This is a genomic window from Brucella sp. 22210, assembly GCF_052045675.1.
Taxonomy (GTDB): domain Bacteria; phylum Pseudomonadota; class Alphaproteobacteria; order Rhizobiales; family Rhizobiaceae; genus Brucella.
This window is the reverse complement of the sequence record NZ_JBQEPD010000012.1, coordinates 57,672-115,342: the sequence shown is the minus strand read 5'-3', so window position 1 is coordinate 115,342 and position 57,671 is coordinate 57,672. Positions and strand designations below refer to the sequence as shown.

Below are 57,671 nucleotides of genomic sequence, written 5' to 3'. Positions count from 1 at the left end.
CGACTATAGCGGGTTTTCTGGTCGGCATGGCCAGAAACCTGAACTCGTATTTCCGGCGCGTGCGGTGGTAGGGCCGCACGCGCCGCGTCACATCTCGGGATCAGAAGGCCGCAGCCGCGGTCAGAGGTTGGCCAGCCTTCAAAGATGCGACGGTTAGATCATGTCCGGGGCACTTGCCTCGGATCAGAACTGGAACTGTGTCGCCACGAGGAACGTACGTCCCTGACCGGAGCCCGACGTGCTCAGGAATGGCGTGTAGCTCTTGTCGAACAGGTTGTTCACCTTCAGCGTCAGGTCCACGTTGTCGGTGAACTTGTAGTTGGCGAACACATCCACGAGGCCATAGCTGTCGGACTGGATTACGCCGGTGTAATCGACCGTATCGCCACCAGAAACATAGGAGTAGCGACCGCCAACCGTCAGCTTGCGTTCGAGGAAACGTGCACCGCCGCTAACCGAGAAGACATCATCCGGCATGTACTGACCTGCGCCGAGACCTGGGGTCTGCGCCGGAAGATCCGACTTCGAGTGGGTATATGTAATGCCGCCGAAGGCCATGCCTGCGTCATACATCGCTTCGAGTTCGAAGCCGCGCACCTGCGAAGTGCCGTCGACATTGACGAACTGGTACTTGCGATAGGTCGGGTTGAACGTGGACGTGATGTAGTCCTCGACATCCATGTCGTAATAATCGGCCTTCAGGCGCAGCGAGTCTCCGGCAAGAAACAGATCGTCTTTCTTGAGGTTGACGCCGATTTCCCAGCCCTTCTGGGTTTCAGGCGATAGGGTCGGATTCGGCAGGAAGCTGACGCTTGTCGAGCCGGGATGGTTGCCGCCCAGCATGGTTTCCTGAAGCGTTGGCGAACGCATGCTCTGGGAATAGGTCACGTATGGCTGCAACCAGTCGGTCGCGTTGATCGCCAGCGTGATTTTTGGATCGAGACGCTGCTTGGAAATATCGACGTCATAGACGCCGTTTTCGCCAAAGCCAGCCAGCCCAGTGTCGGCGCTGCCCGAGGTTTTGAAGAAGTCGTAGCGCAGGCCGGCGATCAGGTCGACAATGCCGTAGCTGAAGGTGGTCTCGGAGAAGACTGCGCCGTTGCTGCTGCGTCCGTCGACTGGATTGACGCCGGAATTGTCGCCCGAAATATTGTCGCGGAAATATTCCACGCCGTAGTTCCACTTGACGCCGACTTCGCCGACATTGAAGCGCGATGTGTTCGAAATGTCGAAACCATAGCCCTTGTCGGTGATGCCACGGCCTGTCGCGCTGCCCGGAAGGCCGGTGGACAGGCTGTTGTAATAGGTCATGTCGAGGCGGTTGTAGTAAGCGTTGACATGCAGGTCGATCAGGTCGTTATCGGACGGGTTGTAGCTGTAATTCGCCGTGAACGTCTTGTTCTTGACGTTCTGGTCGTAGGAATTGGCGCCAAAGTCGTTGTTGTAGAAAACACCGCCAAGCGACAGCTTGTGATCTTCGCCGAAACCAAATTCGGTCTTGACGAGACCGGAGGTCAGTTCTTGTCCGGTATCTGACTGCTCGACGCCATCGCCATCCTTGTAGTTCTTGGAATCGCGACGGCTGATGGCAGCGGCAACGCCCATCGAATTGACGCGCGCACCGGCGGCCAGCATTTCAGAGAAGCCTACGCCGTTGCTGCCCCAGGAGGCGCGTCCGAGGACACCATATTGCTGGCCCTGACGGACGATATCGTCCACGCCGAGCGTGCGGAAATTGACGCTGCCTGCAAGTGCGCCGCCACCCGTGCCGGTCACTGCGCCGCGTGAAATGTCGATATCGGCGAGAAGGTTCGGATCGACATAGGTGAAGCCCTGTGCCTCGTGGCCGGTGAAGCGGAAGTTCTGACGAACGCCGTCAACCATCATGTTAACGCGTCCGGAACCTTCAAAGCCGCGAATATTGACGGCAACACCCGGCTGAGAGCCGTTTACGCGGGTGAAAACGCCCGGCTTGTCGCGCAGCACATCGTCCAGCTTCACATCGCCATTACGGCGCAGCTCTTCACTGGAAACGGTGCTGACTGCGGCGGGCGTATTGTAGGTCGCATCGCCCTTTGCACCATCGCCTTTGATGGTGATCGTCTTCAGCTTGACGTCGCTTTCGCTCTCGGCTGCTTTCTGTTCCTGCGCGAGTGACTGCGATGCCATCGCGACAAGAATGACGGCGAGCCCGCTGCTCGCCAGGAATGAACGCTTGTGTACCCCACCAGTCGCCCGCATTGCTGTATTTCCTCTGCGCAAGTGTGCTCCCGCCGACCTGAGAATCGGCAGGAAAGCCTAAGAATTCAATTGTTTAGAATGCTTCCAATATGGAAGCTGCTCTGCTGGCTGGCGAAGACGAATTCTTCGTGGCTTGCGCTGGAAGGGCGAGATTTAAACTTGACTCGATTAATCCAGTAATGCAGTGATTAGTAAACATGACTAACGATGTCAACAAATCAATTTCGTCACTAACAGACGGATATCGTTTTGTGAAAAACGTGGCTTCCCAGCGAAGCTTTTAAGTCAAAGGCAGGCAGGAAAATGAACAGGCGTATTCATATAGACATGCAAGTGCGTTTGCCCCGCGGGCACGCCGCCGACCGTTCTGCCAACCGCATGATCGACGGTCCGGCGATCGATAGCACCGGTGAACGCGCCGCGCCGACGATTCGCGCGACCCTCAAGGAAGCGCAGATCAAGACTTATGGTAGCCGCGAACTTTTCGACGGCTCCCGCGAGGTAGGGATAGAGCACGGCGGATCGCTCTATCGCCTCAAGATTACCCGCCAAGGCAAGCTCATTTTGAACAAGTAGGCACGACTCTCATGACGCAACATTCCAAGCCCTCCCCAGAGCAGATTCTCCAGGCACGGGCGGACAACCCGAAGGCGCGCGAACGCGATTTCGCACAAAGCCTCGGTATTTCTGAAGCCGATTTCGTCGCTGCCCATTGCGGTCTCGACGATGATGCCGCCATCTCGGCCCGCCGCATTCGCGCAGACGTCGAGACATTGCTCAAGCGCGCTTCGAGCCTCGGCGAAGTTATGGCGCTGACGCGCAATGAAAGCGTCGTGCACGAAAAGATCGGACCATTTGAAAAGGCCGTTTGGGGCCCGCATGCGTCAATCGTGCTTGGAAAGCAGATCGACCTGCGTATTTTCCCTAAGCATTGGGTGCACGGTTTTGCCGTTCGTAAGAAAGACGGCGAAGAAGTGCGTCGCAGCCTTCAGTTCTTCGATGCGTCCGGTGAAGCGGTGCACAAAATCCATCTGCGTCCGGCATCCGATGTTGATGCTTATGAGGCGCTTGTCACCGAACTTCTGCTCGATGATCAGTCGGGCTCTATCGAAACGACTGCGATTGCGCCGAAAGGTGCAAAGGCCAATGTTGCGCTTGTCGATACCGATGCCTTCCGCGAACGCTGGAGCGCTTTGACTGATGTGCACCAGTTCATGGGGCTGTTGAAGGATTTTGGCGTGGATCGCCATCAGGCTGTGCATCTTGCCGGACAGGATTTCGCGTGGCGCGTTGATCTTTCATCCGTGGAAGCCATGATGAATCATGCTGTTCAGCAGCAGTTGCCGATCATGTGCTTTGTCGGCAATCGCGGTTGTATCCAGATCCACACCGGGCCGATCCATGAGATCAAGATGATGGGCCCGTGGCTCAATGTTCTCGATCCGACCTTCCACATGCATCTTCGTATCGATCATATCGCCGATGCGTGGGTCGTGCGTAAGCCGACCAAGGACGGTCACGTCACGTCGCTGGAAGCTTATGACGCCAATGGCGAACTGATTATTCAGTTCTTCGGCGAGCGTCATGAAGGCGAGGTCGAACTGGCCGACTGGCGCATGATTGCCGAAAATCTGCCGCGTCTTCCCCGGTCGACCGCTGCATAGGACGCGCATCATGTCTGTCATTTCAGCACGTTTTACGCGCGTTGCCGCTGTCGCCGCTATGGCTTGGTCAATCGGTACCGGCATTGCTGGTGCGGATACCGTCGAACGGTTTGCCGATACATCACGCATTGTCTCTGTCGGCGGACCGCTGACGGAGATCGTCTATGCGCTTGGCGCGGAAAAGATGCTTGTCGCGCGCGATCAGACCAGCACCTATCCGGCGGCTGCCGAAGCCCTGCCGGATGTCGGTTACATGCGCCAGCTTGCACCGGAGGGTGTTCTGTCGGTCAATCCGACGGGCATTCTGCTCATTCAGGGCAGCGGTCCGCAGGACACGCTGGAGGTTTTGAAGAAAGCCTCGGTGCCGATGGTTATCGTGCCGGAAAACTATACCGGCGAGAGCGTCATTGCGAAGATCGAAGCTGTCGGCAAGGCGCTCGGTCTTGAAGACAAAGCCAAGGCGTTGGCGGATAGCGTAGCGGGTGATCTTCAGGCTGCCGAAAAAGCTGCTGCTGCTCACGAGCAGCGCAAGCGTGTGCTGTTCGTCTTGAACGGTGCTGGTGGACGTCTGATGGCATCAGGAACTGGTACGGCGGCTGACGGCATGATCAAGCTTGCAGGTGGTGTGAACGTCATTACCGAATATCCGGGTTACAAGCAGCTGACCGACGAAGCCATCGGCAAGGCTGCACCGGATATGATCTTGATGATGAACACCGGCGGCGATGGTGTCGGCCCGGCTGACCTTCTGAAGAATCCAGCGATTGCCAGCACACCTGCCGGGCGCGCCAAAAATGTCGTCGCCATGGATGCGCTTTATCTGCTGGGCTTCGGCCCGCGCAGCGGGGCTGCCATTCGTGAACTGTCGGCGAAACTCTACGACACGCCAGCAGGACAATAATCGGATCAGGCATCCGACATGAGGAATAAGCAAATGACCAGCCAAGGTCGTGTGGCAGGCGGAGAGCCCTTCACCATGCGTCATCGAGCCGGAGACAGTCGGAAAAACACAGGTGCAAAAGAGAAGGCCGGGGATCGCACGCAGCGCGCGCGCATCGTGCTGGTCGTGCTCGGCGTCGCGCTGTGTCTTACAGCCCTGTTCAGCCTTACGGCTGGTGCTTCGGATGCTTCCATTCTGACGCTGCTGCGTGGATTTGTGAGCGGCGAGGGCGCGGAGACCTTTCAGCGTGATCATCTGATCATCATGGAAATCCGCCTGCCGCGTATCATCCTCGGCATGTTGATCGGTGCTGGACTTGCCGTGTCCGGTGCCGTCATGCAGGGGTTGTTCCGCAATCCGCTGGCTGATCCCGGTCTGGTGGGTGTAGCGTCGGGCGCCAGTCTCGGCGCTGTATCTATGATCGTGCTCGGCGGCAGCGTTCTGGCGCCGGTTATCGCGGTTCTGGGCATCTACGCATTGCCATTGGCGGCCTTCTTCGGCGGGCTTGCCACAACCTTGTTGCTATACCGGGTTGCAACGCGGCGCGGGCGCACATCGGTTGCCACCATGCTTTTGGCGGGCATTGCGCTTGGCGCATTGGCGGGTGCTGCAACCGGCGTTCTGGTCTACATGGCTGATGACCGCCAGTTGCGGGATCTCACTTTCTGGGGGCTTGGTTCACTTGCGGGCGCGACCTGGAGCAAGATTGTTGCTGCCGGGCCGATCATAGCGGTGGTGCTGATTGCAGCGCCAATGCTGGCGCGTGGTCTCAATGCTCTTGCACTGGGCGAAGCCGCTGCTGGACATCTCGGCATTCAGGTGCAGCGCATCAAGAATGTCGCCATCGTCACCGTTGCTGCGGCCACCGGCGCGACAGTTGCGGTAGCCGGTGGCATCGGGTTTATCGGAATCGTGGTGCCGCATATGCTGCGTCTCAGCATCGGCCCGGATCATCGCTATCTTCTGCCCGCGTCGGCGCTGCTGGGCGCTATCCTGCTTCTGCTTGCCGATGCGGTCAGCCGCACCATCGTTGCACCGGCGGAACTGCCCATCGGCATCATAACCGCCATGTGCGGTGCGCCGTTCTTCCTCTGGATATTGCTGCGTCAGCGCGGCCTTCTTGATCTGTGAGGTTGTCATGATTGAAACCAGGTCACTCAGCGTTCGCCTCTCGGGCAAGTCGATCATCGAGAATATCGATTTCACGGCGCGCGCCGGTGAGATAACGGCAATTGTCGGCCCGAATGGATCGGGTAAGACGACACTCTTGCGCGCACTGTCGGGCGATGCGCCGTTCACGGGTGAAGCACTGCTGGACGGTCGGCCCTTTGCGGATTTCAAGCCATGGGAAATGGCGGCCCGCCGTGCGGTGCTGCCGCAGGCCAGCGCCTTGTCCTTTCCCTTCACGGTGCGTGAGATCGTCGGCATCGGTTTGACCGGCGGTTACAGCGGCTTGTCGCGTGATCTTGAGACCGGCTTGCCCGATCTAGCCTTGCAGCGGGTAGATCTTGGCGGCTTTGGCGGTAGGCTCTATCAGGAGCTTTCCGGCGGCGAACAGCAACGGGTGCAGCTTGCCCGCGTGTTGTGTCAGGTCTGGATGCCGGTTGTTGACGGCTCCGCACGGTATCTTTTTCTGGATGAGCCGATTTCAAGCCTCGATATCCGGCACCAGATCGTCGTGATGGAAATTGCCAGGGATTTTGCCGCTGAAGGCGGTGGCGTGATCGCCATTCTGCATGATCTCAATCTCACGGCGATGTTTGCCGACCGGATCGCGGTCATATGTCAGGGCAAGCTTGATACAATCGGCACGCCGCAAGAAGCGCTGACCGACGAGCGGCTGGAGCGTGTTTATGAATGCGCGCTGCGGGTAGGGGTGCCGCCTGCGCAGGGTGTGCCGTTCGTGTTGCCACAATCGGCCTATCGCGCTGCCGCCGAATAAAGGCAGGCACATTAAAAAAGGTCCGGTTTTCACCGGACCTTTTGATTTGCGCTATCTTATGAGCTTAGCTCGCGACGCGCTGTTCTTCCATCTCTTCAAGACCGAGCAGGGCGCGCACATTCGGACGGGCCTTTACGAGGTCTGAGATGCTGTATTTCATCAACACGCCGAAGAAGGCGTTCAGCGCTTCACGCAGAGCTGAGTTCAGGGCGCAGCTATCGACCAGTGGGCACTCGGTCGCATCGTTCTCGAAGCATTCCGCCATGGCGAAGTTTTCTTCGGTGACGCGCACAACATCGAACAGGCTTATGTCGTTGGCTGCACGGCCAAGACGCACACCACCATTGCGGCCACGTACAGTTTCAACCAGCCCGTTTTCCACGAGCGGCTGTAGAATCTTGAAAAGAAACAGCTCCGAAACGCTATAAGCGCGAGCGATTTCCGGAATGCGGCTCAGCTTGCCTTCATTCGCGGCACAATACATGAGTATCCGAACGGCATAATTCGTCTGGCGAGTAAGGCGCATGAGAGTTCCTTTCAGCACGTCCCAGAGCATTTTCAAACCCGACCAAGTCAGGTCGGAAAATGCCCTCGCTCTTATATTCCGGTTCCAAAATCTGGACTGAAATTCCGGTTTCAGTTCCACATCACCCGCGTCGATAACGCTCTCCGCTTATGGCATATGTATGGAAGCCGGATTTCTTTGATGATCCAGTTTAGAATCGTTCTTAATATATAGAAAGTCTTTTCCCATATTTAAAGTGGAAAAAACGAGTCGAATTTTTTCGCATAGCGAGCCCTCCCGTGCCCGGTTTGAGTTTCACTGGCAAACGTCGATCCATTCGGCGGTGACCAATGTTGCCATCCTGTCTGGTGCGATACGAACCGCGCTGTTGGTTGCCCCCGCCGCCGGAACCACTTCCTCGTAAGCCTTCAGCGAGACATCACAATAGACTGGAAGGGCGCTTGGCAAGCCGAAGGGGCAAACGCCACCCACCGGGTGGCTGGTCTCGGCGAGCACGGTTTCGGCATCCAGCATACGCGGCTTGGTGCCGAAACGATCCTTGAATTTGCGATTGTCGATACGCGCATCGCCGCGTGTGACAATGAGAATGGTCTGGTCCTTGGTCGAAAAGGAAAGCGTCTTGGCGATCTGGCCCGGTTCCACGCCATGCGCTTCTGCAGCCAGAGCTACAGTGGCAGTGCTGGTTGGCAATTCGATGATTTCGACTTCCGGCGCCTTGTCAGCGAAAAATGCCTTTACCGATTCCAGACTCATGGCTTGCCTTTATGGTGACAACTTAACTCAAGTTTACGTCTCATTAACGATGAGGGCAACCCTAGAACAGTTATAATTTTGATGGAATTGGCCGAAAGCAGAGAAAATGCAGATGTCACGCATTTCTGATTGCTGCGGGGAGGGTTTTGCGCTGATTTGAGCGAAGTCTTAATCAGTCGTAGCGATGAGGGGCGCGAAATTGCTGTCAGCCGGCGATCTGCCGCCGGCCGGTGTTTTATTGAACGCACCCGGCGCGAAGCTCTCCGGTGAAGACCGGAAAACATGCAGGGCTGCGACAATCCTCATGAATCCCGATTGCGCTCGCCCTGTACGCTCGATTATTTGTGCGGAACGTTCTTTTTGTCAGCGCCTTTGTCCTGGGCCTTGGGATCGGCCTTCTTGGTCGCTGCGGACTTCTGGTCCTTTCCTTTTTGTTCTTGCTTCAGGGGCAGGACGCCCTGCGCGGCAAAGGCTGCCGGTGTTGCAAGAAAGGAGACGGCGATGGCTGCTGCAATGAACTGCTTCATATCTAATATCCTCGTTAGTCTTAGCGAGGATTGGATAGAGCAATAGAAAGGCCAGTTTTGGACCGTATTGTAAAAGAATGTTTCTGAGGAGATGAAATAACAGAATATAATATTCTCGGGAAATTCGGATTCATGAAAGAACTATAGAAATATATGGAAATGAATGAGAGCGAATATCATCAATTTGATTTGGTGAAATCGTCATAGAGGGTCGATAGGATTAGGAATTGCATTTCCGGTTTTCTTTTATTTCGTTCATCGTGGCGATTATTATTTTTGTATCCTTGTCGGCGCTGGCAATGTTTGGCGCTGAATTGGGCTGGATAAGAAGCTTCGCCGGGGATGTGGTCGCTGTCATTTTTGTCTATGCGGTTCTCCGCACTGGTATTGACGGCAACCGGTTCATATTGGCGGCTGTCGCATTTTTCGTCGGCGCTTTTGTGGAGTTTGGGCAATATCTGGCCAAGGTCAACGATGTTCAGATTGCGAACCGCGCTTTGCGAATAATTCTTGGCGCAACACCTGATTGGCTCGATGTCCTGGCCTATGGGCTTGGTGCTCTTATCATCATGGCCTATCTGGGATTGCACCCTTACTATGTCGCGCGGGCAAGACCGTGATGGTGATTAGCGCTGTCACGGGCATTATTTTTTGCGCCGTGGACTTGTTTTGAACACATTGGCCACCTATATCGCTGTCATCGGCATAGCTTAAGAGCGCTGGACGCGTCTGTTGCTCGCTATAGCCGCCATCGTTTGATGCTTTTGACCACGGATGTACTGGCACTGGTAGGAAAGCGATGGATCAGGAAGGTCGGTGCGTTTTCGCCCCGGCCTTTTTTGTTATTTGGGCGTGAAGCTATCCACCTGAGAGATCGTACAGAACGGCTTCGAGCAAGTTGACGCGGCGATAAAAGCTGCTAAGAAGTCAGCCATTAAGTGACTGGTTGGCAAATCACTGATTTGCGGCTTTTCCCGTCTCAAGGAAAAGAAATCATAACAATCACTTGGAGGGGTGGCCGAGCGGTTTAAGGCACCGGTCTTGAAAACCGGCGTGCAGGAGACTGTACCGTGGGTTCGAATCCCACCCCCTCCGCCATTGTTTCCACTTGTTTGTTTCTGCTCCGCGCTCAAAGCCAGTTTTGGTTTCAATGGCAGTTGTCTGAATGAAGATCTGAATTTTATTCCTGTATTATAAGTTCAAAATGATAGTTGATTTCTTAGAAATACAAAGCATTTCTATATATGTATATTATATACTAAAATATCATATATCGATTTGAAAGTTTTAAGATTAAAATTCGGCTTATTTCTTGAATGAGAACATTGATTTTATTTAATGATTATTATTGTTTCCATTCATTTATTGTTCATCGCGGGTTGGGTAGCGTGAGTTCATCACGAAAAGGAGAATATCATGTTCAAGAAGATCATACTCGCAGCTGTTGCTCTGTCGTTCATTGGCGCGCCTTTGGCGCAGGCTCGTGATAACCAGCCTCAGCGCAAGCCAGCGGTTCATCAGGTTCAGGCCAAGAAGCAGTCCGCCAAGGGCTGGTCTAAGGGGCAGCGTTTCAACAATTCGCGTCATAGCCAAGTCACCGACTACAAGCGCTATGGACTTCGTGCTCCGGGCAAGGGCCAGCATTGGGTCAAGGTCGACAATCAGTATATTCTGATTACTGCGGCGACCGGTCTTATCGCTGGTGTGATGGCTGCTCGGTAATTCGAGCACGAGAATTAGGACGGTGAATGCCGTCTTCACTCAATGATCAGCGCCCGGGTTCTTCTTTGAGCTCGGGCGCTTTTATTGTCAGATTGGCAATTAGCGCGATTGTTTGCGCATGAGCATGATGAAGAGCGGTGTACCGATAAACGCGGTTACGATGCCTGCCGGAATTTCCTGCGGTGCGAAGATTGCCCGGCCCAGCATATCGGCCAGAACTGTTAGCACTGCGCCGATCAGCGCGGTCACTGGCAGCAAATGCCTGTAGCGTGCGCCGCAACAAAGGCGCGCTGCATGCGGCGCAATCAACCCCACGAAGCCAATCGCACCGACAGCGGACACCGCGCCCGCCACGGAAAGTGCTGCGAGCAGCAGCATCCACAAGCGGGTGATTGCAGTGTTGACGCCGAGCGATTCAGCTGCATCGCGACCAAGCGCCAGAATGTCGAGGCGTTTGGCAAATGCCATGGAAACGGCGATCAGCAGAAGCCAGGGAGCAAGTGCTGCCACATCCTGCCAGTTGCGCCCATGTGTGGAGCCAGCGAGCCAGGCAAGCGCTTCGGCAATCTGAAGCTTCGCTTCAATCACCACAATTGTGCTCAATGCTGAAAGGCTGGCCGCGACGGCAAGTCCGGTCAGCGCCGTGCGTGTCGGCGACAGGTTTTTACCGAGCAGGCTCAATAGTACAACCACAAGGCAGGCGCCGCTTGCCGAGAAGAGAGCAAAAAGAGCGCTTCCGGGAATGATGCCGCCGAGCAGTGCGACGAGGCTTGCAAGCGCTGCGCCTTGTGCAAGACCCAGCGTCTCGGGGCCGGAAAGCGGATTGCGCGTCACGGCCTGCAACAACAATCCCGCCACTGCGAGTAAAGCGCCTGCGCCCATTGCAATCAATACGCGTGGCGCGCGCAGCGCTTCGACTACCTGCCAGTCGATGTCGTGTCCGGCGATACCATCGCCGAAGAGTAGCCCGGCGAGAAGAACTGCGACCAGAAGCGCGCCGAGGCTCGCATAAAGCACCGTCGGCCGCTTGAATATGGTTTTACCCAGAATCTGTGTGGGGCTGGCCGTTGCTTCAGTCTTCATGCGGCGCAATACGAAGATCAGCGCCGGTGCTGCAAAGCAGGCAGCCAGAATACCTGTCGGGATGATTGTGCCCGCGCTGCTCAGCCATTGTGCTGCAATGTCGGCTGAAAGCAGCGCAACGGCTCCCCACAGGCAAGCGGCGGGCAAAAGCACATTGTGTCGAACCATGCCAGTGGCGCGCAGCAAATTGGGCACTGCCAGACCAATGAAGCCGATGGGCCCTGCGATGGTAACGGCGGCGCCCGATAGCACGATTGTTGCAAGAAGGCCGATCAGCGCAGTCGCTTTGCCGAGCCCAAGGCTTGCCGCCATGTCGCTGCCGAGCGCCATAACATCGAACTGGCGGGCGAGGGCAACGAGCAGCAGAATGGCGGCGACGATAAAGGGAGCGAGCGGCGCAACCTTGCTCCAGCCGGTCTGTTCCAGCATGCCTGACGACCAAAGGATGATGCCGGATGCGCGATCATCCGCAATCAGGATGATGGCGGAGGAGAGCGCCGAAAAGGACAGTGAGACCGCTACACCCGCCAGTGCAAGCCGAACCGCTTGCGCGCGCAATCCCCCGCCGACCAGCAGGCATAATGTTCCGCCAAGCGCACCGCCGATGATTGTGGCGAGAAAGCCCGGAAAGACAAAGGGAAGCAGCAGGCTGGATATAACCAATGCCAATTGTGCGCCACTGGTGACCGCCAGAATGTCCGGTGCGGCAAGTGGATTGCGCAAAATGGTTTGCATTACCGTGCCTGCGGCGGCAAGGGCTGCGCCGACCAATATAGCTGCAACTGCGCGGGGCAGGCGAATGGTCTCGATGATGATCTGCGCCAGGGATTGCGGGCGCGATGGTGACTGCAAGACATCCTGTAAGGTGACATTGCCGCTACCGATGACGAGTTCGACAGCTGTCAACGCGACGAGCAGCAGGATTGCCAGAACAACAATGCCTACAGTGAAGGTTGCCGTTTTTGTCTGGTTCGATGCCAGAGGATGCGCGGTCATTCCGCGTTCCGCTCGTGTTTGGCGGAGGGCTGAACCGTTGGATCATTGACCCAGCGGGGCATGCAGAACGGGATCGGCAAAACCGGATGCACTGTCACCTCGATGTCGAAGTCGAAGGCTTCCCTAAGACGCTCTGTTGTGAAAACGCTTTCGGGACTACCGGAGGCCATCAAGTGGCCTTTGCGCATCAGAATAACATCGTCGGCCAGTTCCAGCACCTGATTGAGATCGTGCAGAACGGCAACAATGGTCAGGCCATGGTCGCGGTTTAGTTGCTTGAGCAGCGTCAGCAGTTCCGCCTGATGGCGAATGTCGAGAAAATTTGTCGGCTCATCGAGAAACAGGACTGACGGTTCCTGTGCGAGAGCCAACGCCACCCAGGCGCGCTGGCGTTCGCCGCCGGAGAGAGAAGCCACCTGACGATGACGCAGGGCATGCAGGCCCGTTTGCGTGATGGCGCGTTCGATAGCCTGGCGGTCATGGTCGCCGAGACGGGAAAACAGGCCGCGATGCGGATGACGTCCGTTTTCGACCAGCTCTTCTACGGTCAGGCCAGCGGGGACTTCCGGCATTTGCCCCAGCACGGCGATCTTGCGGGCGAGATCAATACGCCTTAGACGGTTGATGTCTTCCCCGTCGAAAAGGACTTGACCGCTCGTTGGCGTCTGAAGGCGCGCCATGCTGCGCAAGAGCGTACTTTTGCCCGAACCATTGGCGCCGCAAATGACGGTTATGCGCCCGGCCTGAACCGAGGCATCGACCGAATTCAGAGCCGTCGCGCCGTCAAAACTGACGGAAACGCCAACCGTCCTGATGATTGCTTTGTCCTGCGTGGCCATCGGCTTCCAAACGACATGTTCTTTGATGCCGTGTGATAGACAAGAGGATACGGCTCCGCAAGTTTTCTAGAGCGATCCGGTAGAGATTAAATCGTCGGGAAGTTCTCGCTGTCCAGCGGGCGCTCTTCTGACAGATGTTCGATCAGCGCACGCGCCGATGAGGTCAGTTCGTCCAGCGAGCGTATGCACAGCGACAGGTGCCGTGTGGCCCATGCATCCGTCAGAGGGATTGGCACGATGCTGGTTGCTGTCATCATACGATGTGCAACCAGTTCCGGAATGATTGCCAGACCGACGCCTGCGGCGACCATCGGGCAGATGCTCTCAAATGTACGCAGCCGCGTGCGCGTCTTCAGCTTGACGCCCAGACGTGCCGCATGGGCTTCGATGTGATCGTAGAGTGCACCTGAATAGAGCCCGATAAACGGTTCATGCAGGACATCGGCAAGGCAGGTCGATTTTCTCGCGGCAAGGGGATGGTCTGGTCTTGTAATGAGAACCAGCCTGTCCATGGTGAAGGGGAGGAGAACCAACCCCGCAGTGTCGACAGCATCCGACAATATGCCGATCTCGACAAAACCACCGGAAACAGACCTTGCGATTTCCGCGCTCTGCCGTTCTTTCAGCTCGACATCGATTTGCGGATTGTCGGCCATAAACCGGGCAAGGCGTGCGGGAAGGTATTCGGTTACAGAGGCGGTATTGGCCGCCACGCGCACGGTTGAACGCATGCCCTTGGCATGGGTAATCAGATCGGTATGCATGTCGGTCATCTGGCGCAATACGATACGCGCATGATGCGCAAGCGCTTCCCCGGCCGCAGTGAGCGAAACGCCGCGTCTGCCGCGTTCGAGAAGCTTGACCTCGCCAATGGTTTCCATATCGCGCAGGCGTTCGCTTGCGGAGGGCAGGGCGAGTCCCACTTCCGCAGCGCCGTGCGTAATGCTTCCGGCGTCGGCAACGGCGATGAAAAGGCGAAGGTCTGTAAGGTCGAAACGCATGCTTGTTTATCGCCCATATTCTGCCTTCGGTAAAGCCGAAGGCAGAATATGGAACTTCCGCATTTCGCAAAAAGGGGATTTCTCTATAGCGGAAGCATGACCCAATCAGTTGCACTTATCGTCACGATTATCCTCACTTTCCTCGGCGCTGGCTTCGTCAAAGGCCTGACCGGCATGGGATTGCCAACCGTTGCCATGGGCGTGTTGGGGGCACTGATCTCACCGCTGACAGCAGCAAGCCTGCTTATCGTCCCGTCATTCATTACGAATGTCTGGCAGCTTCTGGCCGGGCCGAGTTTTCGTGCGCTGGCTCTGCGCCTTTGGGCCATGATGGTGGCAATCATAGCCGGAACGTGGATCGGCACCTTCATGCTGGTCGATGGCGAGACGAGCCTGACTACCGCGCTTCTCGGTGCATGTCTGGTCGTTTATGCGGGGTATACGCTGCTCGCACGGCAGTGGCACGTAGCGGCTCGGCACGAAGTCTGGCTCTCGCCGCTGATCGGTCTTCTGACTGGCTTGATCGCCGGTGCGACCGGCGTGTTCGTCATCCCCGCTGTTCCCTATCTTCAGGCGCTGGGGCTTAAGAAAGACGATCTGGTGCAGGCATTGGGATTGTCGTTTACAGTGTCGACCATTGCGTTGGCCATCGGGCTTTCGTCGCGTCAGGCCTATAGCGGCGATATTCTTCTCATTTCGCTCGCCGCCGTCCTGCCAGCGCTGGCCGGCATGGCACTTGGGCAGGTTTTTCGCCAGAAAATAAGTCCGGAACGGTTTCGCCTCTGGTTTCTCGTCGGGCTTATGCTATTGGGAACGGAAATGCTGGTGAGACCGATATTCTTGATAAGCTTTCAGTAGCGGAAGAATTTTCTTTTCCCCTCCGATACATACGGATTTGCTTTCTTGTTCGCATATGTCGGAGACAGGATACTCACGCTCATCAATAGCGGGATCTGTTGCAGTTCCCGGGAAAGCTCGGAATAGACAGGCCGCCTCTGGCTGTAGTGTGACATGACCCGACAGAAATCTCCTGACCATAACGGGTCGCCTGTGTCGCGATTCCGGCTGTTTAATCCGCTTCTTGCGGGCGCAACGCTGCGCGAGCGCGCCATTGCCTGCATTGGCGCGCTGGTTGGCATCGCTCTCACCGGTTTTGTCTCGGGTCTTCTGCTGGGCAACGGCCCGCATCTGCCGTTGATCGTTGCACCCATCGGCGCATCGGCAGTGCTGCTGTTTGCCGTGCCGAACAGTCCACTGGCGCAGCCATGGTCTATCATCGGCGGTAATACGATTTCTGCGCTGGTAGGGGTGATTGTCGCTCGCTATGTCAGCGACCCGGCTCTTGCTATCGGGCTTGGCGTTGCGCTTGCAATCGCCGCCATGTCCGTAACCCGCAGTCTGCATCCACCCGGCGGCGCTGCTGCGCTGACGGCTGTGCTGGGCGGTCAGGCGGTCGCAAGCTGGGGCCTGTGGTTTCCGCTCGTGCCGGTCGGGTTCAATTCGTGTCTGCTGGTGGGAGTGGGTATCCTGTTCCACAAGCTTGCCCGGCGGAAATATCCGCATAATGCGGCGGCTGCACCAGTGAGCCTGCACGAGACCAAGGACTTGCCTCCTTCAGTGCGAACGGGCATCCGGGAAGAGGATATCGATGAGGCACTGAACACGCTGGATGAGAGCTACGACATCGACCGCAACGACCTTGGCCGGTTGTTGCGACAGGTTGAGCTACAGGCATCGATCCGCGCCCATGGTGATCTGACTTGCGCCGACATCATGTCGCGCGATGTGATCAGCATTGGTGAAACCGATTCCGCCGATCAGGCGCGTAATCTGCTGTTGCGCCATCGTATCCTGACCTTGCCTGTGACGGGTTCCGATGGGCGTTTGACTGGCATGGTTGGCCTGCGTGAATTGATCCAGCCCGGTGAAAGCCTGAAAGATCATGTGATCCCGGCCATTACGGCTGGGCCGGATGATGCTGCATTGAGCCTGCTTCCAGTTCTGACCGATGGTCTCACCCATGTGGCGGTGATCGTGGACGAAAACAGATTTGTGGTCGGCGTCGTGTCGAAAAGCGATCTTCTCAGCGTCATTGCGCGTGTTTTACCGCAAGCGGCGACATCTTCCATTCGAGCCGCAGCCTGACATCTTAATAGGCCCAGATGTTCCTGTTTTTAGCTGTTTCCGGCGCTGCCTCTCAAGGCTCTGCCGGAAATACGCTATTGAATAAAAAGCAGATTTTGGGCAGGGTCGACTCCCAAGACAATGTCGGTGAGTGAATATGTCCGTCCAGCGCGTTAGTTTCTATATTCTTCTGGCGCTCGTCACGATCGCCTTCGCCTGGCTGCTTATCCCTTATTACACTGCGGTCCTGTGGGCGGTTATTCTCGCCGTCATCTTCTATCCCGTTCAGCAATATCTCGTGCGGCTTCTGCGCGGGCGGCGCAATCTTGCAGCCTTCCTGTCGGTGCTGATGTGTATTTGTCTGGTCATCATTCCGGTGCTGATCATTTTCAGCTCGCTGGTTCAGGAGGGAAACTCCCTGTACCAACGGTTGAGCAGCCGCGAATTCGACCTTAACAGCTACATCACCAGCATTCTTTCCGTGCTGCCGGATTCGTTGGAAGACTGGCTCAAGCGCTTCGAGCTTGGCAGTTTCGCCGAATGGCGGTCACGTATTTCAGCGACAATTCTGCAGGGCAGCCAGCTTTTCGCTGGTCGTCTCGTCAGCTTCGGCCAGAACACGCTGCAATTTTTCATCGGCTTCGGCATCATGCTCTATCTGCTGTTCTTCCTGTTCCGCGACGGTGCGGACCTTGGACGCAGAATCCGGCAGGCCATTCCCCTGAGCGACGATTATACGCGCCAGTTTCTGGAAAAATTCACCGCAGTTATCCGCGCGACGGTCAAAGGTAACATCATTATCGCGATCATTCAGGGCGCTATCGGTGGCATTGCCTTCTGGCTGTTGGGGATTGAGGCAGCCCTGTTGTGGGGCGTGATGATGACCTTCTTCTCCATACTGCCAGCGGTCGGTGCGGCGCTTGTCTGGGTGCCTGCCGCCGTGTGGTTCTTTGTCAGCGGAGACTGGGGCAAGGGCGTCATTCTCGTTCTGATCGGAACGCTGGTTATCGGTCTCGTGGATAATTTGCTGCGCCCGCCGCTGGTCGGCAAGGGCACGCGCATGCCGGATTATGTGGTTCTGATCTCGACGGTTGGCGGCATTTCGCTGGTCGGTATCAATGGCTTCGTCATTGGACCATTGATTGCCGCCATGTTCATTGCCGCATGGTCACTGCTTGCCGAAGAGCAAAAGGACAAGCCCATTGCCGCCGACAGTCCCAAACCATCGGCGGTGAAGGTAAGACGCTCGAAATAATCAAGGATCAGGCGACTTTGAGCGTTTCCACTGGCAGGCCGGTATCCGTCATCTTGTTGTCGATACCGTTTTCGTCGAGGAACTGCTTCATCTCCGCATAGGTTTCGAACCATGCGCGGTTGTATTTGTCGAACAGCGACTGATCCCAGTAATCTTCCAGACGGAACGGCTTGTCGCTGAAAACGTCATAGCTTGGAATTTTGTAGGTCTCGGCAAATTCGGCCGTGCGGCTGTCATAAGTGAAATAGATCGACGGCACGCCATTGGCGAGCGCCATCAGATTGCCGTGCAGGCGATAACCGAGCACCAGCTGTTGCTGGCGTACGAGGTTCTCATAATCGGCCACAACATCGGAATAGAACATCTTGTTCCGGTAGAGATTTTCGATTTCTTCGTCGAAGTACCAATCGGCGGTCCAGCGATGCGCCTTCAGAGCGGCGATGGCCTCTTCCTTCTGTTCGGGCGTGCCGAACACCATCTTTTTCTCATCAATCTCGCCTTGCGCCATCAGCGTGACGTCGAAGCGCCGTGCCATTGTCTTGATGAGGTCGCGGTGACGGGTGAGATATTGCTCAATGTCCTGTGCATAGGCAGGTGAAACCTCACGGCGTACCGTGACGCCAACCTTCTCTACGCTGTCGAGCGGCGGCAGCTTGATGCGCAAATGCTGGTTGTTGCGGCGAAAGGCCGTGGGGCAGCCGATGATGCGCACATTGCGAATGCCAATATCGTTCAGCACCTGCGCCGTATATGCACCGCGCACGCCAATGGAGACGGTCGAATCCGCGATGATGCGCAGCACGGCCTTGGTTTCTTCTGAAAGTTCCAGCGCACCCTTGGAAGGGGCCTGTGCGCCGATGCCAAAGGCGATGACCGGCAGCTTCAAGCATTGCAAGACGGCAATGCTCTCGCGCCAGTTCATGTCCTTGTTCACATAGTTCGAGCCGCGCAGAATGACATAGTCATAATCCTCGCGCAGCTGGTCGATCTTTTCGGGCGAATAAGCGGTTATGGGCAGCTCGGACGCCTTTTCATAGTTCATCAGCTTGAGTGACGACTCGAACACGAAAGCATCGCCGATATTGTGATAGTGATTGATGCTACCCTGCACGTCGGTGTGACGATACCAGCGCACATTGTCGTGGTCATACACTTCTCCAGCGGGAATCATCACGAGGGCGCGGGGGGCACGGGCCATTCGGTTTTCCTTTGGTTTAAGTTCAAGCAAGCCAGGCTCAGCTTGCCTGAGAGAGGACAGTTTCACTCACTGCCGGCTTCGGTTTGCGAGGCTTTGCCTCGCGCAATCGGTTGTAAAGGTCGAGATGCTCTTTGGCGCAATCAACATAGTGTACAGGACGACGGATGGAATTGTGAAGTCGATCCCAGATGCTAGGCTCGCTTAGAACCTCGGTGAAACGGTCTGCTAGATCCTCGGCGCTGCGAACGCGGAAATGCAGCCCGTCTTCACCATCGCGGATTTTCTCGGCCATGCCGCCAATATTGGAGCAGATGACCGGGCGGCGGTGATGCAAGGCTTCCTGGATGACGATTGGCGAGTTTTCCCACCAGATCGACGGCATCACCACCCAGTCGACCGACTGCATGAGACGCGGCATTTCCGTATTCTGATAAGCGCCATAAAAACGCACGCGGGGAACGGCTTCCTCGATCAGCTTCTGCATCCGCTCCTGAAAGGCAGGTGGCTGCTTTTCCAGATTGCCGCCGAAAATCATCAGGCGGGAATCTTCACCCCACACCTGTTCCGGCACACGCGATACCGCGTCAACGAGTACGTCGATGCCCTTGAACGGATTAATCTGGCCGAAAAAGGCAAAGCGGCTGCGGCGCGGGTTCGGGCCGGTCAGTTCGCGCGGCGGCGTAACCTCGCGGATGGCGATGCCGTTCTCGATGACAGCCATCTTGTCGGGGCTCAGCCCCCATTCGTGATAGCGGTTCGCCAGAAACTGGCTCGGCGAGATGAAGGCATCGGCCAGCTCCAACATCCCACGCACAAAGCGCTCACGCTTGAGGAAACGCGCTGGCGGAACCTGCGGAAAGCAGGCGTGGCAATCAATGGGTGAGGCCTCGTTGCAAAGCTTCGAGGTTCCGGCTTTCACCATCTGGCCGTCATTGTTGCAGATCGACAGGAATTCGTGGAACGTGACCAGAATGATGCGATCAGGCAAGGTTTCGCGGATTGCATAAAGCGTTTCCAATCCGAGGCCCATCACATGATGGAAATGCACGATATCTGGATCGAAATCGCGCACGAAACGCAGAAGATCGCGACGGATTTCGTCCGTGTTCTTGTTCGACAGGTAGAAGTGGTCATATTCGTCGGCGTGAAACAGGATTTCGTCGCTGGCGCGGCGCATGCTCATCAATGCCGTGGTGCCGTGGCGCGGTATCGGGTGTCCGGCGCGGGCCAGATAGACCGACTGCACGCCGGGAATGGCGTTTAGCCCCTTGTGCAGGTTATAGGATGCGATTTCACCCCCGCCCAGCGAGATCGACGGGTGGGCGTGCGAGATGACCAGAACGCGGAGTTTGTCGCTCATGCGGGTTCCTCAATCTGTGCGCTGCGCCTTCCAGCAAGAATATTCGACCAGCGTGCATCAAAGACCTGACGGTCGATCCGCTCGATCAATGCGATGGTTGATGCTCTGTCGGTGATTGACACATCGTCGGAGCCGAGCATCTGCGCCGATGGCAGCCAATAGGAGCGCAAGCCGGACTGTTTCAGTTTCAAGCCGAGATCGAGGCCTTTTTCATGCGTGCCAAGATAGCCGCGTGTGAATCCGCCAACCGAAAACAGTGCATCACGCGGCAGGATGCAGCATTCGAAGGTCGCCGTGGCGACTTCTGTGAGTGACATGCCGGAAACCGAATCCATTGGATAACCGGCATAGCGGCTAATGAGGGCTCGATCTGATTGCGGCCCGGCAACCCAGGTTCCGGCCCAGCGTATGGAATCGTCTTCGTAAACGAGCGTTGGAGACAAAACGCAGTCGTGATGTGCGTCGTAGGCCGTGACGAGCTTGTTCAGCCATCCGGCACGTCGCGGCAAAAGCGAGCCTGCCAGAAAGACCACCTTGTCAGTCGTGACGGCGCGCGCACCAACTTCCAGCGCATCGTAAAGGTCTTCCGAACCGCTTGCCGAGACGAGCCGGATACGCAGACGATAGAAGTCGGCGAGCCTTCGAACCTGCACCCCGATACGGTCGATGATTTCCGTTGCCGCCGCCACGACAATAGGCGCGATGCGGGTTTCTGGATCGAGTGCAAGCAGGGCCAGCAGAGGCTCGATCTCTTCCACACGTTCATCGACGCCGATAATGATCGCCAGATTGGCGGCGTGGTTTACCGCATCTTCAAACGGGCCAAGATCGACCACACCGAACACTTCCGGGGCCGGACGGCTGACGCCGCTCAGCAGGGGAACAAGCTGTTGATCGACAATGTGGCGCAGCGCCCAGGCATTGGGGTCGGTTGCGCGTATCTGCCGGACAATCGCATCGCGTGATGTCACACGGGTCGGCGTCAACGGATGAAAGGCGCGGCGTCCATCGCTGATGGCAAGTTCGATATAAAACGGTGACGTGCTGTCACCTGCAAGCTCGGGCGCAAAGGCCACAAAACCATGCGCATGACGATTGGGGTCGAGACCGGCATTGAAGGGCGGCTGGTTGTCGAACTCGTGGGTGACATCCGGCCGGTCATAGCGGGTCCATGTGCCGTCGACCTGTATCTCGCCGCGATGGCGGCGCAGCTTGACGCTTTCCACATGGCTGTCGGGATCGAGCAGCCAGCCAGAAACCAGAATGCCGCTGCCCTCGACGCGAAACACATTGTCGATGCCAAGTCGCACCGGGAAGGGCAGGCCAGAGACGGTCTCGCCTCCGTCGAAACGATTGGCCGCAGAGCGCAACCGCAGCAGGATATCCGTCGAGCTGCGCACGCGCGGCAGGATGGCACGAATATGCCCCGGCGTCTCACGCGATCCGGCCAGCAGCCTGCGATCATAGACTTCCGTGAAGCGCCAGCCGCGTCGCCCGCGAAATAACAGGCGTTCGATATCGTTCGGTTCAACCGGCTCATTGGCAAGCAGCAAACCGGCAAAACCCGACGCCTGATCGTTGAGATCAGGGCGTGCGAAAACGCTGATCGAACATTCTGCCAGCGAAGAGTTTTTACCGCTGATGAGAAGTCGCGTGACGGCGGGCGTCAGATCCTGCGCCCAGCCCTGAACGAAGATTTCGCCTTCGTCACTGCCGCCAATCAGCTCGATACAGCCATCGGAGCGCGCACCCACCTGCAAAAGAACGGTGATTGCGGCAAGCTTCTTGCGTCCGATAGGACCGGAAATCAGCCCTTCCACCAGTTCGTCGATGACCGTTGGCAGGCTTGGCCCGGCAAGATCGCCGATCATGGCGACAAAATCGGCGACGGGCGCAGCGCGCGATGCGAAATTATAGCGCGCCACCTTGGCCTTGTGCTGGAACATCACCGTCTTGAGGATGCCGCGGCGCAAAATACCCGTTGGCACAATGGCCACGAAGCCATGGGTGCCGGCGGGAGATGGTTCTTTCAGCGGCCAGGTAACGAGGTTCACCTTGACGCTAAGCGCCGGATCGCCATTCAGAAAGGCCGTAACCTGATCGCCGCTCGCATTGCCGATGCCGAGCACAAGCAAAAGCGTTTCCTCGATCACGCAGCCGACGACCATCTCGCCTTCCATCATCATGGGCGGGCGTTCCGATAGCCGGGCAGGTTTTGCTGCCGGTTGCTGCGTGGCGGGTCTTTCGTCTTGCGTCATGGGTTTCCCCTCAGCGCATCATGAAAAGCGTCAGAATTGCGCCTGCAACGAAACCGGCCATAACGTACATGAGCATGAACAACATTTTCACGTCGCCACCGGCCCGTTTGCGCACGTCGTCCATGCGCTTTTCAAGTCCGGCGACCACACCGTCCATGCGCATGATATGCACGTCGAGTTCTGTCATGCGCTGATGCAGATCGGTGCGCAAGCCATCCACGGATGCGGTTATGTCCGCCATTTCGGCAGGTGCGGCATTGCCTGAACTATCAAGTACCGGAGCCACACGTTGCAGCGAACGCTGGTTGACCTGCAACTGGCGTTGCGCGGCCATCAACATGTCGAGCTTGTCGAGAATGCGCGTCATCGGCGCAGCAATCAGCGCTTCAGCGGCCTGTTCGTCGGGTTTCGGCACACGCAGTTTCTGCTCATTGCCTGCCGCATTGGCTGCGACGACAACAAGTTCACCGGCGCGAGCGGCGGCGAATTGCGGCAGCATCACTTCGAAAGCATGCAATCCATCGCCAATGCCGTTGCGCTTCAGGTCGGGACGTTCCTTGTCCGCCGGTGCTTCCGCGATGGGCTTGTCATCGAGCAGAACGCGGATCAAAAGCCGTTCCGTGGGCGCTCCGGGATCGAACGCCCAGCCGTAAAGGCGGCCTTCCTCGATGGCGTCAACGCGTCCTTTCATGGCTTCGGTCCTCTGAGGTGCGGCGGATGCAGCCTGTGCTGCTGCCGGTTTTGCTGCCCCTTCGGTTGGAACTTTGGTCGCGATGTTCATGATCTACCTCTTATGCTGCCTCGACACGGGCCGTACGCAATGTCCCGATCAGATCGAGATAGTGCGAAGCCGTCGTGTCGATGGTGTCCGGATGGCGCGCATTGTCGCTGAGTGACTGACGCAGCTCCGGGTTTTCCGCCATGCGGCGCATGGCTTCCGCCAGCGCCTGCGGATCATTGGGCGGAACGGTCAGGCCGTTTACGCCGTCCGTAATCATTTCAGCCATGCCGCCGATATTGGAGCAGATGACTGGGCAATCCTGTCCCTGTGCTTCTTGAATGACGAGGGGCGCATTTTCCCACCAGATCGATGGCATGATGGCGCAATCGACAGTGCGGATCAGTTGCGCGATATCTTCACGCCGATAAGCGCCACGCCGTTGCACGAAAGGGGCGGTTTCAGAGAAAAGCTGGTCGATTTCGCTGACAAAGCTTTCGCTTTGAAAGGGGGCCGCGCCATGCACGCGCAATTCGAAGTCGAAGCCCTCGTTGATCAGCTGCTGCGCTGCCCGGAGCAGAACAGTCGCGCCCTTCCACGGGTTCAGATTGCCGAAATAACCGAACACAGGCTTGGTTCTTTCGCGACGTGGGGTGTCGATGGCAGGGCGTTCCGGCTGACCGTTTGGAATGACGCTGATCAGTTCTTCCGACAGACCCCAGTCAACATAACGCTGTTTCAGGAATTCGCTTGGAGACACGAAGGCGTCAACCGCGCTCAGCAATGACTTGATGTGGCGCTCACGCAGCACGAATTTGTCGAGCGCTATGTCCTTGAAACAGGCATGGCAGCGATCCGGGCTGGCGCCGTAGCAAAGTTCCTTGCCGGTCGTGCGCACCATCAGCCCGTCATGGTGACAGATCGGGTAATAGTCGTGCAATGTCAGAACGATACGGCAATCCGGCAATGTGCGGCGGACAATATGCGGAAATTCCGCACCGAGCAGCAGCAGGTGGTGAAGATGCACCACATCCGGGCGGAAATCCTTCAGCAGTTCCACAATGTCCGGCACGATACCGTAGAGATCGACCTGGCTCATGTTGAAACGGTCGAAATGACCAGACCAGAGCAGGATTTCATCGCCGCCATTGCCGATGCTCTGAAAGCTCGTTCCCGGGCGTTCCTGACGGTGAACCTTGTTAGTGGCTCCGAGGAACAACGCCTCGCAACCCGCGCGTTGATAGGCGCGGAACAGGTCATGCGCGAATATTTCCGTCCCGCCGGGATGCAGCGAGGGGTGATTATGGGCAGCGACGAGCACGCGTTGGGCCATCAGGCAGCGCCTCCACGTGTCGCAATGAACAGATCCTGATAGTGGTCGGATGCGATCCCGCGCCAGTGGCCGAATGACTTCAGTTCCAGCGTCAGGCCGACGCCCGCCAGGGCGCGATCGAGAAAGCCATTCTCAAAGCCGACTGCCGCGAGTGGTGGAAGCTCCGGCACGTACCAGCACGGGCCTGCACCGCTGCGTTCGAAACTGAGACGCGGATCTCGTTTGCCATGGCGGTCACGCGCGGCAATATCATCGACGACAAAAGCCGTCATGAACAGTTTGCCGCCCGGCGCCAGCACACGGGCAATTTCCCGCAGATAGACTTTGACTTCGTCAGCGGCGAGATGCGTCACCACCGACGTCATGATGACAAAGTCAACACTCTTGTCCGGAAACGGCAGAACGAGGTGATGCCCGTCGACAGCGCCACGCGGATTGTAGAGCGCATGGGCTATATCGATGTGCTGAAACTGGAAGTTCGGATAAAGCGCGCTGATGTGCTGACGGCACCAGTTCGTGCCACCCGCCACCGGGTCGATGCCTGCATAACGACCCTTTGCAGGGTCGAGATATTGCGTCAGCGGTACGGCCATGCGTCCGATGCCTGATCCGATATCGAGAACGCGCGCATCGGGCTTGAGGCCGCCTTTGCGGATGAAATGGCCTAGAAACTCCGCTCCCACAGCCCGGAAATCGCCGTCGCCCACAAACACGCTGTTGGGGTCGGGTGAGGGCAGGAAGCGGTTCTTCAAGACGGCGCGTGTCAGCCAGCCGATCTGTTCTTCGGGAATCGGAAGTTTAGTTTCAGACTGTTTCAGCGCTACCACGTCGGTCAAGCGACGCTCCTTTCATATTTGGCTACAATCACATTGGACGATGGCGCGGTCTGCGCCTCATCCTCTGGCGGAGCCATCAGGTCGGTGATGTCTTCATCCCAGCGCTGGGTGTGCATCCAGGAATTATATTGGCTGGCAAGGCCGCGCATATAATCAGCGCTGCGGCGGATCGAGCGGCGCTCGAAATGATACAGCGCGACGGCAGGGTCGTAGTAAACCTGAAAGCCAAGCTGGCGGATTTTCAGGCAGAGATCACTGTCTTCATAGTCACCGATCACATAGTCTTCAGTATAACCGCCGACGAGATCGAAGATATCCTTGCGCGTTATCAGGCAGGCGCCTGTAACGCCGGGAACATCACGTCCGACAAGGGCAGGCGCATAGCTGCCGGGCATGCCCTTATAGTAATGATGGTTGAGCCAGACGCCGTGGCGATCACGGGCAAAATAGAGGCCTGCGTGCTGGAGCGAGCCGTCTTCAAACAGAAGTCGAGGGCCGATAGCGCCGAGCCGCTTATTGTCGAAGAGCGGTTGCAGCAATTCTTGCAGCCAACCGTGCTTTTCCGGCACGACGTCGGAGTTCAGCATCACAATGGCCGTACCTGTTGCAACGCTCGCCCCCGCATTGCAGGCGCGGGCATAACCGCCATTGCGGTTCATGATGACAAGGCGGAACGGCAGGTCATGCAAGATATGCAGGCCGCCCAGCATATGCTCGGTATCGTCGTGTATTTCCGGCGAATCGAGAACGAAAATGAGTTCTGCATTGGCGACGATCCAGGGATCGGTTGCCAGTGATGAAAACTGGAAGCGCAGGAAATCGAGATTGCGATAAAGCGGGATGACGATCGACGCGACCGGATTGGCGGGCGTGGTGCCGAAATCCTTGGTTTCCGCAATGCGCACGGTCGCGCCCAGCTTCTTTTCCACTTCGGTCAGCGCGGGAGCGAGAATGGTCTCAAACACTTTCGGGCGTGCGTGCTGCGGCGGCACGGCGCGCAAGATGCGCTTGCGCTGTTCTGCCGGTTCGAATGGCTGTGCGGCAGGGACCAATGGCGCGGTTGCGCCGGATGTGAGCCGCATCTGGAAACGCGGTTGCAGAAGCGGGCCAAGGTTCTTGGCCGCAGGCAGCCACGCGACAAATCCCGTCACATCGGCCTGTGGCGCATCTTCGCGCTTGGCGATCTTGCCGGGGAATTTGTGAAAATGGGCTTTCAGCGAAATTGCACTGCCATTGGCAGGCAGATATTCGATATCGCCCAACATCTTCGACGGATCGTGATACCAGCCACCGACGATCAGCCCGTTATCCAGTGCAAGTGCAAGGTCGATTTCCGCCGCCGGGTTATGGCTTGCGGATTGTGTGATCTGGCGCACAGGAAGAGGCGAACGGCTTTGCAGGTCGATGGCTACAGCCGGGCCGCTTGGGCCGAGTTTGGCAAGTTGGCTGACCAGAAATTCGCGCAGATCGGCATTGCCCTGCCATTTGGTCCACCATTTGCCGAAATCCATTGGCTCTGACGGGCCATCGGATAATTTACGGATCGCAACGCCCTTCTGTCCGGTCAGCACGAACAGGAACGATGAGGGCAGGGCTTGAGGAGATTCAACCAGAAGATGGCAGGGCTGCCACGCCTTGTGCGACTGCTGGCCGACCGTGAAGCGCGGAGGGATAACGATGACGCTTCCATTGCTGACGCCATAGATGGCTGAAATTTCGCCCAGCATCGGATCGACAGCAGTCTCCAGCAGATGATGCCCGGCAACCGGCTGGCCGCAGTTCTGGATTTCGCGCGGCTCAGGTGTCAGCGCCAGCGTGATGTCGCGAACAAGCGCTGCAAAAGTCTGATTGCGCGACAGGCGGAAAGCGCTGCGCCATGTGGTCAAAATGGTCGAAAGCAGCTTGATATGCCCCGGCAAGGTCAGGTCTGACAGCATGCGTTCGCTATCAAAGGATGCAAGCTCATTGGCCGGATAGAGAATGGACTGAACCGTGGGGCCGAGGGAGCCCGCAGAAAGCGCAAATTCAACAGGTTCGGTGCCGGTGCGCATGGCCCAGAACATGCGTGTGCCGCCACTTTCCAGCGGAATGCCGACGCTCAGCAGCGGTACCGGCTGGACAGGCATTTCAAGCGCGCATTTGGTCGACTGGCGTGCCGGGCTTGGAATATCCCAGGCGATCACAGCAACGTCGGCGCAAAGACGGCAGATGGAGAGATTGTCGGGCTTGCTTTCCCTGATATCGCGCGTTCCGATATCGCTTGCTCCGGTGCCGCTTGCAATTTCCGCCGAATGGTCGAAGTTCAATGCGAATACCCTTTCATTCTTGTCGGATGCAGGAAAATCAACAAAGAGCCCGCATTCTGATCCGAAAACTGGCAGTCACTTTTCGGAATACGCTTCAAAATCAAAAACGTGCCCGGCGGGAGGCTGCCGGGCACGCCATTATTGGTTCAATCAGTGAACAGTGAAGTACTGGTCGGGATGCGACTGTACGTCGTCGGCACTGGTGTTCACGAGGGTAACGGTGTCGCCATTGCCGAGATCGACAACGACATTGCCGCCAACCTGCGTGACGCGATCGGCAAGATCGTCCGCGGACGAAATGTCGAGGCCATTGATGCCCTTCTGAATCTGAAGGATGTCCTCGCCAGGATTGAAGTCGAGAATGACGTCGTTTCCGCCGCCACCATTGAAGAGGAACGTATCGCTCCCGTTACCACCGATAAGGATGTCGTCACCGGCGCCGCCATCAAGGATGTCGTTACCGTTGCCGCCATACAGGATATCGTTGTGAGCGCCGCCATAGAGCAGGTCATTGCCGTTGCCGCCCTGGAGAATGTCATCTCCATTGCCGCCAAACAGCACGTCGCTGCCATTGCCGCCGCTCAGGATGTCGTTTCCTTCATTGCCGTAAAGAATGTCATTGCCATTCTCGCCGAACAGGACGTCATTGCCTGTACCGCCGAAAAGAATGTCACTGCCATTCCCACCGAAGATGGTGTCATTGCCATCCCCTCCGAAGACGAGATCATCACCGCCATGGGCACGGATGAAATCGTCAAAGCGGGAGCCGAACAACACGTCGTCGTAGGCGCCGCCTTCTAGAGTGGCCATCTGCTTCTCCTTGTGTTCCGTTGGGTTTCACAAGCCGGAATGCTCCGACCATTATGCTCGTAGTAGTCTGATACGTATCTTAGATAAATACAACATTGGAAAATGGTATAATTATAAGAATAGCGTGTAACAATTTATTACGAAAAATTTATATTCCGATTTAGTGAGCTTCTTTTGAAATTACTTTTGTATCAATAATAATTTATATTTGGATTATATTTAAACGCAAATTGCTTCAAAATTTGAAACGTCACGGAATTGTCAAGAAAAGGCCTATTTTTCAAAGCGATGACGCCGCGCATCGTTTTTAATGCGCGGCGCCTCAAAAGTGCGAAAAACTGATCTTTCTTTAGGGAATACTGCGAAACGCCGTTCTTCGGCGAATGGAAATCCAAGCCTGAATCTCCCCCGAACCAGATTCAGTCAGGGAAGAAACCCAGGCAATTCCATTCTGGAACATCTTGCTTGCAGGGCGCTCGAAACTTCGAGCGACCAGATTCTAATCTTCGCGGAAGGCGCGGTTTAGGCTGTCGGTGATCGGCGAAACGATATAGTCGATCGCGCGACGTTCCTTATGCACGATGATGACTTCCGCAGGCATGCCCGGATACATACGGGCCGTTGGATTGGCGGCAAGCGAATCCGGATTGATTTCGGCACGGGCTACGAAATAGGCCGTGTTGGTCTTGTCATCGATGGTCTGGTCGGCAGCGATATAGGTCAGCTTGCCGTCGAAAGGCGCCATTGAGCGCTGATTATAGGCGGTCAGCTTGATTTGCGCATTCGACCCAACTGCAACACTGTCGATATCGTTGGGGCTGACTTTCATTTCCACCACAAGCGGCTCGTTTTCAGGAACGATATCCATGATCGCTTCTGCGGGGGAGATGACACCACCCGGTGTGCGCAGGCGAATATTGGCGATGATGCCTTCCTGTGGAGCAAGCACCTCAACGCGGCGCATCACGTCCTTCGCAGCGATGATCTGTTCTTCCGCGTCGGAAAGCTCGACCTGACTGGTGGTGATCTCACCGGCGATTTCCGATTGGAGGTCGCTTTCAATGCCGGACAGGGCGAATTCTGCACCCGCCTTGGCCTGCTCGGCCTTGGCCTTGTCGCCGGTATATTCGCCGCGATCACCCGCAAGCTGGCTTAGCCGGGTTTCGATTTCGGTCAGTTTGGACTTCTGAGCAAAGCCTTTCTCGACAAGGCTGGCGATTGCCTTACGCTGCTCTTCGATCAACGCGATTTGGCGGTCGGTCGCAGCGATCTGTGCCGTCGAGGCCTTGGCCTGCTCGGTATATTGCTCGATGGTTTTCTGCTGAATGTCGATCTTGCTTCGCTTTTGCGTCTGTCGCTTCTCGAAGAAGATCTGCTCGGCGCGAATGGCATTTTTTGCATTCTCGCCGCCTTCCTCGAATTTATCCGGGAAGGTGATTTGGTGTTCGCCAGCCTGTTCCGCTCTCAGACGAGCCAGTTTGGCGATCAGACCGATCCGGCGGCTTTCAAGTGATTGCAGTTGCGAGCGCGCCTTGGTGGCATCGAGACGGAGAAGCGGTTGGCCGACCTTGACCAGATCGCCTTCCTGAACCAGCAGCCGGTCGAGGATGCCGCCTTCCAGATGGCTGATGGTCTTGCGCTTCGAATCGACGATGACGGTTCCATTGGCAACGGCGGCACTGCCAAGTTCGGCGGAATAGGCCCAGGCGAAGAAGCCGCCAAAGGCAACACCGATGGTGGCCAGCCCGGCGATGATCAGGCGGCGCAGCGGAGACTGGTTGTCTTCGCGCTCCAGATCATAGGCCCATTCTGGTTTGACGCTGCCGAAGCGGGTGAGCGCCTTGTGGTCGGATGATTCTGCACGCGGCGCGAGCAAATTCGAAACGCGGCGGGGAATGACGGATTTTCCGGTCATGAGTTCACGGCTCCTGCCTGCGGATTATTATTGCCGGGTGTCAGCGACGCCACAACGTCGGTGCGCGGACCGAATTGCGTGATACGGCCGTTTTCAAGCACCAGCAGCTTGTCGGCAACCTGCATGATAGTCGGTCGATGCGCGATCATGATGACGATGGCGCCATCGTCGCGTGCGTGTTCGATGGCGCGCATCAGGGCCCGTTCGCCGATGGCATCGAGATTGGAATTGGGTTCGTCGAGCACGATCAAGCGCGGGCGATTATAGAGGCAGCGCGCAAGGCCGATGCGCTGGCGCTGGCCGCCCGAAAGCGTCAGTCGTCCGTCGCCGACCGGGGTATCGTAACCGAGCGGCATGCGCCCGATCATTTCGTGCACGTCGGCAAGGCGCGCCGCTTCCAGCACCCGGTGCGGATCGCTGTCGCCCATGCGCGCAATGTTGTCCTTGATAGTCCCATCGAGCAGAGAGACCGACTGCGGCAGGTAACCGGCGATTTCACCGAACGAGCCGCGCTCCCAGAGATAGACATTGTTGCCGTCGAGGAAGACGCCGCCGGAGGTGGGCTTGACGATGCCGATCAACAGGCGCGCAAGCGTGGATTTACCTGCCGCCGAGGGGCCGACAACGCCGAGCACTTCACCGGGCGAAATCGAGAAGGAAATGCCCTTGATGATCGGAACTTCCACGCCGGGAGCAGCATAAATCAGCTTGTCGATAACCAGATCGCCATTAGGGCGCGGGGTTGGCATGGTCTGGCGTACGGCAAGGTTTTCGGACAGCAGAGACTGAACACGCTTCCAGCTCGCTATCGCGCTGACCCATTGACGCCAGTTCTCCACGATGCGGTCGAATGGCATCAGCAGGCGACCGATGATGATACTGGTCGCGATCATCGCGCCGGGCGAGATTTCCTGCTGCATGGCAAGCAGCGTGCCGATGCCGAGCGATGCAATCTGGATGATGAAACGCGCCGTGCGCGCAATAGACGACAGGGCTTTGACGCGGGTGCCGCCAAGGTCGAGAACCTCGAGCGCCTGCATCTGCACGGTGCGCCAGCGACGGGCGAGGGCAGGCAGCATGCCCATGGCTTCGATGACTTCGGCATGGCGCAGGCTGCTGCCGATTTTCGTCACCGCTTCGATATTGGCCTGATTGGCCTCCTGAATGAGATTGCGGGTCAGGAGGTCGGTCAACAGGCCGCAGGCGACCAGAATGACGACCGCAATGACGCCGATAACACCGAGCATCGGATGCAGCAGAAACAATACGCCGAGAAAGATCGGCGACCATGCCGCATCAAGTGGCGCATTGATGGCGGGTGAGGTCAGAAAGCCGCGTAATTCGGTCAGGTCGCGCAGGGTCTGCGTCGCTTTCGGCAGCCCCTGATCGACCGAGGCCTGAACGGCGGCGGTCAACACGGCCAGGTTGAGACGGCGCACCAGCGCGGTGCCCATGGCCTGAAATGATAGCGCCCGGATGAACTCCAGAACGCCGAAAACGATCATCGCGCCGACAGCGAGAATCGTCAGCATGGTCAGCGTGTCGAGACTGCGGCTGTTCAGGACGCGGTCATGAACCTGCAACATGTAGAGCGGTACGGTCAGTTGTAGCAAATTGATACAGGCACTCAAAAGCACCGCATAAAGCAGCCCCGACAGGAAGACGCGCCGGGCCCTGTAAATGAGGCTTTTCGGCGAAATCCCCACTTCATCGGTGGCTTTTTTGCCGACGGAGCTCTTGCCATTTAGGTTCTTTTGGCCAGTATCGTTCATATGCGGTCTGCCTTGGTATGGTCACAGGTCGTGGATATCCCTAAAGAGAGTCACCTATCTATCAGTATTATTCAAGTAATACCGCTTAGAATGTGACGGAAAAAAGTTATTACGGCGGGGAAATGCGAAAGGAGACAAGAAAATCTAATTGAAAATTTCTTCAAAATTTGAAGTAAAATTGAAAATGGAGAGTAAAAGATGCAAAAACTTCTGCACGAGGGAGTGGAAGTCGAAACATCAATTGACGGATACTCATCCGTTGATTTTCCTGAAGTAACCGCCGAGAAACAGGAACGCAGAAACCCGGTCCATACAGTCGTAGTTACTCATTTCGAACTGGCCCGGATGATTGAACGAGTGAACCGCCGCTTTGTGAGCCTCCTGAAGACGGAGCTGACCAAGTTGGGGGTAGAGGACATTGGCCCGGCACAGACGCTTGTTCTGATGGCGATTGGCGATGTCGAGCTCACTGTGGGTGAACTACTGGATCGCGGGCACTATGTCGGGTCCAACATTTCCTATTATTTAAAACAGCTTACCGATGGCGGTTATGTTGATCGTGTTGCCTCGCAGCGAGACAAGCGGTCGGCACGCATTCGTCTGACAGACAAGGGCGAACGCCTTTGCCTGAACCTGAGAAACGCCAGCAGGGACTATCATCATATCCTTGCTCGCGATGACGATGATCTTAGAAATCTCGAAATCGCATACCAGACTTTACACAGGCTGGAATTGCTGTGGGGCAACGCCGCACGGTATGGCATTTGATGTTGATCGACGAATATCGACCAAAAAACCTACACGTTTTGTGACATGCATATAGCTTTTGTGCACAGACGTGGATTTGGTCAGTTCGCTGCTTTGGCCGGGCATCTGGCTGAAAGCGGACATGATGTAAGCCTGATTTGCGAGACGGTGGACCGTCGCCTCCCTGCGGTCCGCGTCATTCGCCACAGAGTTGAATCTGGTCCTCGCACCGATGGTGCGATGGCCAGATATCTCGAGGTTCCGGATCATCATACCCGGATCGGTTACCGTGTCGCCGAAACGCTTGAATCGATGGCGCGGCACGGTCAACCGCCGGACATAGTCATAGGTCATATCGGCTGGGGCAGCATGATGTTCGTCAAGGACGTGCTGCCCTCGACGCCGGCGCTTGGCTATTGCGAATTTTTCTATCGGGCGCATGGTGCGGATGTCGGCTTTGCGCCCGATGACAAGCCTGATGTTGAGATGCGTAAGCGGCTGCGGCTTAGAAATATGGCGCAGCTCGTAACGCTCGAAAGCATGGATGGTGGTTTCAGCCCAACACACTGGCAGAAGAGCCTTTATCCGAAGGCGGCGCAGAATCGCATCGCCGTCGTGCATGAGGGCGTCGACACGAAGGTTTTCTATCCGGACCGTCACGCATCCTTACAGCTGCCGGATGGTCGCGTTTTGAAGGCTGGAGAATCACGCGTGATCACCTTTGTGGCGCGCGATCTCGAACCCTATCGGGGCTTTCCACAGGCGCTGGAAGCGGCGGCGAAAGTCATCCGCCAGAACAAGGATGCCATCTTTGTCTTCGTCGGCGGAGACAGCGTCAGTTATGGCACGCCTCCACCCGGTGGCGGCTCCTGGCGGGAGCATCTTTTGCGTGATCACGAGCTGCCGCCCGACAGGGTGGTGTTTCTGGGCTCCATCCCGCATGCGGATTTGCGCAAGCTTTACCAGATATCGACAGCGCATATCTATCTGACTTATCCGTTCGTGCTTTCATGGTCGGTGATCGAGGCCATGGCGTGCGGCGCGCTGATCATCGGCTCTGACACGCCGCCAGTGCGCGAGGTGATCCGCGCCGGTCAGAACGGCCTGCTTGTTCCATTTTATGACACGGATGTGCTGGCTCAAACGGTGCTGGACGTTCTCGCCGACCCCGATGCCTGCCTCCAGATGCGGGCGGCAGCGCGGCGAACCATCGAAAATCGCTTTCGGTTGTCGGAATGTTTACGTCAGCAAAAAACGTTGATCGATGCAGTATTGAATGTCCGATGAGCAGTATGTGGCGACAATCGGGCATTCAAGTGCCTGTATTATAATATAATAGCCCGCAATTCTGCGTGTTTACGAGGTATAGTGAATATATCTGCATATTGTTTCAAATTTTGAATTAAAACATTTTCAATTATTCGCAATATTATCATATAGTTGACGCTATATCACTGTTGACAATACATGGTCTGTATTTTCTCATTGTACTTGTAGGCCGAACCTCCCAATCGGCCATCAGACAATGGACGATTATGTTGAGCACACCACTTCCTGCGATCTCGGGGCGGAAGAACCGCCGCTATGCCATTGCTTCGATGCGTGATCGTGAAGCGCTGGAAGCGACTTCTCTGGGCGACGTGACTGCTTTCGTTGAAGGCGACGGCAAGCGTCTGCGTCTGGCGAATACATTTCCGCTCATTGCGGTTGCCGCTTCCGATGAAGGCGCACACGAACTGAACACGATCCTGCAGCAGCTTTATCGCATGCGCACCATACCGGAAGTGCCGGTCGTGCGCGTCGATGAGGCCGGGCCGGAAACCGTGCCCATGCTGGTGACCCAGTTGCTGGAAAGCAGTCTGGACCGCCTTGTCGGGCATGTCAGCAAGGTGCATGCGGAACTTGCCATGCTGCGCCGCGAACGTGAAACGATGTTCGAAAATTATCGCGCCATCGAAGATGCCTTTCATGCGCGCAACTGGGATTCGTCGACCGAGATATTCAGCCACGCGCCTTTGGTGGACCCGAAGGATGAAGGCTTTGCGCGCTTGCTGCGCGAATCTGAAATCGAGCAGCTTTTTCCGGTTTCGAGCTATGCCGTGTCGGGCTTTGCGCTGCATTTCCGCGATCTGCCCGCCAACCGCAACGGTCAGCTGATTGTCACGCTGGACTATCTCGAAAACGGCGAGGGCATTGCCGAATGGCTGGTGCCTTATGGCACGCTGCATTCGGAGTGGAACTTCTTCTCGCTCCCGAAAGCGTGTGACGGCAGCCATCGCACCTTGCGGTTGCGTATTTCGGCGACGGGCGGTGTTCCGCCGGAATTATCGCTGGGCAATGTGATTGCCAATGAGCGCTACGCTGCGCGTGCCCGCATTCCGCATGCCGATCTCGATATGCGCCCGCTGGCACTGAGAATCTTTACGGGCCTGCCGGGCGTGCGTCCGGCATCACTGCCAAATGCCATCGTGCCGACCTCAATGATTAACGGTCGCAAGGTGGATGATTATCGTCTGCCGATCGAGCTGCTGCGCAATGTCTCCAATGTGTCGGTAACGCCGCTCACACCGGATTTCCCGACGGTTCGTTTTCTGGAACATGAAGACGCCATCGGTTGCCACCCGCTTGAAGAGGGCATCACCGCGGCTGCCATCCGCCGCGTGGTTGCGCCCGGAACGGTGCGGATTTCAGCCCGTGCTGTGATTGATCATCCGGAAGGCCAGCCCTGTGCGGTCGGTCTGCTGCTCGTCAATCTGGCGTCCGATGCGCAGGAAGAAATCGGCGCGCTGGCTTCCATGGACAGGCGGCGTTCGCAGGTTCTGTTCAGCGGCTGGTCGGAAGTGGCGCCCAATCGCTCCATCGACATCAACTTCATGCTCGAAGAGCCAATCGACCGGACGATGGATCTGGTTGTGTTGAGTAGGGCCGCCGGAGAGTCAGTCGATTTCTCCTGGTTGAAGGTGTTCAACTTCCGCCTCGTCAAGCATGTCGAAACCAGTCCCGCCCAAGAGGTACTGAAAGAGGCCGCGAATGTACGATAGATCGAAGGATTTGATCGTCGTCGCCATGCCGCTCTACGGACATGCGGCGCTGGCGCTTGAAGCGCTGGAGTCGATCCTCACATCGCAGACCGTGTTCCGCACGCAGATCGTGGTGTCGGTGGACGGTGATCCGCGACGCGAAGTGTTCGACAGCCTGGCGCTCTATTCCGCAGCGCATCCGAATATCCATGTGATCTTCGGCGAAAATGCAGGGCCGGGCGGGGCGCGTAACCGCGCTGTCGAATACATTCTCGAAGAGATGCCGGACGTTAAAGCGGTCTATTTTGTCGATGCCGACAACCGTGTTCAGCCGCATACCATTGATACACTTTACCGTAAGCTTCTCGCTTCCAATGCCGGCTGGGTCTACACGAATATCGACACGTTTTCGGTCAACTGGCGCGCCCATTATGGCGACAGCTATTCGCGGCTCATCCACTGTATCACGGACAATATTTGCGATACCGGCTCGATGATTTCTGCGGATGTGTTCCGCAGCGGCGTTCGCTTCGATGATGACCGCCAGAACGGTTTTGAAGACTGGGAATTCTGGCTTTCAGCCATTGAAGCTGGCTTTGTCGGTACGCCGTGTCATGACACCGGCTTCGAATATCGTCTCCGTGCTGAAAGCCGCTTCAAGGAAGCCAATCGCGACCGTTCCGGTTCGATCAACTTTCTGCGCAAGCGACATAAGGCGCTGTTCCGTCGCCCGACATTGGTCGGTTTCGAGCATGAGGAATGCCCGCGCTATGGTGTCATTCGTGCGGGCGAAGGCACGGTCAGTTTTTTCACTGACCCGAGCCTTGGCGCGACTGATCTCAAGTTCGACGATGCGATCCGGGCGTTCTGGGGCAGTGTGTCGGAACCCGACAATTTCCACTTCCCGCCCTTTCTCGCTTCATCCAACACTGAGACTCTAAAACTGCTGGCGCGCTCGCGGCTGTTTCCGAACATTCTGTCGCGACTGGAAAAGCTCTCCGAGCAGGCCAACATCGTTTTCGTGGAACTAACGAATGTTGAAAACGAGCGACGGATTGATACTGAAATCATGCCATCCGGCACACGACAGCCGCATGCCGATCTGATTTTCGTGTCGACCCGGCTGATCCGCGAGATCATCGAAAACGATGCGCTCAATTGGTTCGCATCGCTGGGCACACAGCAATTGTGGCCCACATCGGCGCGCATGAAAGTGCGCTTTCCGTTCCCGCGGGTCCGCCAGCGTCGCGCCTTGTCGCGACCGGAGCAATCCATGCTCAATCTGGTCACGTCGATCGCTACAAGCCCGCTGAAGCAGAGCGCGGCGATGCGCTGGACGTGGCGTCCGCGCCGCTTGCCCGCTTTGTCGGAAATGTATCAGGTGCTGCGCGATGAGCTTGGTGGTGGGCCTGTGCTGCCGCTCGCACATAATCCCGCGAAGAAAAAGACAGCTGCGGTTCTGGTGCCGAACGCATCGTTTGGCGGCGCGGAAAAGGTGGCCTATGCCGCAGGTCGCGAACTGAAGAATCAGGGTTTTGAAACCCACCTCTTTGTTCTCGGCAATGAACGCATGGATGTGCTGGACGAGTTCGACCAGTCCTTCGATTATCTCCACTTCTGGAAGGATGGCATTCCGGCCTGGGGCGATACGAATCGCTTCCTCGGGCAGGACTTCATCACGGAAGATCATCCGCTCGACTGGAGTATCCTGCGCGGTCAGCTTTCGGGCTTCGATCTGGTTGTGAACAACCACGTCATGGCTGCGCATCCGCTGATGGGCAAGCTGCGATCCGAAGGAACGCGCACGGCCTGTTATCTCCATGTGGTGGACGAAACGATCTTCCGCCGTCAGGCTGGACAACCCTATGCAGCCATCGCCTTTGAACATGCCTACGATGCGTTTCTGACCTGTTCAGATCAGCTGAAAATCTATCTGCACAGTTTTGGTGTGCCATTCGAGAAAGTCTTCTCGGTGCCGAACGGAGCAAGCTTCTCCATCGATGCGAAGCAGCGCGCACAGGTGACGGCTGCCCGCAAGGAAGGCCGAAAAGGCCGACCAATGCGCATCCTCTATATGGGCCGCCTTGACCGCCAGAAAGGCATCGACCGGCTGCATGACGCGATTATGAAGCTGAGAGAGCAGGGCATCTCTTTCGACGCGCAGGCGATTGGTGGGGAGATTCTCTCTGATGATCCGAGCGCATCCTGGATGACGAAGCTGCAAGAAGCGGGTGTCCGTGTGTCGCCCCCGGTCTTCGACGGCAAGGATATCGCGAACCATCTTGCCTGGGCCGATGTGCTTTTGATGCCTTCTCGTTGGGAAGGTGCGCCATTGATGATTGCCGAAGCGCAGCAGCTTGGCTGTGTGCCGGTGGCAACAGCGGTTGGTGCGGTTGATGAACTCATCAATCATGGCCGCGACGGCATCCTGATCCGCAATGGCAATGATGCGCAGATCGTCGCCGACATGACGCGCATCCTGACCATTCTTGCGCAAGACAATGACGCGCTGATGCGCACGGCTGAAGGCGCTTTGGCCTCGGCAGCGCACCGCACATGGAGCGCAGCATTTTCCAACTTCACGGATTGGGCCAATGAAATCAGCCCTGTCTATCCGAAATCCCGGTCTTCCCAACCGGATGTTGCAGACGATGCCAGCGCGATTGCCGTTCTCCCCGGCCGCGCAGTTGCCTGATTATACCAGAAAGGTCGACCTATGAGCCGCCCAGCCAACCCACGAATTCTCGTCACTGGCATCCCAAGCCATTTGACCCGCCTCATCCAGCGCGCGGAAAAAGCGCAGGTTTATTATTCGGAAAAACAACGCGTACCGGAATCCAAGGAAAACTTTATCCAGGAACTGAAGAACATCAGTAATACGGGTAATTATCTGATCGGCGAGGGCGCAATGACTGCCCTTCTGCCATCAGCAAAGCATATTCCGTTCTGGCACCTCTATAACTGCGTCAATAATGGTGCGGGTCTGGAAGAGATCAACAAGGAATTCGACATCTGCGTCTTCACCTGCGCCAATCTTCTGCGCAAGGGCCTGTCTGCGGATGCGGAAGCTCTGGTTTTGTCCAAACTGGACATGCCGGTGGTGATGCTCGGCATCGGCATCCAGAACCGCCCGGATATTGAAGGCGAAGACGGTCTGCCGGCCGGCACGAAGAAGCTTCTGGACGTGCTTAAATCCCGTGAGCATTATTTCCTCACGCGCGGCGAGAATGCTGCCGGGTATCTGCGCGATCAGGGCTTTTCCTATGTCCGCCCGGTTGGCTGTCCGTCGCTCTACTTCCGTCCCGACAATATGCGCAAGGCGATCAGCCGCCTGCCGGATGTGAAGGTGGGCGAGGGCCGCACCGTCTTTACCGGCTATATGGGCGCGGAGCTGGAAACCATCGGCGACATGAATGCGCTCAGCTCCGATGACGGGCGCTCGGCCTATGTCGTGCAGGATGAGCTTTTGCATTTCGACATGCAGCTTGAGCCTGACACCAATGGCCGCGCCTACGATTCAACGACGGGCGAGTTGGTTGGGCCGCTCACCTATAAAGGATCCGGTGATCTCAAGAAGAAGATCAGCGTTCACGCTTTTCTCGACACCAATCAATGGCGCGCCTGGTGCTCGACCATGGATTTCTCCTTCGGTCGCCGCTTCCACGGCAATGTCATTTCCATGCAGGCCGGTGTGCCGAGCCTGATGGTGGCCGTCGATGATCGCATGCGTGAAATGCTGAATTTCTCCGGTCTGCCAAAGATCGACGCCCGCGATCTCAACGCCGCCAACGACCGGCGCGCATTTGTGAGCGATCATATTGCGGCGATGAACATCCCCGACGTGATCGAAAAATATTCGGACCGCGAACGCAATTTCCGAAGCGCCCTTTCAGAAATCGGCATTGGATAACTCCCGATCCAAGAAGCCCTCTCATAACTCCAGCGAAGATGGATCATCATGCGCATAATGATCACCGGCATCCCGTCATATTTGATGCGGACCGTCGAAAGCGTTTCCGGGGCGAGCGTGAAGCATCGCCCCTATTTCGAACCCATCCGCACGAAGAAGGATGTGATCGATCAGGTCAAAAAGATTGCCAATACGGGCAATTATCTCATAGGCGAAGGTGCCGCCAACGCCGTGCGCGGCCACGACGTGACCTATGTTCCGTTCTGGCATCTCGCCAACAGCCTCAATTCGCCGGACACCTATGCGAAGCTCAATGAGAGCTTTGATCTATGCCTGTTCGCCTCGGCCAATCTCTTGCGTCCGGGCTATGCGGCAACGACAGAATCCTTCGTCTTCGAAAAGCTGAACATGCCGATTGTCGTCATGGGCATCGGCATTCAGAAGAAGGAAAATCTGAAGGAAGAGCTGCCGGAAGGCACACGCCGCTTCCTTGAAATTCTGCGCCGCAAGGAGAGCTTCTTCCTGACGCGTGGTCATTTCACGGCGGAATTCCTCAAGGATGCGGGCATGAAATATGTCCGTCCGACCGGCTGTCCGTCGCTCTATTACGCGCCGGATCAGATGAAACGCTCGCTGAGCCGCCTTGCCGATCCAAGCCTCGCTGACGCACAGAAAATCTCCTTCGGCGGCTATCTTGGCAGCGTTGCCGATACGATTGTGGATGCGCATGCACTGCTCGAAAAGGACAGTGTCGCAAGCTATGTCATTCAGGACGAAGTGATCGTCTACAATATGAACATGGCCGGCGAAGACCATTCCGAAGCTTATGATCAGGCTGCAAGCCGTATCACTGCACCCGTCGATTACAAGCATATGGAAAAATGGCAGCGCAAGAACGAGTTGCTGGTGTTCTTCGATACGCACAAATGGCGCAGCTGGATTTCCAGTCAGGATTTCGGCCTGAGCCGCCGCTTCCACGGCACGATTATCGGCATGCAGTCCGGCATTCCGGGGCTGATGATCGCCGTTGATGATCGTATGCGCGAAATGTTGGGCTTTGTCGGCTTTCCGCATATCGATGCCAGCGTCTGGAATCGCGAACCGCAGAAGAAGGCTTTTCTGCGCGACTTCCTTTCGAAGATCGACGTGCCTGCCGCCATCAATCGTTATTCGGAATGCGAAGCCAATTTCAACGGCGCGTTGAAGGATATCGGCATACGATGAAACTGACGGTCATGAGCACTGGGGGCAGGAAACGGGCAATCGCAGCGCTTTTGGGTGTTGTCCTGCTTGGCATAATGCCGAACGGTGCTCTTGCCGATACGCGTTTCGGCGTCAACCGGGTCAACATGGCCTGGTTGCCCGCCGCAGAGCGCGAACAGATTTTCGACCAGATGGTGAAGAATGGCGTCGTCGCTGTGAGGCTTTCGCTGACGCGACCCATCGACCAGAGCATCGATGCGGTGCGGGTTGCGCATGAAAAGAAGCTGGCCGTCTTGCTGGAAGTCTCGCTGAACAATGTGGATTTTTATCCGGAAGGCACCAAGCCCCGTTCGGGGCGAGGCCGGATCTGGGACATGTACAGGCTATCGGACATTGATCCGAAACGTTTCCAGGCAGCGATTGGTGATGCGCTTCAAAAGATCGATGCGCTTGGCGTGAAGCTGATCGGCGTCGAAACCGGCAATGAAATCAACTGGGGTGCCTATAATGGTGATCTGGCTATTTTGCCGAGTGAAAAGACAAAGACCGCTCGCTCGTTGAGTGAAATGGAAGAACTGCCCCTCGTGGAGAAGGGTGCGGAGAAATATGTCGAACTGCTGCGCGCCGTTCGTACTGAACTGGCGAAGACCAAGCTCAATGCAAACGCCAAGGTGATTTCAGCGGGGCTATCGGACATCCCCTTTGCTGATGCGGATCGGCGCGGGATCGATACGGTCGACCCGGAAGCCTTCACCGATCTTCTGAAAAAACACGGTCTCGATACCGTGGCTGATGGCTATGGCATCCACATTTATCCCGGCAGCAGCGGGACGCGTGCCGCGCGCGCCAAACATGTCAACAAAGCTCTTTCTTTCTGCGGCGGTGCCGATGGAAAGCCATGCTGGATTACCGAATGGGGCTTTGCCAACAAATCCAAGGCCTGTCCGGCAGATGACAGTAATCGCCAGCAACTGGTGGAGAAGGCGCGGGAACGCTTCCGTCAGATGATGGATAGCGGCCAGATCGCGGCCGCTTATTATTTCGATTGGGATGAGGGAACTTACGGCGTCTGGCGTTGCGGGGCTCTGACCCCGGCAGGTCAGGCTGCAACGGTGACGAAATGAAACTCAAGACTGTAATCATTGGCGGTTCCAACACCGTCATGCTGCCCGGCTATCTGCCGACCCTGCTTTCGACCATGGCGCGTCGCGGGGTGGAGCTGGATATCGTGGCTGATCTCGCTGTCGGTGGTACGACGAGCGCATTCGGGCTCTACCAGCTGAAGATTTTCGAGCAGCTTGAAGACTGCGAATTGCTGCTGATCGAATATGCGATCAACGATGCGTTCGTTTATGGCGACGAGCGCAGGCCCTTCCGGCATTGGGCGCGGTTCTATGAGGGGATCATTCGCTACGCGCTGGAGCGTAATCCAAATCTGCGGATCGCAACGCTCGTCTTCGGCGCGCGCAACGGGTCGTTCCTGAACTCGGTTCCGTCTATTGATGCGGGCATCAATTACATCTCGCAATGGTATGGCACGATCTGCGCCGATGTTTCGCGCATGCTGATGCAGCAATATGGCCGCGATGCCGTGACCAACCCGTCTTTCTATCTCGATCAGGGGCATTATGCGCGTCCCATCAGTACAACTATCGTTGCCAACTTGATTGCCGATGTGCTGGAACCGGCGCTGTCCACCGCCCATCGCCCGAAGGCGCTGCCCTTTGCCATCGATCCTGACCACTTCGCCAATGCGCGCGCCTTGAGCGGCGTGCAGCTATGCAAACGGCTGGGACGGACGCCGGTGGAATATAGCAATCGTCGCTTTTCGATTTCGGCAATTGACCTTGGCACTGACCGAATGCGCTTTGAGGTTGATAATGGACAGTTGCTGGCGGTTGGCTATGTCTGCGATCCACGCACGTCACCGCTAGATGTGCGCATCGGCGACGAGTTGCACCGCGCTGCCATGATGAAAGGCGGTGTGCGTGATGGAACCTACAAGTTCCTCGCCTCAATGCTTAGCTTCGAGTTTCTCTATGGTGCCAGTCTGCTTGATGCGCGGGGCAATGTGGCGTTGACACTTTCCAGTGCGGATAGTGATGTGGAGCATAAGCTGCACGTTCCGAAAGACAGTGTTCGTCAGGATGAACTGCCAGCTGAACCGGTTTTGCCGATCTCCGGCATATTGTTTTCCGGCAATCTGAAGGTCATGTCGCTGGAAAAGAAAGCCGTGATGAGCGAGCCCCTTTCGGAAGCAGCACAATAGACGCTACTCGACGAAAATCTTGACGCTTGCCGCACGGCCTGCCGCATCGATGACGGTCAGGGTTGAATAGCCCGTACCATCCGGTTGCCAGGTGGCGGTGCGGCGGCGTTCAGGTTCTGCGACGGGCTTGCCGTTGGCGAGCCATCGAAACGGTGCGCGGCCACCCTGCAATTTTAGCACGAGCGGCGAGGCGGTTTCAGTTAGCGCCTTCAAGTCCACATGTGCGCCATCCGGCGGAAAGATAATGCGCGGCGCGGGTTCCGTGGACGCCTTCAACACCGGGAGCGGATCGCTGGCCGATGAAAAACGTGTCTGCGTTACCGGCAGGTCGGCACGTGCTGTTCGGAATGCTCCAGCTGGCGCGCGCGGCAAGGGCACTGAGACCACACCCGACTTGACGAATGCATCGAACAGGATCGGTGCGGCAGATGCATAACCGGCAAGGCCCGGCACGGAGCCGCCATCGGCACGCCCGACCCAGACGCCCAGAACATAACGCCCGTCATAGCCGACCGACCACGCGTCGCGATATCCATAGGATGTGCCGGTCTTGTAGGCGAGGCCGCGGCGCGGTGCACCTTGCGGCGGCACGACACCTGCCAGAATATCTCCGATCTGCCATGACGCCTGTTCGGTGAGAATGGGGCCGGACGGTTGCGTCGGCTCAGCTGTTTCTGTTCCGTCACGCAAGGCGGCGCCACGCCCGCCATTGGCAAGCCCGGTATAAAGCTGCACCAGATCGCGCAGGCTGATACCAGCACCCCCGAGCCCGATAGCGAGACCGGGCGCTTCGTTCTTCGGCAGTTGCAGATTGATGCCCGCCTGCCGGAACCGCGTGGTCAAACGGGCAGGACCAATGGCGTCCAACAGGCTGACAGTCGGGACATTCAGCGACATTTGCAGCGCTTGTCGGATGCTGACATCGCCCTGATAGCTCATGTCGAAATTGCGCGGTCGATAACCGGCAAAGTCCTGCGGGCGGTCTTCAATGATGGTTTCCTGCGCGATCATGCCCTGTTCGAAGGCAAGCCCATAGATGAAGGGCTTTAGCGTCGATCCGGGTGAACGGACAGCGCGGGTCATATCGATCCAGCCTTGCCGTCTGCCATCGAAATAATTCGCCGATCCCACTTCGCCGAGAATGTTGCCGTTACGGCTATCGGCCAGCACCATAGCAACCGACACTTTCGGTCCCAGTTTTGATGCTGCTTCGCGGGCCGATGCTTCGAGACCACGCTGGACGGATTTCTTCAGCGTCAGTTTGTGACGGGCTTCGGTCGGTGCTTTTTTGAGCGCCAGATCGGCAAAATGCGCAGCCAGTGCCGGGAGAGCATGACGGGTGGCGGAGATTGCCTCACGTTTTCCCCGTTCGGCTTCGTCGGTGGTCAGGACATCGGCCTGAACCATTCGCGTCAAAACGCGATCACGCGCTGCGCGTGCAGTGCTCGCGGCGCGGTCCGGGCGGCGACGTTCCGGCAATTGCGGCAAAGCCACTAGCATGGCGGCTTCCGAAGTGGAGAGCCGCAGTGGCTCCTTTCCGAAATAGGCGAGCGATGCCGAGCGCACGCCTTCCAGATTGCCGCCATAGGGGGCGAGCGTCAGATAGCGCTCCAATATCTGGTCCTTGCTCAGGCGGCGCTCAATCTGCACGGCACGGGCAAGCTGACGGAATTTGGAGCCGAAGCTGCGGCTTTCGCGTGGTTCTATCAGCCGGGCGAGCTGCATCGAGAGCGTGGAGCCGCCGGACACGATACGCTGGTTACCAGCAAGCTGCACCGCTGCACGCGCCAAGGCCCAAAGATCGATACCGCTGTGATCGTAGAAACGCTTATCCTCATAGGCGATCAGCATTTTCACGAATTTCGGATCGACATCTTCAATGCGCGTGTTGAGACGCCAATAGCCGTCTGGTGTCGCATAAGCGCGCAACAATTCGCCGTCGCGATCCATCACTTCCGTGGATATCGTCAGACGTTCAGGCAAGGGAGGAGGAAAAGCGCGGTCAAGCCAATCAAGGCTGACCGTCGCAAGAGCGGCGATGCCTAGAAGTGCGGCACCGCCAATCGCTATTTTCCATCGCCGTTTCATGTGTTGATCGTGGCCCCACCGAAAAGGTTATGGTGCAGCAACCTCCATCATTCCGGTTGCCGTGCGGGCGGAATATTGCGGACGATACATGTCTTCCACCGTGGCTGCCGGATGGGTGTAAAGCCCCGGCGTCACCGCACGCACCACATAAGCAAGCACGATCTGCTTTTTCTCACCTGCCGAACGGTCGAATGCTGCGACAAAGCGATCATCGCGGAATTCGAGATGCGCCGCCTCGGTGCTTTCAAGCCACGGGAAATTGCCGAGATCGGCACTGGAAACCAGACCCGGATTATCGATCTCCAGACCTGCAGGCAGAAGATCGGTGACCAGCAGGCGCGACTGCCATTGTTGCAGATCGTCGATCTTCAACACCACCACAAAACGCTCGTTCTGGTTGATGCCCGTGATGTTGGCTTCCTGTCCGTCGAGCGTGTAATAGGCGCGTTCGACGTTGAAGCCTTCGCCACCGGCAGGCAGCGATTGTGCGGGCGGCGCAACGGCTGTCACCACGGCATCCACGGCATCGCTGCCCCGGTTCGTTACGACAAGCGGCTGGGCTTCGAGCGCATTGCCGTTGACCCGTTCGGAGAAAGCGCCTTCATGAGTGGTGCCGTTAATGTCGAGATTGATCGCGGCATTGTTCTCCTTGAGACCACGGGCGGCGAGCAGCATCCATGCCTGATCCTGCGTGCTGAGATATTTCGTCTGATCGCGCTCGTAACCAACCAACGTGACGAGCGAAGGCAGCATTTTCGGTGCAGGCTTGCTTTCTGCCGCAAGCGCCAGCATGGCCGCACCATCACGCAGCCGCGAACCATAATCGGAGCGATTATAGTCGTATGCCGTGTTGGTGCTTGCACGGTCGAGAGCGACGTTGAACACCCGGTCTGAACGCTGTTGGTCGCCATAAAGCGCCAGACCTGCGGCCAGTTGGGCAATCGCCATCGGACTTGTGAAGTTATCGAGCTGGGTATCCGCGTAATAACGCAGATCGCCGACCGATGCCTTCTTGTTGCGCGCCAGCACATAGAGCGAGTAGGCGATCTCGTTGCCACGATCCTTGGCGTCGGTTGTGTAGCCGAGCGCATTTTGCAGATTGGACAGGCCCGAGAGCAGGGCCTCCTGCGGAACCACATAGCCCTTTTCGCGGGCACGGGTGAGAAAGTCGGTGACATAGGCATCGAGCCACAGATCACCGGAACCCGGTCCCCACAGGCCGAACGAGCCGGACGAAGACTGATAGCTCAGAACGCGATAGATTGCGTCCTGCACACGCTTCTTCAGTTCATCCTGATCGCCAAGTCCGGCGCTTGCTTCGGAGCCTGCCGCCATTTCGCTCAAGTAAAGCAGGGGCAGGGCGCGGCTCGTCGTCTGCTCGGCGCAACCATATGGATAGCGGTCGAGCGCCATCAGAAGCGACGGCACGTCGAACGCCGCGCTGCGGGTGATACCGACGCTGACAAAAGCACCGTCGAGCAGGCTTTCCGAGAGCAGGCCGCCATCGATCTTGAGGCTACCGCCATTGGCCGGAAGGCTGACCACCTGACGTGTCGTGACTGGCAGATCGATCGGGCGCACCGGTAGTGACAGGTTCTGTTCGATGGACAGTCCGGCATCATTAGCGAGGCGTATCGTAATATTGCCCTGTCCCGTTTTCTGTGCGTTGAGCGGCACCGCGACGGATTGGCGTTTGCCACCGGCAAGCGCGAGCGTGTCAGGATAAGAGCCGATTTCCGTGCCGAGATTGTCGCTGGTTTCGACACTCAGACGATAATTTCCGTCAGGCGCATCCGTATTGGCGATATCGAGGCGCAGTGTCGCCTGATCTCCCGGCGCCATGAAGCGCGGCAGGCCAGCCGTAATGACAACCGGATCTCGCACGATCACATCGCTGGATGCGTGACCAACGGCCTTGCTTGTCCATGCCACGGCCATGACGCGGGCGGTTCCGTTGAACTGCGGGATATCGAAATCAACGGTTGCCTTGCCATCGCTATCCAGCTCGACAGGACCGGAGAAGAGCGCAACCAGCTTTTCGGTCGGCGGGCTGCCTTCCGCAGCCATGTTGCCACCGTCACCGCCGGTGCGCAGCTTGCCGGTTGTGCCAAGCGAACCATCGATAAGGCGTCCATACATGTCGCGCAGTTCAAGGCCGAGCTGGCGCTGGCCAAAGAACCAGTTTTCCGGGTTCGGAGCCTGATAACGTGTCAGGTTTAGTATGCCGACATCGACAGCGGCAACCATGACATAGGCCTGCTCGCCGCCTGCATCTTCTACCGAAACGGGAACCGAGAGCGTGCCGCGCGGTGTGATTTTCTCTGGCGGCGTCAGCTTGACGGCCAGTTGTTTGTCGGCGGGATCTACCTTCAGCCATTTGAGGCCAATGGCGCGGGCGGGCATGCGGCTTTCCTGCGCGCTGCCCGGGCGGAACAGCGTTGCGGTGACGTAAGCACCAGCGCCCCAGTTTTCGCCGACTGGAATGTCGATGGTTGCACCGTCAGCCGATACACTCTCGCTGATGGTCGTCAGCAGCTTTTCCGCGCCGATGGTGATCAGCAGCTCCCCGGCAAAACGCGGGCTGATCTTAAGCTTTGCCGTTTCACCGGCTGCGTAATGATCTTTGTCGAGCGCGATTTCGAGGCCATCCGGCGTTTCCGTTGAGGTCGCGGCCACATACCAGCCCGCGTCGAATTCGTAGCTTGAAGCCGGACCGGAAGCGTCGCCCGTCTCGATTTCAAGACGATAGCGACCCCAATCGACCGGCTGGGTGATGCTGGCTTCCGCATCAGCCTTGAGGTCGATCTTGCCGGTTGCAACCGACTTGGTGAAGGTGACTGGCTCGTAGTTCCAGCTATTGCCGCTGCGATACCATTGGTAATTGCGCTCAACCTTCACAAGCGACCAGACGGCACCGTCAAGGTTCGTGCGGTTGCCGTTGGCATCCGAAGCGATGAAACTAAATTTCGCAGTGCCGCCTTGCGGAACTTCGTCACCGGAGAAATCCGGTCTGATGCCGATCATCGATCCTTGCGGACGAACGGCAAGGTCGAGCTTGCGTTCCACAGCACGACCACCGCTTTCGCGCATGCGGACGGTGACGGCTGCATTGATAAGACGGGTGGTGGATGGCAGGTCATCGATCACGACCGGGAAGGTCGCCTTGCCATCGTCACCAACCTTGGGCAACTGATCCAGCGGCAGGCGGGTGGCTTCGCCCTGACCTTCGTCGGCCAGCCCGAAATAATAGCCCTTGAAACGGTCCCAGTCGCGCTTGGTCGAAAGTGTGACTTCGCCTTCGAGCGCCAATCCGGCGGCCGGTGCGCCATAGAGGAAACGGCCATCGACGGTCACATTGGCGGCTTCGCCACTGGCGATTTCCGGCTTGTCGGATGTTAGGTCGAACTCAATGCGGTCCGGCACGAAATCTTCAACCAGGAACATTTGCGAGGCGACAGCCGGCTGTTTCGGATCGGTGTAGATATTCATGTTCCATGTGCCGCGCATGGCATTGGCGGCCAATGTCAGATCGACGGAATGTCCGCCAGCCTTGCTGCTATCCGATACAAGGCGACGATCTTCCACGCCGTCCGGGCGCGTGAAGATGAAGGTCAGCGGCAGGTTGTCGACGGCGAGCGACGCATCATCCCGGGCAAGCGCTGCGGCATGAACCACTTCGCCTGCGCGATAGATGCCGCGTTCGGTCCAGGCATAAACGTCGAGCGCCTTGGGCGCTGCGCGCCCGGTGACACCGCGATCAGAAAGATCGAATCCTGCACGCGCCATATCAAGGAAGACAAAATCATCTTCACCCTGATTGGCCATCAGCACGGCAGGAACCATGCCATCGGTGCCGCGCGTGAGACCAGCGGTAAAGGTAGCGCGACCGTCGCGATCAGTTGTCGCTTCGCCCAACACTTCGTTGTTGCGAGCTAGCAATGTCAGCTTGACGCCGGACAGTGGTTCCGCCGTTTCGAGCGAACGCGCGAAGACATTGATGCCGTCCTGACCCGTATAGGTTGAAAGCCCGATATCCGACACAACGAACCACTGGGTCGCCTTGGTGTCATAGCTTTCGCCGCTCGCCTTGATCGGCTCTGCGGTCAGCACGTAGACGCCGGGCTTCCGCTGCGGCAGGGCTTCATCAATCGGGAAACTGGTGGTGACTTCCTTGTTCAGCTCTGCGGCTGCAGTGTCGATTTGGCCTTCCCAGACGGGTGCGCCCATCTGGTCAGAAATCGTGCTGACGTCATAGCCGTCGAGCTGACGCAGAAACTGGTAGCCGGACAAAAGCTGCGCCAGCGAACGGTCGCCGATGCGATAGAGCTTCACTTTGGCCGCGCTCATATTGACGCTGACCAGTGGAATGCCGCGACGCGCCTTGGCAGGCAGCACAAAGCTGTCGCCGGTAAAGCGCACCGATGGAGCACGGTCCTGCACATAGACGGACAGGGTTACCGGTGCTGGCAGCGTCTCGCCAATAGCAGCAGGCAAACCGGCGCGGAAGGTGACGCTGTAGGTGCGGCCATGTTTCAGACCTTCGACGCAGATCTGGCGATCCTTGGCTTCAATAGCCTTGGGTGCGGCGCTGTCCAATGTCACGAAGCTGGAATAGTCGGTGCCGCTTTTGACCAGTTCTTCGGAAAACTGCGCGCAGATGCGTGGCGATGCATTGTCGTTATCGACACTGTGGTCGACGATGCGGAAACCCTTGCGCGCCTTGAGGTCTTCATAGGCGGCGCGGACCGAAGCCGAATTAACGAGATTGAGGCTCGCATCATAGGCCTGAAGGGCAGGGCGGGACAATTCGCGACGGTCAAGCGCTTGCGCCATCGCATTCAGTGCATCGGCGCGCGCGGCCTTGCTGCGCGAGGTCTGATAGCCGTTCCATGCTGCCGATGTGGCGTCGCGCTTGAACTTGGCGGTTTCTTCGCTGTTGGAAGGTTCTGTTGCCAAAGTGGCCAGAGCCAGACCGGTCCAGAGCGTGCTGTCGTCAGGCGAAGCGCCGGCTGCAGCGGCAAACTTTTCCATCGCCGTGCGTGGATCGCTATTGGCAAGTGCGGAGGCAGCTTCCGCCTTCAGCGTGCTGAGGCCTTCGCCACCGTCCGCAGCCAGAATAGTGGTGCGGAAACGGCGGGCTTCATCGACAAGATTATCCGCGAAGAACGTAACTGCTGGTGGCGCGCCGATGTCGGCCTTGGCTGTGTCCTTGGTGGCGCCCGATACAACCTTACCGGCAATGGAGCCGACCGAAGGATTGAGCTTGTTGAAATCCGTCTTGAGGAAGCACCATTTGACCTTCGGATTATAGGTGAAGGCACGGCAGGCATTGTCACCGAGGCAGGTGCTCTTGCACTGGTCCAGTGTCACGTTCTTCTGGGTCCGTAGATCGAAGCCGAAATAATCGCTGTCTTCGGTGATTTCGATACGACGGGTTTCAGCGGCGTTCGACGGAGTGGGCGCAATGGCAAGCCCTGCGGTCAAACCAGTGATTGCAGCCAGCGTCAGGAAAACCTGTGCCCAAAGCGCACGACCCTGCTGCCGTTTGAAACCGTTAAGCATTTGCCTCTCCTTGCGATTTCGGTGCCCGACCACTGTCCCCTGGAAGAGCGGAAAGAATCTGCGCCATGTGAAGCTTGCCCACAACCCAGAGTCAAGTTGCTTTGCTAATATATACAATGTTCAATCATCATCACCCGCAATTATGACGGCTGTTCCGGCGCATCCGACAAGCGTGCTTTTGGCGTGCAAATTGAATGAGACGTGTCGCGATTGAGACTGAGCCTTGCTCCCATCGCCGTTACGTTTTCACTTTCTGACATCTTCGTTTGTTGTCCAACCTGGAGGAGGTAGACATGAGCAGGAACCGTGGCGTCGTCTATATGCGACCCGGAAAAGTCGAAGTACGTGACATCGAAGATCCGGTGCTGTCTGCACCCGATGGGAGGAAACTGGGTCACGGTGTCATTCTGAAAGTCATCTCGACCAATATATGCGGGTCGGACCAGCATATGGTGCGCGGACGCACGACGGCGATGCCGGGGCTTGTGCTTGGCCATGAGATTACCGGCGAAGTCATTGAGAAGGGTTCCGATGTCGAGATGCTCGAGGTCGGCGACATCGTTTCCGTGCCGTTCAATGTTGCCTGCGGTCGTTGCCGCTGCTGCAAGGAGCAGGACACCGGCGTCTGTCTGACCGTCAATCCGTCGCGCGCTGGCGGTGCCTATGGTTATGTCGATATGGGCGGCTGGATCGGTGGGCAGGCCCGTTACGTCATGGTGCCTTACGCCGATTTCAATCTGCTGAAATTCCCGGATCGTGACCGGGCGATGGAGAAGATCCGCGATCTCACCATGTTGTCGGATATTCTGCCGACCGGTTTTCACGGTGCGGTCAAGGCGGGTGTCGGTGTAGGCTCGGTGGTCTATGTGGCCGGTGCCGGACCAGTCGGTCTGGCAGCCGCAGCCTCGGCGCGCATTCTCGGCGCTGCCGTCGTGATGGTCGGAGACTTCAACAAGGAACGTCTGGACCATGCCCGCAAGGTCGGTTTCGAGCCGATTGATCTTTCCGCCAGCGACCGTCTGGGCGATATGATCGCGGAAGTCACCGGCAGCAATGAGGTGGACAGCGCCATTGACGCGGTGGGCTTCGAGGCCAGAGGCCATAGCGGCGGCGAACAGCCTGCTATCGTGCTGAACCAGATGATGGAAATCACGCGCCCTGCCGGTTCGGTTGGCATTCCGGGCCTCTATGTGACGGAAGATCCGGGTGCGGTGGATGGTGCGGCCAAGCAGGGCAGCCTGTCGCTTCGCTTCGGGCTCGGCTGGGCCAAGGCGCAGTCGTTCCATACGGGGCAGACGCCGGTTCTGAAATATAACCGGCAGTTGATGCAGGCGATCCTGCACGGCCGTCTAAACATTGCTGAAATCGTCAATGCGGAAGTCATTTCGCTTGAAGACGCAGCCGCTGGTTATGAGAGCTTCGACCAGGGCGTGGCGAAGAAGTTTGTGCTTGATCCGCACGGTATGCTCGGCAAGGCCGCGTAACCTTGCGAAGCACAGAAGCGCTGCGCCCCCGCGCAGCGCTTCTGTTGTCGCCTATTCCGCGTCGCTACGCTAAAACAACAGGCGGTAGCAACGATGCGGAGATTTCAACATGACCGATATTCGCCTCAAACGGATCTATGAAGCGCCGTCAAGCGACGATGGTTATCGGGTTCTGGTCGATCGTGTCTGGCCGCGCGGCATGACCAAGGAAAAGGCCGCTATCGATCTTTGGGCAAAAGATATCGCTCCGTCCACCGATCTTCGCAAATGGTTCAATCATGATCCGGCAAAGTGGGAGGAGTTTCAAAAGCGCTATTATGCCGAACTGCAAGATAAGTTGTCGGACCTCAAAACTCTGGTTGCCAAAGCCGGTAATGCGCCGCTGACATTGCTTTATGGCGCGAAGGACGAGGAACACAATCAAGCCGTTGTGCTGTATGAATTCATACAGAAGATGCACCTCGATTAAATTATTAGATATTTCTAATATAGTATTGAATATATGCACAAAAGTAGCATTCTTTATGAAGAATCATCGCTGATTTCAGATCGGCTGCTCTGTGATATAATCGCCCTCCGTCTATAGGATGCAGGCGACTGAGATGCTGGAAGCCGATAAAGTGTTCGCCGGTTCCATTCCGGAAAATTACGAGCGCTATATGGTGCCGTTAATCTTCGAGCGTTACGCTGCGGATATGGCCGAACGTGTGGTCAGTCTTTCCCCCGCAAACATTCTGGAAACCTGTGCCGGTACCGGTGCCGTCACGCGTGCTTTGGCACCGAGACTGGGCGGCGGCGCCCATTATATCGCAAGTGATCTGAACCAGCCGATGATTGATTTTGCGGCATCGCGGCAGCCGCCCGACAGCCGGATTGAATGGCGGCAGGCCGATGCTCTGGCATTGCCGTTCGAAGCGGCGCGTTTTGATGTGGTCTGCTGCCAGTTTGGTGCGATGTTTTTCCCCGACCGGATTGCCGGTTACCGGGAAGCGCGGCGCGTCCTGAAACCTGGTGGACGGCTTCTGTTCAGCGTCTGGGATCGTATCGAGGAGAACATCTTCGCGGATGACGTAACGCATGCGCTTGCCGAGATATTTCCGCAGGATCCACCGCGTTTTCTGACGCGGACACCGCATGGCTATCACGACACGGCGCTTATCCGCAGGGAACTTGAGGAGGCAGGCTTCTCGAATATCACGATCGAGACACGCGCCGAGCAAAGCTGTGCCTCGTCACCGCGCATCCCTGCCGTTGCTTGCTGTCATGGAACTTTGCTTCGTCAGGAAATAGAAACCAGAAATGCAGGCGGACTGGCTCCAGCGACGGAATATGTGACCGAGGTGCTTTCCGAAAAGCATGGCAGCGGTGAAGTTTCTGCCAAAATTCAGGCGCATATCATTCAGGCTGTGGCGTGAAATCCTAGAACGAAAGCGCCATCAGATCGCTTCGGATTTGATCGCCATTGCCTTGCGAGAGGTTCTTTTCAATTTCCGCATGCGTGGAGGTCCAGATGGGAACTGCGGCAGCCAAGGCTGCCTTGCCATCCGGTGTCAGTTGCAGCAGGCGCTCGCGGCGGTCGGCAGGATTGACCAGTATTTCCACCCAGCCCTGTCTTTGCAGTGGCTTCAGCGCGGCGGTGAGGGTGGTCTGATCCATCGCCAGCAATTCAGCCACTGGTTTCATCGGCGGTGGCGCAGGCCGGTTGAGCGACATCATCAGGGAGAATTGCCCATTCGTCATGCCAACCGGACGAAGAGCTTCGTCAAAACGCCGCGCAAGCGCACGAGCCGCTCGCTGGACATGCAGGCAGAGGCAGGTGTCTCTGACCAAAAGGGTTGTTTCAAAAGGGACTTCAGGGGCGTTTGACATGATCCATTAATATTGATATCAATGTAAATCGTCAAGCAAATATCCCGATATAACTGGGCGTTTTACCATCCGGGGGGCGGAGGAGGACTTGCATCATGAATGAAGTCGTATCCCGCGAAGTCTGGCTTGAGGCGCGTCGCGCGCTTTTGGCCAGAGAAAAGGAAGCGACGCATCTTCGCGATCGCGTCAATCAGGAAAGACAGGCGCTACCCTGGGTCAAGGTGGAGAAAGACTATGTCTTCGACACCCCGGCTGGGCGTCGAACACTGGCAGAGCTTTTTGACGGACGCAGTCAGCTGGTCGTCTATCATTTCATGTTCGGGCCGGAATGGGAGCAGGGCTGCGTTGGCTGTTCTTTCCTGGCCGATAATCTTGACGGTGCGCTGGCGCATCTCAACAACCATGATGTCACGCTTGTGGCTGTATCGCGCGGGCCTCTTGCAAAGCTGGAAGACTATAAGCGGCGCATGGGCTGGCATTTCCCATGGGTGTCGTCCTATGGCGGCGATTTCAACTTTGATTTCCATGTGTCGTTCGACAAGGCCGAGATCGAAGAAGGGCGCGTTTTCTACAATTTCGACAGGCTGGCGCCAGAGCAGGCGCATGACGAACTGCCCGGCATGAGCGCCTTCATCAAGGCTGATGATGGCACGATCTACCATACATATTCCAGCTATGTGCGTGGCATCGAGGAGTGGATCAGCACGCTGATGATCCTCGACCGGGCACCGAAAGGGCGTAACGAAGACAGCACTATGCACTTCGTGAAACGCCACGATGAATATGCTGCGCCAGCGGCAAAGCACAGCTGTTGCAGCTGAACGCTGAATTCAAATCCTGGGAGGAATGACAATGAATAACGGAGCATCACCGTTCGTCTGGTACGAACTCATGACTGAAGATGCCGCCGAGGCCGCAAATTTTTACGGCAAGGTCGTCGGTTGGAATACCAAGGATTCGGGCGTCCCCGGTGTGAATTATACCCTGCTGGAAGCGCCCGGTTGTGCAGTCGCCGGTATGATGGCGCTGTCCGACATGCCAAGCGGAGATTGTGGCGCAAAGCCCGGCTGGCTCGGTTATATCGGTGTGGCCGATGTGGACGCAATGTCTGAGAAGGTTACCGCCGCGGGCGGTAAGATCCTTCAATCGGCTTATGATATTCCAACCGTTGGGCGGTTTGCCATCGTGGCGGACCCACAGGGTTCAGTCTTTGCGCTTTTCGAGCCGAAAGACCCGCCAGAACCACCAGCTGATTTTGGTTCGCGCAAGGTGGGTCATCCCGGTTGGCATGAGCTTTATGCCAAGAACGGCGAGGAAGTCTTCGGCTTTTATGAGAAAGTGTTCGGCTGGAAGCTCGCGCGCGATTTCGATATGGGCGGTATGGGCAAATACAAGATCTTCAGCGTAAACGGTGCAGATACAGGCGGTATCATGACGGCGCCGCCGAATGTGCCGCAGGGCTGGGGCTTTTACTTCATGGTGGATGGAACGAACGCCGCTGCCGAACGCGTCAAATCGCAGGGTGGCACGGTTACATTCGGGCCGACCGAAGTGCCGAATGGCGAGTGGATCATCCAGTGTCTTGATCCGAAGGGCGTGGCCTTTTCACTGGTCTCAGCGACACAATAAGGAGCGTGCGCGAAAGCGCATGAAACATTCAGAACGTCAGACGGCTTCTGGTTTTAAATCAGAAGTCGTCTTCGTGATGATAATGGCGCAGATAGGCGAATGCTGTTCCCACCAAGATCGGCAGAAGCAAGATTCCCGTCCAGAATATAATATTGCTCATTTTCTCCCTCCCTGTTGCCCTCAAACCGAAACGATAGCCTGAGACAGTATGCGGGCACTTCAAACAACGCAGAAAGCGGACATTTGTTCCAGTCAGCATCGCTTGCGCGTAAAGCTATTGCCATAACGTCCGCGTTTGAGTAGAAGTGCGAATACATCAAGAGTTGGGGAGACGCCCAACGCCAACCTGCCGCTCCGGGCAAGGTGGTACTCCCTGACAAGGGAGGATGTGGCCAAACCGGCAACTATGCGGATAAAGCCACTCGCGTCTACCTGACAGAACTAGGGACCGACGCGATCATGCCGATAAAAATTCCTGACGATCTGCCAGCAACCAGTGTTCTCCAGGCCGAGGGCGTTATGGTCATGCGCGAGGCGGATGCCGTGCGTCAGGACATACGGCCCTTGCGCATCGGCCTGCTCAATCTCATGCCCAACAAGGCGACCACCGAAACGCAGATTGCACGCCTGCTGGGCGCGACACCGCTTCAGGTGGAACTGACGCTGGTGCGCATAACCAATCACGTCGCGCGCCATACCTCCGCCGATCACATGCTGTCTTTCTACCGCCCGTGGGAAGATGTGCGTGACGAACGCTTCGATGGTTTCGTGATCACCGGTGCGCCGGTGGAACGCTTGAACTTCGAAGACGTAACCTATTGGGATGAGTTGCAGCGCGTTTTCGACTGGACGCAGACCCATGTGCATCGTTCGCTGAACATCTGCTGGTCGGCGCAGGCCGCCGTTCATCATTTCCATGGCATGGGCAAGTATGAACTGCCGGCCAAGGCTTCGGGCGTCTACAGCCAGCAGAATCTTGCACCCGCATCGCCCTATCTGCGTGGTTTCTCGGATGATTTTACCATTCCGGTTTCACGTTGGACGGAAGTGCGCAAGGAAGACATTCCGCAGAATAGCGGTTTGAATGTTCTCGTCGATAGCGCTGAATCCGGCCTTTGTCTGCTGGAAGACCCAAATCACCGCGCGCTGCATATGTTCAACCATGTCGAATATGACACCACGTCGCTGGCTGACGAATATTTCCGCGATATTCAAGGCGAGCCAGAAACGAAGGTGCCTGCGAATTATTTCCCGGAAGATGATGCCACGCGCCCGCCGCAAAATCGCTGGCGCGGCCACGCGCATCTCCTGTTCGGCAACTGGATCAATGAGATTTACCAGTCAACGCCTTACGATCTGGAAAATATCGGCAAAAAGTGATTGCCGCTGAATAAAGAAAACCCCGGAATGGAAGTTCCGGGGTTGTTGTTTGGGATGAAGCGAACTCAGCTGCCGACGCGATCGAGCCAGCGATGCCATTCGGCTTCCGAACCGTGGAACACGTTCAGGTCGATCTTGTTGCTCACGCCCTGAGACAGACCCGATCCGGAATATTGCCAGAACAGCCATGGGCGGCCCGGATAGACCTTGGATGGGTGCTGGGCGACGGCGCGCAACCAGAACGGATAGTCATTGAACGCGCCTCTCAGATTGTCGTCATAGAAATCCGGTGCGGTATAAATGACCGGTCGCTTGCCGTAATGGCGCTCAAGCTTGTCCATGAAGACTTGCATCTTCTCGCGCACCTGTTGCGGCGAAGGACGGCGGCGGC

Annotated in this window: 45 protein-coding genes, 1 tRNA gene and 1 riboswitch (1 of these 47 only partly in view); of the genes, 25 read left to right on the top strand and 21 right to left on the bottom strand. The window is 57.1% G+C overall.

Annotated features, from left to right (window positions below; all coding sequences use genetic code 11):
• Positions 1-183: 183 nt before the first annotated feature.
• Complete coding sequence (locus ACTJKP_RS16315) at positions 184-2,241, bottom strand: TonB-dependent receptor domain-containing protein (RefSeq protein ID WP_440631402.1); 2,058 nt, start codon at positions 2,239-2,241, stop codon at positions 184-186.
• Between the two features lie 303 nt (positions 2,242-2,544).
• On the opposite strand from ACTJKP_RS16315, the gene hemP reads away from it, so the two are divergent.
• The 5 genes from hemP to ACTJKP_RS16290 are packed head-to-tail and all read left to right on the top strand — an operon-like array spanning position 2,545 to position 6,787.
• The gene (gene hemP / locus ACTJKP_RS16310; protein WP_440631401.1) at positions 2,545-2,817 is read left to right on the top strand and encodes a hemin uptake protein HemP; all 273 of its coding nucleotides are present in this window, start codon (positions 2,545-2,547) and stop codon (positions 2,815-2,817) included.
• 11 nt (positions 2,818-2,828) lie between these two features.
• A complete protein-coding gene (locus ACTJKP_RS16305) occupies positions 2,829-3,905 on the top strand; it encodes a hemin-degrading factor (RefSeq protein ID WP_440631400.1) in 1,077 nt (358 codons plus the stop codon).
• A gap of 10 nt (positions 3,906-3,915) precedes the next feature.
• Positions 3,916-4,806: a heme/hemin ABC transporter substrate-binding protein gene (locus ACTJKP_RS16300; RefSeq protein ID WP_440631399.1), complete on the top strand. Its 891-nt coding sequence runs from the start codon at positions 3,916-3,918 to the stop codon at positions 4,804-4,806.
• 33 nt (positions 4,807-4,839) lie between these two features.
• The gene (locus ACTJKP_RS16295) at positions 4,840-5,976 is read left to right on the top strand and encodes a FecCD family ABC transporter permease (RefSeq protein ID WP_440631398.1); all 1,137 of its coding nucleotides are present in this window, start codon (positions 4,840-4,842) and stop codon (positions 5,974-5,976) included.
• A gap of 7 nt (positions 5,977-5,983) precedes the next feature.
• Positions 5,984-6,787, top strand: a complete 804-nt coding sequence (locus tag ACTJKP_RS16290; protein ID WP_440631397.1) for a heme ABC transporter ATP-binding protein — start codon at positions 5,984-5,986, stop codon at positions 6,785-6,787.
• A gap of 64 nt (positions 6,788-6,851) precedes the next feature.
• On the opposite strand, the gene rirA is transcribed toward ACTJKP_RS16290, so the two are convergent.
• The 3 genes from rirA to ACTJKP_RS16275 form a co-directional block, all read right to left on the bottom strand.
• Entirely contained in the window at positions 6,852-7,313 is a 462-nt protein-coding gene (gene rirA / locus ACTJKP_RS16285) for an iron-responsive transcriptional regulator RirA (protein WP_078340366.1), read from the bottom strand.
• A gap of 294 nt (positions 7,314-7,607) precedes the next feature.
• Positions 7,608-8,066, bottom strand: coding sequence for a YbaK/EbsC family protein (locus ACTJKP_RS16280; RefSeq protein ID WP_078340367.1), 459 nt, complete (start codon positions 8,064-8,066; stop codon positions 7,608-7,610).
• A gap of 338 nt (positions 8,067-8,404) precedes the next feature.
• Entirely contained in the window at positions 8,405-8,593 is a 189-nt protein-coding gene (locus ACTJKP_RS16275) for a hypothetical protein (RefSeq protein ID WP_078340368.1), read from the bottom strand.
• A 299-nt stretch (positions 8,594-8,892) separates the two neighbouring features.
• Between ACTJKP_RS16275 and ACTJKP_RS16270 the strand changes: the two genes are divergently transcribed.
• The 3 genes from ACTJKP_RS16270 (at position 8,893) to ACTJKP_RS16260 (ending at position 10,315) form a co-directional block, all read left to right on the top strand.
• A complete protein-coding gene (locus ACTJKP_RS16270; protein ID WP_440631396.1) occupies positions 8,893-9,213 on the top strand; it encodes a DUF2809 domain-containing protein in 321 nt (106 codons plus the stop codon).
• A 388-nt stretch (positions 9,214-9,601) separates the two neighbouring features.
• Positions 9,602-9,691, top strand: a tRNA-Ser gene (locus tag ACTJKP_RS16265).
• 318 nt (positions 9,692-10,009) lie between these two features.
• Positions 10,010-10,315: an RcnB family protein gene (locus ACTJKP_RS16260; protein ID WP_440631395.1), complete on the top strand. Its 306-nt coding sequence runs from the start codon at positions 10,010-10,012 to the stop codon at positions 10,313-10,315.
• 99 nt (positions 10,316-10,414) lie between these two features.
• Here the strand turns inward: ACTJKP_RS16260 and ACTJKP_RS16255 are convergent, their stop codons facing one another.
• The 3 genes from ACTJKP_RS16255 to ACTJKP_RS16245 form a co-directional block, all read right to left on the bottom strand.
• The gene (locus ACTJKP_RS16255; protein WP_440631394.1) at positions 10,415-12,394 is read right to left on the bottom strand and encodes an iron ABC transporter permease; all 1,980 of its coding nucleotides are present in this window, start codon (positions 12,392-12,394) and stop codon (positions 10,415-10,417) included.
• Complete coding sequence (locus ACTJKP_RS16250; protein ID WP_440631393.1) at positions 12,391-13,233, bottom strand: ABC transporter ATP-binding protein; 843 nt, start codon at positions 13,231-13,233, stop codon at positions 12,391-12,393. The genes ACTJKP_RS16255 and ACTJKP_RS16250 overlap by 4 nt, the downstream gene beginning before the upstream one ends.
• 86 nt (positions 13,234-13,319) lie before the next feature.
• The gene (locus tag ACTJKP_RS16245) at positions 13,320-14,234 is read right to left on the bottom strand and encodes a LysR family transcriptional regulator (RefSeq protein WP_440631392.1); all 915 of its coding nucleotides are present in this window, start codon (positions 14,232-14,234) and stop codon (positions 13,320-13,322) included.
• A gap of 96 nt (positions 14,235-14,330) precedes the next feature.
• Here ACTJKP_RS16245 and ACTJKP_RS16240 point away from each other — a divergent pair, with 96 nt between their 5' ends.
• From ACTJKP_RS16240 to ACTJKP_RS16230, 3 genes are all read left to right on the top strand, one after another.
• Positions 14,331-15,092 (top strand): sulfite exporter TauE/SafE family protein, encoded by a 762-nt coding sequence (locus ACTJKP_RS16240; RefSeq protein WP_440631391.1) that lies wholly within the window; start codon positions 14,331-14,333, stop codon positions 15,090-15,092.
• A 153-nt stretch (positions 15,093-15,245) separates the two neighbouring features.
• Positions 15,246-16,379 (top strand): HPP family protein, encoded by a 1,134-nt coding sequence (locus ACTJKP_RS16235; RefSeq protein ID WP_440631390.1) that lies wholly within the window; start codon positions 15,246-15,248, stop codon positions 16,377-16,379.
• Between the two features lie 136 nt (positions 16,380-16,515).
• The gene (locus tag ACTJKP_RS16230; RefSeq protein ID WP_440631389.1) at positions 16,516-17,613 is read left to right on the top strand and encodes an AI-2E family transporter; all 1,098 of its coding nucleotides are present in this window, start codon (positions 16,516-16,518) and stop codon (positions 17,611-17,613) included.
• 7 nt (positions 17,614-17,620) lie between these two features.
• On the opposite strand, the gene ACTJKP_RS16225 is transcribed toward ACTJKP_RS16230, so the two are convergent.
• The 10 genes from ACTJKP_RS16225 to ACTJKP_RS16180 all read right to left on the bottom strand — a co-directional run bounded on the left by ACTJKP_RS16225 (position 17,621) and on the right by ACTJKP_RS16180 (position 32,119).
• Positions 17,621-18,811, bottom strand: a complete 1,191-nt coding sequence (locus tag ACTJKP_RS16225) for a polysaccharide pyruvyl transferase family protein (RefSeq protein WP_440631388.1) — start codon at positions 18,809-18,811, stop codon at positions 17,621-17,623.
• A gap of 37 nt (positions 18,812-18,848) precedes the next feature.
• On the bottom strand, positions 18,849-20,171 hold the full coding sequence (locus tag ACTJKP_RS16220; protein WP_440631387.1) for a glycosyltransferase family 4 protein: 1,323 nt from the start codon (positions 20,169-20,171) through the stop codon (positions 18,849-18,851).
• Entirely contained in the window at positions 20,168-22,429 is a 2,262-nt protein-coding gene (locus ACTJKP_RS16215; RefSeq protein ID WP_440631386.1) for a glycosyltransferase family 2 protein, read from the bottom strand. Before ACTJKP_RS16215 ends, ACTJKP_RS16220 begins: the two co-directional genes overlap by 4 nt.
• Positions 22,430-22,439: 10 nt before the next feature.
• On the bottom strand, positions 22,440-23,210 hold the full coding sequence (locus tag ACTJKP_RS16210; RefSeq protein ID WP_078337051.1) for a hypothetical protein: 771 nt from the start codon (positions 23,208-23,210) through the stop codon (positions 22,440-22,442).
• A 10-nt stretch (positions 23,211-23,220) separates the two neighbouring features.
• Positions 23,221-24,480 carry a glycosyltransferase family 4 protein gene (locus ACTJKP_RS16205; protein WP_440631385.1) on the bottom strand — a complete coding sequence of 420 codons (1,260 nt, stop codon included), beginning with the start codon at positions 24,478-24,480 and terminating at the stop codon, positions 23,221-23,223.
• Positions 24,480-25,316 (bottom strand): class I SAM-dependent methyltransferase, encoded by an 837-nt coding sequence (locus ACTJKP_RS16200; RefSeq protein WP_440631383.1) that lies wholly within the window; start codon positions 25,314-25,316, stop codon positions 24,480-24,482. The genes ACTJKP_RS16205 and ACTJKP_RS16200 overlap by 1 nt, the downstream gene beginning before the upstream one ends.
• Positions 25,313-27,622 (bottom strand): glycosyltransferase family 2 protein, encoded by a 2,310-nt coding sequence (locus ACTJKP_RS16195; RefSeq protein ID WP_440631382.1) that lies wholly within the window; start codon positions 27,620-27,622, stop codon positions 25,313-25,315. The genes ACTJKP_RS16200 and ACTJKP_RS16195 overlap by 4 nt, the downstream gene beginning before the upstream one ends.
• A 150-nt stretch (positions 27,623-27,772) precedes the next feature.
• On the bottom strand, positions 27,773-28,432 hold the full coding sequence (locus tag ACTJKP_RS16190; protein WP_440631381.1) for a calcium-binding protein: 660 nt from the start codon (positions 28,430-28,432) through the stop codon (positions 27,773-27,775).
• Positions 28,433-28,931: 499 nt separating this feature from the next.
• On the bottom strand, positions 28,932-30,347 hold the full coding sequence (locus tag ACTJKP_RS16185) for an HlyD family type I secretion periplasmic adaptor subunit (RefSeq protein WP_078337046.1): 1,416 nt from the start codon (positions 30,345-30,347) through the stop codon (positions 28,932-28,934).
• Entirely contained in the window at positions 30,344-32,119 is a 1,776-nt protein-coding gene (locus tag ACTJKP_RS16180) for a type I secretion system permease/ATPase (protein ID WP_440631380.1), read from the bottom strand. Before ACTJKP_RS16180 ends, ACTJKP_RS16185 begins: the two co-directional genes overlap by 4 nt.
• Positions 32,120-32,317: 198 nt before the next feature.
• Here ACTJKP_RS16180 and ACTJKP_RS16175 point away from each other — a divergent pair, with 198 nt between their 5' ends.
• The 8 genes from ACTJKP_RS16175 (at position 32,318) to ACTJKP_RS16140 (ending at position 43,268) form a co-directional block, all read left to right on the top strand.
• On the top strand, positions 32,318-32,887 hold the full coding sequence (locus ACTJKP_RS16175; protein WP_078337044.1) for a MarR family winged helix-turn-helix transcriptional regulator: 570 nt from the start codon (positions 32,318-32,320) through the stop codon (positions 32,885-32,887).
• Positions 32,888-32,932: 45 nt separating this feature from the next.
• Positions 32,933-34,153 carry a glycosyltransferase family 4 protein gene (locus ACTJKP_RS16170; RefSeq protein ID WP_440631379.1) on the top strand — a complete coding sequence of 407 codons (1,221 nt, stop codon included), beginning with the start codon at positions 32,933-32,935 and terminating at the stop codon, positions 34,151-34,153.
• Between the two features lie 248 nt (positions 34,154-34,401).
• Positions 34,402-35,907, top strand: coding sequence for a DUF6212 domain-containing protein (locus ACTJKP_RS16165; RefSeq protein ID WP_440631378.1), 1,506 nt, complete (start codon positions 34,402-34,404; stop codon positions 35,905-35,907).
• Positions 35,897-38,581, top strand: a complete 2,685-nt coding sequence (locus ACTJKP_RS16160) for a glycosyltransferase (RefSeq protein ID WP_440631377.1) — start codon at positions 35,897-35,899, stop codon at positions 38,579-38,581. The genes ACTJKP_RS16165 and ACTJKP_RS16160 overlap by 11 nt, the downstream gene beginning before the upstream one ends.
• Before the next feature lie 21 nt (positions 38,582-38,602).
• Positions 38,603-39,796: a polysaccharide pyruvyl transferase family protein gene (locus ACTJKP_RS16155; RefSeq protein ID WP_113533472.1), complete on the top strand. Its 1,194-nt coding sequence runs from the start codon at positions 38,603-38,605 to the stop codon at positions 39,794-39,796.
• A 48-nt stretch (positions 39,797-39,844) separates the two neighbouring features.
• Positions 39,845-41,020: a polysaccharide pyruvyl transferase family protein gene (locus ACTJKP_RS16150; protein WP_078337039.1), complete on the top strand. Its 1,176-nt coding sequence runs from the start codon at positions 39,845-39,847 to the stop codon at positions 41,018-41,020.
• Complete coding sequence (locus ACTJKP_RS16145) at positions 41,017-42,123, top strand: glycosyl hydrolase (protein WP_440631376.1); 1,107 nt, start codon at positions 41,017-41,019, stop codon at positions 42,121-42,123. Before ACTJKP_RS16150 ends, ACTJKP_RS16145 begins: the two co-directional genes overlap by 4 nt.
• Complete coding sequence (locus ACTJKP_RS16140) at positions 42,120-43,268, top strand: SGNH/GDSL hydrolase family protein (protein WP_440631375.1); 1,149 nt, start codon at positions 42,120-42,122, stop codon at positions 43,266-43,268. The genes ACTJKP_RS16145 and ACTJKP_RS16140 overlap by 4 nt, the downstream gene beginning before the upstream one ends.
• Positions 43,269-43,271: 3 nt before the next feature.
• Here the strand turns inward: ACTJKP_RS16140 and pbpC are convergent, their stop codons facing one another.
• A complete protein-coding gene (gene pbpC / locus ACTJKP_RS16135; RefSeq protein ID WP_440631374.1) occupies positions 43,272-45,356 on the bottom strand; it encodes a penicillin-binding protein 1C in 2,085 nt (694 codons plus the stop codon).
• A gap of 27 nt (positions 45,357-45,383) precedes the next feature.
• Complete coding sequence (locus ACTJKP_RS16130; RefSeq protein WP_440631373.1) at positions 45,384-50,918, bottom strand: alpha-2-macroglobulin family protein; 5,535 nt, start codon at positions 50,916-50,918, stop codon at positions 45,384-45,386.
• Between the two features lie 293 nt (positions 50,919-51,211).
• Here ACTJKP_RS16130 and fdhA point away from each other — a divergent pair, with 293 nt between their 5' ends.
• The 3 genes from fdhA to ACTJKP_RS16115 all read left to right on the top strand — a co-directional run bounded on the left by fdhA (position 51,212) and on the right by ACTJKP_RS16115 (position 53,817).
• A complete protein-coding gene (fdhA, locus tag ACTJKP_RS16125; protein WP_113533470.1) occupies positions 51,212-52,402 on the top strand; it encodes a formaldehyde dehydrogenase, glutathione-independent in 1,191 nt (396 codons plus the stop codon).
• A 109-nt stretch (positions 52,403-52,511) separates the two neighbouring features.
• Complete coding sequence (locus tag ACTJKP_RS16120; protein ID WP_440631372.1) at positions 52,512-52,871, top strand: DUF488 domain-containing protein; 360 nt, start codon at positions 52,512-52,514, stop codon at positions 52,869-52,871.
• A 133-nt stretch (positions 52,872-53,004) separates the two neighbouring features.
• Positions 53,005-53,817, top strand: coding sequence for a class I SAM-dependent methyltransferase (locus ACTJKP_RS16115; RefSeq protein WP_440631371.1), 813 nt, complete (start codon positions 53,005-53,007; stop codon positions 53,815-53,817).
• A gap of 4 nt (positions 53,818-53,821) precedes the next feature.
• Here the strand turns inward: ACTJKP_RS16115 and ACTJKP_RS16110 are convergent, their stop codons facing one another.
• Positions 53,822-54,271 (bottom strand): MarR family winged helix-turn-helix transcriptional regulator, encoded by a 450-nt coding sequence (locus tag ACTJKP_RS16110; protein WP_440631370.1) that lies wholly within the window; start codon positions 54,269-54,271, stop codon positions 53,822-53,824.
• A 92-nt stretch (positions 54,272-54,363) separates the two neighbouring features.
• Here ACTJKP_RS16110 and ACTJKP_RS16105 point away from each other — a divergent pair, with 92 nt between their 5' ends.
• The 3 genes from ACTJKP_RS16105 (at position 54,364) to metA (ending at position 57,280) form a co-directional block, all read left to right on the top strand.
• Positions 54,364-55,092, top strand: a complete 729-nt coding sequence (locus tag ACTJKP_RS16105) for a DUF899 domain-containing protein (protein WP_440631420.1) — start codon at positions 54,364-54,366, stop codon at positions 55,090-55,092.
• A gap of 31 nt (positions 55,093-55,123) precedes the next feature.
• The gene (locus ACTJKP_RS16100) at positions 55,124-55,900 is read left to right on the top strand and encodes a VOC family protein (RefSeq protein WP_440631369.1); all 777 of its coding nucleotides are present in this window, start codon (positions 55,124-55,126) and stop codon (positions 55,898-55,900) included.
• 308 nt (positions 55,901-56,208) lie between these two features.
• A riboswitch (SAM-I-IV-variant riboswitch) is annotated at positions 56,209-56,318 on the top strand.
• 41 nt (positions 56,319-56,359) lie between these two features.
• On the top strand, positions 56,360-57,280 hold the full coding sequence (gene metA, locus ACTJKP_RS16095) for a homoserine O-acetyltransferase MetA (protein WP_078337030.1): 921 nt from the start codon (positions 56,360-56,362) through the stop codon (positions 57,278-57,280).
• A gap of 65 nt (positions 57,281-57,345) precedes the next feature.
• On the opposite strand, the gene ACTJKP_RS16090 is transcribed toward metA, so the two are convergent.
• On the bottom strand, positions 57,346-57,671 hold the 3' end of the coding sequence (locus tag ACTJKP_RS16090) for a GH25 family lysozyme (protein WP_440631368.1). 823 nt of this gene lie beyond the right edge of the window; the window shows 326 of its 1,149 coding nt (coding positions 824-1,149); its start codon lies beyond the right edge, outside the window; the stop codon is at positions 57,346-57,348.

Excerpts from the sequence above, each read along its gene's own strand:
- ACTJKP_RS16130 (WP_440631373.1), bottom strand. The coding sequence starts at position 50,918 with ATGCTTAACGGTTTCAAACGGCAGCAGGGTCGTGCGCTTTGGGCACAG.
- ACTJKP_RS16275 (WP_078340368.1), bottom strand. The coding sequence starts at position 8,593 with ATGAAGCAGTTCATTGCAGCAGCCATCGCCGTCTCCTTTCTTGCAACA.
- ACTJKP_RS16155 (WP_113533472.1), top strand. The coding sequence starts at position 38,603 with ATGAGCCGCCCAGCCAACCCACGAATTCTCGTCACTGGCATCCCAAGC.
- fdhA (WP_113533470.1), top strand. The coding sequence starts at position 51,212 with ATGAGCAGGAACCGTGGCGTCGTCTATATGCGACCCGGAAAAGTCGAA.
- ACTJKP_RS16115 (WP_440631371.1), top strand. The coding sequence starts at position 53,005 with ATGCTGGAAGCCGATAAAGTGTTCGCCGGTTCCATTCCGGAAAATTAC.
- ACTJKP_RS16165 (WP_440631378.1), top strand. The coding sequence starts at position 34,402 with ATGTTGAGCACACCACTTCCTGCGATCTCGGGGCGGAAGAACCGCCGC.
- ACTJKP_RS16245 (WP_440631392.1), bottom strand. The coding sequence starts at position 14,234 with ATGCGTTTCGACCTTACAGACCTTCGCCTTTTCATCGCCGTTGCCGAC.
- ACTJKP_RS16120 (WP_440631372.1), top strand. The coding sequence starts at position 52,512 with ATGACCGATATTCGCCTCAAACGGATCTATGAAGCGCCGTCAAGCGAC.
- ACTJKP_RS16170 (WP_440631379.1), top strand. The coding sequence starts at position 32,933 with ATGCATATAGCTTTTGTGCACAGACGTGGATTTGGTCAGTTCGCTGCT.
- ACTJKP_RS16140 (WP_440631375.1), top strand. The coding sequence starts at position 42,120 with ATGAAACTCAAGACTGTAATCATTGGCGGTTCCAACACCGTCATGCTG.
- metA (WP_078337030.1), top strand. The coding sequence starts at position 56,360 with ATGCCGATAAAAATTCCTGACGATCTGCCAGCAACCAGTGTTCTCCAG.
- ACTJKP_RS16295 (WP_440631398.1), top strand. The coding sequence starts at position 4,840 with ATGACCAGCCAAGGTCGTGTGGCAGGCGGAGAGCCCTTCACCATGCGT.
- hemP (WP_440631401.1), top strand. The coding sequence starts at position 2,545 with ATGAACAGGCGTATTCATATAGACATGCAAGTGCGTTTGCCCCGCGGG.
- ACTJKP_RS16280 (WP_078340367.1), bottom strand. The coding sequence starts at position 8,066 with ATGAGTCTGGAATCGGTAAAGGCATTTTTCGCTGACAAGGCGCCGGAA.
- ACTJKP_RS16255 (WP_440631394.1), bottom strand. The coding sequence starts at position 12,394 with ATGACCGCGCATCCTCTGGCATCGAACCAGACAAAAACGGCAACCTTC.
- ACTJKP_RS16190 (WP_440631381.1), bottom strand. The coding sequence starts at position 28,432 with ATGGCCACTCTAGAAGGCGGCGCCTACGACGACGTGTTGTTCGGCTCC.
- ACTJKP_RS16205 (WP_440631385.1), bottom strand. The coding sequence starts at position 24,480 with ATGGCCCAACGCGTGCTCGTCGCTGCCCATAATCACCCCTCGCTGCAT.
- ACTJKP_RS16290 (WP_440631397.1), top strand. The coding sequence starts at position 5,984 with ATGATTGAAACCAGGTCACTCAGCGTTCGCCTCTCGGGCAAGTCGATC.
- ACTJKP_RS16250 (WP_440631393.1), bottom strand. The coding sequence starts at position 13,233 with ATGGCCACGCAGGACAAAGCAATCATCAGGACGGTTGGCGTTTCCGTC.
- ACTJKP_RS16260 (WP_440631395.1), top strand. The coding sequence starts at position 10,010 with ATGTTCAAGAAGATCATACTCGCAGCTGTTGCTCTGTCGTTCATTGGC.
- pbpC (WP_440631374.1), bottom strand. The coding sequence starts at position 45,356 with ATGAAACGGCGATGGAAAATAGCGATTGGCGGTGCCGCACTTCTAGGC.
- ACTJKP_RS16150 (WP_078337039.1), top strand. The coding sequence starts at position 39,845 with ATGCGCATAATGATCACCGGCATCCCGTCATATTTGATGCGGACCGTC.
- ACTJKP_RS16145 (WP_440631376.1), top strand. The coding sequence starts at position 41,017 with ATGAAACTGACGGTCATGAGCACTGGGGGCAGGAAACGGGCAATCGCA.
- ACTJKP_RS16315 (WP_440631402.1), bottom strand. The coding sequence starts at position 2,241 with ATGCGGGCGACTGGTGGGGTACACAAGCGTTCATTCCTGGCGAGCAGC.
- ACTJKP_RS16110 (WP_440631370.1), bottom strand. The coding sequence starts at position 54,271 with ATGTCAAACGCCCCTGAAGTCCCTTTTGAAACAACCCTTTTGGTCAGA.
- ACTJKP_RS16300 (WP_440631399.1), top strand. The coding sequence starts at position 3,916 with ATGTCTGTCATTTCAGCACGTTTTACGCGCGTTGCCGCTGTCGCCGCT.
- ACTJKP_RS16230 (WP_440631389.1), top strand. The coding sequence starts at position 16,516 with ATGTCCGTCCAGCGCGTTAGTTTCTATATTCTTCTGGCGCTCGTCACG.
- ACTJKP_RS16240 (WP_440631391.1), top strand. The coding sequence starts at position 14,331 with ATGACCCAATCAGTTGCACTTATCGTCACGATTATCCTCACTTTCCTC.
- ACTJKP_RS16100 (WP_440631369.1), top strand. The coding sequence starts at position 55,124 with ATGAATAACGGAGCATCACCGTTCGTCTGGTACGAACTCATGACTGAA.
- ACTJKP_RS16215 (WP_440631386.1), bottom strand. The coding sequence starts at position 22,429 with ATGACGCAAGACGAAAGACCCGCCACGCAGCAACCGGCAGCAAAACCT.
- ACTJKP_RS16225 (WP_440631388.1), bottom strand. The coding sequence starts at position 18,811 with ATGGCCCGTGCCCCCCGCGCCCTCGTGATGATTCCCGCTGGAGAAGTG.
- ACTJKP_RS16305 (WP_440631400.1), top strand. The coding sequence starts at position 2,829 with ATGACGCAACATTCCAAGCCCTCCCCAGAGCAGATTCTCCAGGCACGG.
- rirA (WP_078340366.1), bottom strand. The coding sequence starts at position 7,313 with ATGCGCCTTACTCGCCAGACGAATTATGCCGTTCGGATACTCATGTAT.
- ACTJKP_RS16235 (WP_440631390.1), top strand. The coding sequence starts at position 15,246 with ATGACCCGACAGAAATCTCCTGACCATAACGGGTCGCCTGTGTCGCGA.
- ACTJKP_RS16210 (WP_078337051.1), bottom strand. The coding sequence starts at position 23,210 with ATGAACATCGCGACCAAAGTTCCAACCGAAGGGGCAGCAAAACCGGCA.
- ACTJKP_RS16270 (WP_440631396.1), top strand. The coding sequence starts at position 8,893 with ATGTTTGGCGCTGAATTGGGCTGGATAAGAAGCTTCGCCGGGGATGTG.
- ACTJKP_RS16160 (WP_440631377.1), top strand. The coding sequence starts at position 35,897 with ATGTACGATAGATCGAAGGATTTGATCGTCGTCGCCATGCCGCTCTAC.
- ACTJKP_RS16180 (WP_440631380.1), bottom strand. The coding sequence starts at position 32,119 with ATGAACGATACTGGCCAAAAGAACCTAAATGGCAAGAGCTCCGTCGGC.
- ACTJKP_RS16220 (WP_440631387.1), bottom strand. The coding sequence starts at position 20,171 with ATGAGCGACAAACTCCGCGTTCTGGTCATCTCGCACGCCCACCCGTCG.
- ACTJKP_RS16175 (WP_078337044.1), top strand. The coding sequence starts at position 32,318 with ATGCAAAAACTTCTGCACGAGGGAGTGGAAGTCGAAACATCAATTGAC.
- ACTJKP_RS16185 (WP_078337046.1), bottom strand. The coding sequence starts at position 30,347 with ATGACCGGAAAATCCGTCATTCCCCGCCGCGTTTCGAATTTGCTCGCG.